General features: G+C 31.0%; 27 protein-coding genes. 6 read left to right on the top strand and 21 right to left on the bottom strand.

What is annotated here, in order from left to right; translation table 11 throughout:
- Positions 1 to 146 precede the first annotated feature (146 nt).
- The 5 genes from CLTEP_RS08680 to CLTEP_RS08700 form a co-directional block, all read right to left on the bottom strand.
- The gene (locus CLTEP_RS08680; protein ID WP_066825551.1) at positions 147 to 902 is read right to left on the bottom strand and encodes a tyrosine-protein phosphatase; all 756 of its coding nucleotides are present in this window, start codon (positions 900 to 902) and stop codon (positions 147 to 149) included.
- On the bottom strand, positions 899 to 1603 hold the full coding sequence (locus tag CLTEP_RS08685; RefSeq protein WP_066825553.1) for a CpsD/CapB family tyrosine-protein kinase: 705 nt from the start codon (positions 1601 to 1603) through the stop codon (positions 899 to 901). The genes CLTEP_RS08680 and CLTEP_RS08685 overlap by 4 nt, the downstream gene beginning before the upstream one ends.
- Before the next feature lie 13 nt (positions 1604 to 1616).
- Positions 1617 to 2321, bottom strand: a complete 705-nt coding sequence (locus CLTEP_RS08690) for a YveK family protein (protein WP_066825554.1) — start codon at positions 2319 to 2321, stop codon at positions 1617 to 1619.
- 178 nt (positions 2322 to 2499) lie between these two features.
- Complete coding sequence (locus CLTEP_RS08695) at positions 2500 to 11028, bottom strand: carboxypeptidase regulatory-like domain-containing protein (RefSeq protein ID WP_066825556.1); 8529 nt, start codon at positions 11026 to 11028, stop codon at positions 2500 to 2502.
- Between the two features lie 57 nt (positions 11029 to 11085).
- On the bottom strand, positions 11086 to 11820 hold the full coding sequence (locus CLTEP_RS08700) for an REP-associated tyrosine transposase (protein ID WP_066825559.1): 735 nt from the start codon (positions 11818 to 11820) through the stop codon (positions 11086 to 11088).
- A gap of 220 nt (positions 11821 to 12040) precedes the next feature.
- Between CLTEP_RS08700 and CLTEP_RS08705 the strand changes: the two genes are divergently transcribed.
- Positions 12041 to 12511, top strand: a complete 471-nt coding sequence (locus CLTEP_RS08705) for an NUDIX domain-containing protein (RefSeq protein ID WP_066825604.1) — start codon at positions 12041 to 12043, stop codon at positions 12509 to 12511.
- Positions 12512 to 12609: 98 nt separating this feature from the next.
- Positions 12610 to 13779 carry a formimidoylglutamase gene (locus CLTEP_RS08715; RefSeq protein ID WP_242863899.1) on the top strand — a complete coding sequence of 390 codons (1170 nt, stop codon included), beginning with the start codon at positions 12610 to 12612 and terminating at the stop codon, positions 13777 to 13779.
- A gap of 246 nt (positions 13780 to 14025) precedes the next feature.
- Here the strand turns inward: CLTEP_RS08715 and CLTEP_RS08720 are convergent, their stop codons facing one another.
- The 3 genes from CLTEP_RS08720 to CLTEP_RS08730 form a co-directional block, all read right to left on the bottom strand.
- Positions 14026 to 14781, bottom strand: coding sequence for an amino acid ABC transporter ATP-binding protein (locus CLTEP_RS08720; RefSeq protein ID WP_201786606.1), 756 nt, complete (start codon positions 14779 to 14781; stop codon positions 14026 to 14028).
- A 45-nt stretch (positions 14782 to 14826) separates the two neighbouring features.
- A complete protein-coding gene (locus CLTEP_RS08725) occupies positions 14827 to 15468 on the bottom strand; it encodes an amino acid ABC transporter permease (RefSeq protein WP_066825562.1) in 642 nt (213 codons plus the stop codon).
- 507 nt (positions 15469 to 15975) lie between these two features.
- On the bottom strand, positions 15976 to 16785 hold the full coding sequence (locus tag CLTEP_RS08730; protein ID WP_066825565.1) for an amino acid ABC transporter substrate-binding protein: 810 nt from the start codon (positions 16783 to 16785) through the stop codon (positions 15976 to 15978).
- A 1370-nt stretch (positions 16786 to 18155) separates the two neighbouring features.
- On the opposite strand from CLTEP_RS08730, the gene CLTEP_RS08735 reads away from it, so the two are divergent.
- From CLTEP_RS08735 to CLTEP_RS08745, 3 genes are all read left to right on the top strand, one after another.
- Positions 18156 to 19103: a transporter substrate-binding domain-containing protein gene (locus CLTEP_RS08735; RefSeq protein WP_153016306.1), complete on the top strand. Its 948-nt coding sequence runs from the start codon at positions 18156 to 18158 to the stop codon at positions 19101 to 19103.
- 401 nt (positions 19104 to 19504) lie between these two features.
- On the top strand, positions 19505 to 20185 hold the full coding sequence (locus CLTEP_RS08740; RefSeq protein ID WP_153016307.1) for an amino acid ABC transporter permease: 681 nt from the start codon (positions 19505 to 19507) through the stop codon (positions 20183 to 20185).
- A complete protein-coding gene (locus tag CLTEP_RS08745; protein ID WP_066825570.1) occupies positions 20178 to 20978 on the top strand; it encodes an amino acid ABC transporter ATP-binding protein in 801 nt (266 codons plus the stop codon). Before CLTEP_RS08740 ends, CLTEP_RS08745 begins: the two co-directional genes overlap by 8 nt.
- Before the next feature lie 66 nt (positions 20979 to 21044).
- Here CLTEP_RS08745 and CLTEP_RS08750 read toward each other — a convergent pair whose 3' ends face one another.
- The 6 genes from CLTEP_RS08750 to CLTEP_RS08775 form a co-directional block, all read right to left on the bottom strand.
- A complete protein-coding gene (locus CLTEP_RS08750; protein ID WP_066825575.1) occupies positions 21045 to 22196 on the bottom strand; it encodes an MFS transporter in 1152 nt (383 codons plus the stop codon).
- A 285-nt stretch (positions 22197 to 22481) separates the two neighbouring features.
- The gene (locus tag CLTEP_RS08755; protein ID WP_201786605.1) at positions 22482 to 22826 is read right to left on the bottom strand and encodes an ArsR/SmtB family transcription factor; all 345 of its coding nucleotides are present in this window, start codon (positions 22824 to 22826) and stop codon (positions 22482 to 22484) included.
- Between the two features lie 482 nt (positions 22827 to 23308).
- Positions 23309 to 24220, bottom strand: coding sequence for an MBL fold metallo-hydrolase (locus tag CLTEP_RS08760; RefSeq protein WP_066825578.1), 912 nt, complete (start codon positions 24218 to 24220; stop codon positions 23309 to 23311).
- 190 nt (positions 24221 to 24410) lie between these two features.
- Positions 24411 to 25913, bottom strand: a complete 1503-nt coding sequence (locus CLTEP_RS08765; RefSeq protein ID WP_153016308.1) for a protease complex subunit PrcB family protein — start codon at positions 25911 to 25913, stop codon at positions 24411 to 24413.
- Between the two features lie 398 nt (positions 25914 to 26311).
- On the bottom strand, positions 26312 to 30838 hold the full coding sequence (locus CLTEP_RS08770; RefSeq protein ID WP_066825583.1) for a S8 family serine peptidase: 4527 nt from the start codon (positions 30836 to 30838) through the stop codon (positions 26312 to 26314).
- 405 nt (positions 30839 to 31243) lie between these two features.
- Complete coding sequence (locus CLTEP_RS08775; protein WP_066825586.1) at positions 31244 to 35266, bottom strand: immunoglobulin-like domain-containing protein; 4023 nt, start codon at positions 35264 to 35266, stop codon at positions 31244 to 31246.
- Between the two features lie 1323 nt (positions 35267 to 36589).
- Between CLTEP_RS08775 and CLTEP_RS08780 the strand changes: the two genes are divergently transcribed.
- Positions 36590 to 40432 (top strand): chitobiase/beta-hexosaminidase C-terminal domain-containing protein, encoded by a 3843-nt coding sequence (locus tag CLTEP_RS08780; RefSeq protein ID WP_066825589.1) that lies wholly within the window; start codon positions 36590 to 36592, stop codon positions 40430 to 40432.
- A 135-nt stretch (positions 40433 to 40567) separates the two neighbouring features.
- Here CLTEP_RS08780 and ptsP read toward each other — a convergent pair whose 3' ends face one another.
- From ptsP to CLTEP_RS08815, 7 genes are all read right to left on the bottom strand, one after another.
- The gene (gene ptsP / locus CLTEP_RS08785) at positions 40568 to 42229 is read right to left on the bottom strand and encodes a phosphoenolpyruvate--protein phosphotransferase (RefSeq protein ID WP_066825611.1); all 1662 of its coding nucleotides are present in this window, start codon (positions 42227 to 42229) and stop codon (positions 40568 to 40570) included.
- Positions 42230 to 42749: 520 nt separating this feature from the next.
- Positions 42750 to 42992 (bottom strand): HPr family phosphocarrier protein, encoded by a 243-nt coding sequence (locus CLTEP_RS08790; RefSeq protein WP_066825591.1) that lies wholly within the window; start codon positions 42990 to 42992, stop codon positions 42750 to 42752.
- Positions 42993 to 43298: 306 nt separating this feature from the next.
- Positions 43299 to 45362 carry a PTS sugar transporter subunit IIABC gene (locus CLTEP_RS08795; RefSeq protein ID WP_066825594.1) on the bottom strand — a complete coding sequence of 688 codons (2064 nt, stop codon included), beginning with the start codon at positions 45360 to 45362 and terminating at the stop codon, positions 43299 to 43301.
- A gap of 914 nt (positions 45363 to 46276) precedes the next feature.
- On the bottom strand, positions 46277 to 47113 hold the full coding sequence (locus tag CLTEP_RS08800; protein ID WP_242863900.1) for a PRD domain-containing protein: 837 nt from the start codon (positions 47111 to 47113) through the stop codon (positions 46277 to 46279).
- Positions 47114 to 47301: 188 nt separating this feature from the next.
- A complete protein-coding gene (locus tag CLTEP_RS08805; protein ID WP_066825599.1) occupies positions 47302 to 47703 on the bottom strand; it encodes a hypothetical protein in 402 nt (133 codons plus the stop codon).
- Between the two features lie 223 nt (positions 47704 to 47926).
- Complete coding sequence (locus CLTEP_RS08810; protein ID WP_066825602.1) at positions 47927 to 48742, bottom strand: hypothetical protein; 816 nt, start codon at positions 48740 to 48742, stop codon at positions 47927 to 47929.
- Between the two features lie 167 nt (positions 48743 to 48909).
- The coding region (locus CLTEP_RS08815; RefSeq protein ID WP_153016309.1) for an Rpn family recombination-promoting nuclease/putative transposase at positions 48910 to 49406 on the bottom strand (497 nt) is incomplete at its 5' end.

A 49406-nucleotide genomic window follows, 5' to 3' on the forward strand; every position in this document is an offset into this window, starting at 1 on the left:
TGTAAAATAACATTTTAGTGCGATTCTCTAGCATCACCTAGTACAGGAAAACATTAAAATTCAATATTACAAATTGAGTCGTAAAGTCATTTGTAAATTATTGTAATGATTTTTGCTCATTTAAAGTTATTGAATTTATATTCTTGTTACCTGAATAATATTATTCTTGCTTTAATTTTCTCGTGTTTACTAATAATAGTTTTATTATCAGTCATTATTTTACTGTTAATTACAGTATTTTCACAAATTATCGTACGATTTTTTAGCATTTCGGTTGCTTCTGCAAGCAATTTTGGGCTTCTTATTTTTGTAGAATGTGCATCAGAGCCTATTACATCACATATTTCATTATTCACTAATAACTTTGCTGTTTTATATACATTCTTCCCGAATTTGCCCAGTAAACTACCAGCATTAATTTGAAATAAGCATCCTTCTTCTATAAAATCATTTAATATTGATGGTTTTTTTATAACATAGCTATATCTTTCTGGATGTGCTATAACTGGAACTACATTTCTTATTCTGAACTCGTATATTATGTCGAGAACATATTTAGGAGGTTTGTCGAATGGCAACTCTACAAGCAAATATCTTGAATTGTTTAATCCTCCTATTATACCTTCTTCATACAAATCTACTGTATGTTTATCCAAAAACACCTCCTGCCCTGGCAATATTTTTATGTTTATTCCTTTTCCATGTACTATATTGTTCATTTCAATCGTTCTTTTTATTACCTCTTCGTATTCTATTTCATAAAAATTTCTGTAAAAATGAGGGGTGGCAATTATAGTTTTAATACCAACCCTTTCTGCTATTCTTAACATTTCTATAGAAGTTTCTATATCTTTTGGTCCATCGTCAATACCAGGAATAATATGACAATGCATATCTATCATTTTACGCTTCTCTTCCTCCTTTTTCTGTAATCCTTCTCGTGTTCATAATAATAATAGTAATAATATCCATAGCCTTTACCCTTATTTACTGGAATTTTATTTATTACAACTCCAATAATATTTGCCTTAACCTTATCTAAGTGCTCCTTAGATTTAACTAAAGCTTCTTTTTCTGTTTTCCCACTTTCTACAACTAAAATAACTCCATCTACCATTGTGGATAGAACTTGGGCATCAGTTACTGCTAACACAGGAGGGCTATCTAATATTATCAAATCAAATTCATCTCTTTTAAAATTCAAAAACTCTTTCATCTTATTTGATGATAACATTTCAGATGGATTTGGTGGAACAATTCCAGACGACATTATGTATAAATTTTCGCCACGTTCTACTATTGCATCTTCAAATGATATTTCACCAACTAAATAATTTGACAAACCATTAAGATTAGATATACCGAATTTCTTATGAATCGTAGGCCTTCTGAGGTCACAATCAACTATCAAAACTTTTTTACCATCTTGTACCATACTTACTGCTAAATTTGATACTGTAACAGATTTACCTTCATATGGCGAAGTACTTGTTATCAAAATACTTTTTATTTCATCATCATAAGATGAATATTTAATGTTTGTTCTTAATGTTCTGTATGCTTCTGAAATATATGATTTTGGGTTTTTTTCTACTATAAGCAATCACTTTCCCTCCTTATAAAGACTGATAATGCGGAATATTCCCTATTACAGGTACTTTCAGTAATTTTTCCACATCTTCTTCTGTTTTGATCGTATTATCCATATATTCAAGTAAGAATACTATACCAATAGATAGTATCAATCCTAAAACAAATGCTATTGCTATGTTTAATTTTTTGTTCGGTTTTATAGGTTTACTTGGTACCTTAGCAGTATCCATGATTTCAATATGCCCCTTAGGGTATATTTTTTTTGCTGCTTTCATAAATGAAATTGTCAATGCATCAACCATTTTTTTCGCTTCTTCAGGGTTTTTACTTTGTATTTTTATATCAAGTATTTGAGTATCTACTTGAGGAGTAATCTTCGAAGCTTTTTGAAGTTCAGCTGCTTCTTTTTTTACTTCTTCATCACTCAAATTACTTCTCATACTTTTTATTGCATCAATAGCTACATCACTTGTTTTTGCAATTTCTGCATATGTTTTTATTAACTTTTGATACATTACAACATCACTACTACTATAGCCATCTGAACTTTTTTGAACATCTTTACCTATTACAATACTTGTCCTAGCTTCATATGTAGGCTTTATTACATAAAAGCTCAATATGCCACTTATAATCGTTAAAACAAAAGTTATAACTACAATCAATTTCATCCTAGTTCTAATGATAGCAACAACCTCTCTCAAATCTAGTGTCATTTCGTCTTGCATAAATCCCCCTCCATTTCTTCCTTTAATTATAATATTATAACATATTATTTATTAATACTATTAATACTCTATAAATTTGATTATTTTACAATTACTTTTTATTTCCTCTGAGGTGCAACCATTTTTTGGCTGCACCTCAGAGGAAGTTTGTCCAGAGGAAGTTTGTCCTTCATCTATTTTATTTTGCTTTTACTATATATTTTCCCTGTGGAACATTACCAAATAGATATGCACCATTTATTCCTGTTTTTGTATATCTTATAGGAATCAATATTGGTGACTCTGGTGTTCCTTGTACTTCATAAAGTATAACGACTGCATTCTGTACTGGTATTCCTTTATAATCTTTTATTATTCCATTTATGGTTCCTGCAGCTGTATCTAGATTTATTTGCATTTTTATATTTAAGTTAATTATAGAGCCTGGTGTGTCGATTATTACTTCTGATGTGTTTATTTTATATCCTTCTCCTGATGTTCTTATGATGTAATTTCCCATATCAACATTTGTGAAAATATACTGTCCATACTCATTAGTATAGGTTATTCCTATTAAGATTTCACTTTCTTCTTGTGCTTCATCACTCTCCTGATCGCTGCTTTGCCTGCTGCTTTGGCTACTGCTTTGGCTACTGCTTTGGCTACTGCTTTCTATTTTTATTAACTCTGCTGTTATTTTTTCTAGAGGATTACCATTTTCATCAGTAACATGTCCTGAAATTGTAGCTTTTTGAGCATTTGGGTCTATACTTAAAATTAAATTTATACATGAAGTTTGTCCTGGTGCTAATGCTATTGTTCTATATTTTGCTAATATATATCCTTGCTTTGCAGCATAAACGTGTAAACAAACCGCTGGTGTTATTCCTGTTATTGAATAACATCCATTTTCATCTGTTAATGCATGATATAACGGATTATGAGCGTAGTCTAATACTTTTACTAATGCCCCTTGAATTGGGTTGTTATTTTCATCTCTAACTCTTCCTATAATAGAAGCCTTTGTTAATTCAATATTTCCTGATAATTTTACATCCAGCCTAATTTCTTGTCCTACATGACTTATGCTGGCTTGCTGAGATTGTCCTAACGTAAACAGTTCTTTTAGAATATATGGTAATAGCATTTCTGTGGTATTAGATTCCTCGCATTTATAAATAATGTCTGTTGTATCATATATCACTGTAAATTCGCCAACTAGTTTATTGAAGATTGATCTTGTTGTGCCTTCATTGAAAGTAACACATACTGCAATAATTGCACTGTACGTTGTTTGAGGTGGAATTGAATCTATTTTCCAAATAACATTTCTATTGTCCAAGCTTCCTTCGAAAGTAATATTTCCTACTATGCTTGGCGGTATTATTACCTTATCAAATGTTAATCTGATATCTAAGCTATCAATTATTACAACATTATATACTGTATTATTTGAATCTGGATTTGATACGGTTAGTTTGTAATATATCACGTCCCCAACCATACAATTTATTGTTCCAGTAGTAAATTCAGATTGTTCATTTTCAGTAAAATTTTTCTGCTCTTTGTATACTATTATTTTTCTGTCCGTTACATAGATAGTTTTACTGTCCGTTAGCACTCCTTCTGTCGTTCCACCTTCTTCATAATGCCATGTCAGCTTTGCAGTATTCGTTTGAGCTTCTTGAGGGGTTGTATTAATTGAAGTAACTATTGCTCGAAAAGTGTAGATTATTGTAACTTTATTATCTGACGAATGAACCGTCCCCTCATTTGGAAAGCTGAGCGTTGGCGATGGAGTGATTATTTCACCATTTCTTGTTAGAGTATTCGGTACATAATTTTGTCCATTTGGCAATATATCTGTAACTTGAACATCGTATGCAGTAGTTCCTTTTGGTATATTGATTTCAATAGTATATATTAGTTCATCACCAACAATAGCTGTAACCGTGGTATTATCATAATCTGCTGTGTTGTATTCATCTCCAACAATACTTGTGCTGCTTATAGTGCTTATGGTATTTATGCTGTTTATGGTGTTTGGGTCTGTATTGCTTGTTGTATTGCTTGTTGTATTGCTTGTATTACTTATATTATTTGTATTTCTGCTGCCGCTCGTGTTGTTTATTATTGTCTTTTTAATTGTAGGCAATACTATTTTTATTTTATTTTCTTCCGATGTTTCAGGACCTAGAGTAAAAACATTTATATTTGAAGTATTGTAAATAACGGAGGCTCTATTTGATATTGTCTTTCCTGGTGCAATACCTGTACTTATATTTATATCTGTACCTGTACCTGTAACTGTGCTTGAATCTACATCTGTGATTGTACTTATATCTGTATCTACATTTGTGCTTGTACCTGAGTCTATATCTATATCTGAATCTATACCTATACTTGTATTTATATCTGTGCTTGTACCTGAGTCTATATCTATATCTACACTTGTGACTGTATCTGAATTTATACCTGTATCTATGCTTGAATTTGTATATTTATCTGTGCTTGTACTTGAATCTACATCTGCATATATACTTGTAACTGTACTTGAATCTGTATCTGAATTTATACCTGTATCTACACTTGTGACTATATCTGAATTTATATCTGTATCTGTACTTGTAGTTATATCTGTATCTACATCTGTGATTGTACCTGAGTCTGCCTCTATATCTACACTTGTGACTGTAACTAAATTTATATCTGTATCTGTGCTTGTACTTATATCTGTACTTGAATTTGTATCTATACCTGTATCTGCACTTGTAGTTGTATCTGTACCCGAATTAACCTTTACTAAGAATCTTAAAATTTTTGTTTCTCCTACTTCTATCGTTTGTTCATTCCAAGTTACTACACCGTCTGGTTCACCTAGTGGAACAGATTGATAAACAGTTCCAGGTGGCGCTGGTTGAACCAGTCCAATATACGTCAAGTCTGGTTCCAAGTCATCTGTTGTTATTATATTGTATGCAGTGTTTGCACCATCATTATTTATTGTAATTTTGTATTCTATAATGTTCCCTGGGTATACTTCCGTTATTTCATCAGTTGTAAAGTTCTGCCCAAAGGTTACATTTCTTTGTTCTTTATGAATTGTTAAATGAGGATTTTTTATTTCAACATAGGTGCTGTCTGTAACATATAGTGTTTCTTCGGCTGTTTGTTCAGTTTTCCAAGTTACATTTACATTATTGGTTTGGATTTCAGTATAAGGTGGTACAATTGTACCATTGTTAACTTTTGTTCTAAATTTATAGATAATGCTTGCAGGACCTATACGTGGAGAAATTGTATCGGTAAATGTTATTTCATTTCCTGTTATAGATATATTTCCTGGTGTCCAACTATCAGCAATATATTCTTGACCTGAAGGTATATTGTCCTTTATTACAATATTGTAGGCATTTGTACCCTGGGGAATTATTATATTCACAGTATATTCTATTATATCTCCTATCGCTGCAATTGCAGTATTGCTACCTTCAATGCCCCTAATCAATGAAGTTAGATTACTATTCTCATTGTTACTAACTTCAACTGCTTTTACTGAGCTATTGTGTAATGCAGTGTACAAAACATTATTCTCCGCATTGCTAGTTTCGATTGCTCTATTTAGTGAAATCAAGGTACTATTCTCATTTTTACTAGTTTTAACTGCCCTAAACAATGCAGTTGACATGCTTTCTTCTGTGTTACTACTTTCAATCACTTTAAGTCGGCTCATCTCGTCAGATAAAATCACACTTGCAGTTTTTGTTATTTCAAGTCGTGGAATGTTGATTTTTGTTTGATTCGATGTTTCTTCATAGGTTATATAATTCACATCATTAGAATCGTATATTGAAGTTGCATTATTTAGTAGCTCAGAACCAGCTCCAACTCCTGTTTTAACTGTTGCAGAAAATTCGACAAAAGAAGAATTCATATTTTCCAGTTGATATATATTCCATGTTAGCTTGGTTGATGCCTGAGATTCATCGATAGTAACATTTCCATAAGAAGGTTGAGTTATTATTTCACCGAATTCCACATATTTATTTAAGATATCTTCCAAATTTATATTAAATGCAGTTGAAGCACCATCCGAATTTACAGTTAATTTATAGTATATAATTTCTCCTGGAAGTGCAGTTGTAGGCTCAGTTGAATATTCCTCTCCTCTTGATACATTTTTTTGTTCCTTTATAATGCTTAAATGTGGTGTCCTAGCTATTATATTTGAAGTGTCACTCCTTGTTATTATTAAACTTCCTCCATTTTCTATAGCCCATGAAACTTTCGCTGTGTTTGTTTGCACCTCTTGGTAAGGTTCTTCATGGGTTGCATTGGTTATTCTAGCTACAAATGAATAAATTATAGTTATTTCCTCTTCAGATGCATCAATATTAGGATTTATAGGAAATTCTACACGTTGGCCTGTAGTCGGTTTTCCTGTGATAAAAGGTGTGATTTCTTCCGGTTGTCCTGGCAATTGTTGTATTGAAGCTGGTCCAATATATGATTGATTTATTGGCAATTCGTCTATTATTAAAGGAGTATATGCAATCGTTCCATATGGAACCACTATAGTTATTGTGTAGTTTACATCGTCTCCTATTTCTCCGCTATCTATGGATACTTGTTTATTGATACTCACGTAAGGAGCTATTATTTTCGCATTATTTGTCGATTCATGTCCATATTCTATTCCAAAGCCGTTATCATTAGTATTGTAAATAAATGAAGCATTGTTAGTTATTATTGTCCCCGCTGCTACACCTGTTAATGTTAAAACTCTGAATGTCAATGTTGCTTGTTCACCTGCATTAAGAACGGGAATATTCCATATGATTGTACCGCTCATTTCATTTACCGTGCCAATGCTTGCTATAGCAGATGCTTGTTCATAATTTAGTAGATTATCAATTACATCCGTTATTTCTGAATTGAATGCCTTTTCTGCTCCATCGTTGGTTATTGTGATTTTGTACTCGATTACATCTCCTACATCATATGATATGCTATTAGTTGTAAAATTTCCTGATTTAGTAATATTTCTTTGCTGTTTTGTACCTATTAGGTGCGGAGTTTTTACATCCAAATATGCTACATAAGTGGCAGAGAGATTTATTGTCCCCTGTATATCTGCATTCCATGTTACATTTGCCATATTCAGCTGAGAATCGATATATGGGGTAGTGTGTTCTGCATTTGTAACTCTGACGTCAAAATCATATACAATTTCAACTTGCGAAGTTTTTGCATCAATTAGATTTATCATTGGAAATATTATATTTCCTTCATCAATAGTAGGCGTGATTGGGTTACCATCTTTTTTAGCACTACCTTCTATAAATAATTGCTCATTATAAGGATAGTTGTCCGTAACCTTAACATTGTAACCATTTGTTCCTTGCGGAATAATTACGTGAATTGAATAGTTTACAATGTCCCCTATTTTAGCTTGTTGTGGGTTAATTATTTTTGTTATCTGAAGTGAATATGATTTTAATGTTGCTGAAGCTGTTAATGGTCCTCCAGGATACTGGTATGATCTATCAAGCTGGGAGTACGGATTTTGCAAAATAGCATTGTTTTCGAATATCTGTCCACATCCAAGGGTATCATCAACAGTTACTTCATATCTAAGTGTTATTTCTTCATCTGGTGCTAATTTTTTTATAGTCATAGTTACATTTTGTCCATTAAATATAGGCTCATCATATAATCCAGCACCTGAGATGTTGTAGTTTCCGTTATAAGTCAACCCTTCTGGTATAATATCTGATAAATCCATTTCGAAAGCTTCTACAACATTATTGTATTGATTTTGTGGATTTGATATTGTTATTGAATAGGTGTAGGTTTCACCTGCTTTTATTGAGTTGATATTTGGCCCACTCACTTCTTTAGTAAGTTGAATATTAGGCTGTCCGAAGTCTACTTCTACTTGGTCTCTAGCACTGTATCCAAGTCCTGCTGTGTTTTCGCCTGAAAGTTTTGCAAGATTGTTTTTGAATCCTGTTGAATCAATTTCTTTAACAGGCACTTTAAATGTTGCTGTCCAAATTACATTGCCTGGAATTGTATTGTTGGTTTCTGTGGTTGAGTCAATACTGATTTCTGAGACTGTACCTGCTGTATCTGCTATACCTTCCCCTGTACCTTCTGAAGTTGCACCTTCTGTGCCTGCTATCTCTTCTATTCCTTCTGAGCTTGCACCTTCTACACTTTCTGTACCTTCCGTACCTTCTCCTGTACTTTCTGAACTTGCACCTTCTGTATCTGCTGAAGTTGTACTTTCTGAACTTGCAACTTCTATACCTGCTATCTCTTCTATTCCTTCTAAGCTTGTACCTTCTGTACCTTCTATCTCTTCTAATCTTATACTTTCCGTATCTTCTATCCCTTCTGGACTTGTATCTTCTGAACTTGTACCTTCTGTATCTGCTATCTCTTCTATTCCTTCTAAGCTTGCACCTTCTACACTTTCTGTACCTTCCGTACCTTCCCCTGTACCTTCTGAAGTTGTACCTTCTGTGCCTGCTGAAGTTGTACTTTCTGAACTTGCAACTTCTATACCTGCTATCTCTTCTATTCCTTCTAAGCTTGTACCTTCTGTACCTTCTATCTCTTCTAATCTTATACTTTCCGTATCTTCTATCCCTTCTGGACTTGTATCTTCTGAACTTGTACCTTCTGTATCTGCTATCTCTTCTATTCCTTCTAAGCTTGCACCTCCTATACCTTCTATCTCTTCTAATCTTATACTTTCCGTATCTTCTATCCCTTCTGGACTTGTATCTTCTGAACTTGTACCTTCTGTATCTGCTATCTCTTCTATTCCTTCTAAGCTTGCACCTCCTATACCTTCTATCTCTTCTAATCTTATACTTTCCGTATCTTCTATCCCTTCTGGACTTGTATCTTCTGAACTTGCACCTAACATCCATCTCAGTCCATTCGGCGAAACCGTAATCGGTGAAAATGTTCCTTCTAAATTTCCACCATACACTATTTCCATATTCTCAGTGAGAGGTCCCATGTTTAATGGAGCATATTCATCAATTTCAATGTTTTTTTGAGATGCATTTATACCTTTTGAACTGTAAGTTATCCTAAATTCTATTTCATCACCTGGTGCAGCAGTTTCAATTTGTTTCAATGTTCCATCTTTGTGATAGTAATTTATTATTTCTTTTGTTATTGTTGGTAATTTAATTTCTACGTTTACATATGAACTGTCTGGAGTTGGAGTCATTGATGTCTGATTTGTGCCTTGAATACTTACATTATTGTTGAGCGTGTCCCCTGAGCATACTGGGTTCCCTTCCGAATAATTTTCATCTACTGTTGAAGAAAATATTATAGCTCCAGCAGTGCCAGTTTGCTGTAGTCCCATTTCCCATATGAGTTCAGTTGTACCATCTAAATTAGTGTTAATTGTTGTTGGTGAAGTAGTTGCTGATGTTATATTGTAATGTTGTCCATTGCTTATCGTATCTGTAATTGTAAAATCTTCAACATTGTCATATTGATTGATTTTATATGCAAGTGTATATCTATTTATTTCCCCAACATCGGTTATCGAACTGTCCACTCTTTTTGTTATCACAGCATCCATCGCATTCGTTATTGCATTCGCATTAACAGGTCCAGATTCCCCATTTAATTCAACTTCTGCTTGTAAAGGAGTTTGATGAGGTATTCTTATACCTGAATTTTCAATACCGTTTTCAGTATAGTTGTCCCAAATCGCTACATTGAAAGTGATTTCGTTAACTGAATTTGGAGACAGTATTACATTTTCCCAGTTAAGGGTAACAAAGTTCTGAGTGATTTCAAACTCTTGTGGTGGCGATGTTGCTGGTGTTAATTTTGATGTTGATATTGTTTCTGTTCTAGATTGTCTTTCTGATATCGATGTTATTTCTGATCCTAGTATCATTTCTGACATTGATCTTGATGTTGCTATCGATGTTATTTCTGATGTTGATATTGTTTCTGTTCTCGATGTTGTTTCTATTTTTGGTGTTATAACGCTTGGACTAGATAGCATTTCCTCATCAGGACCTGTTACACTTAATTGTCCCAAATACCTAACACCATTAGGCAAATTATCTATTATTGTTACTTGAGATTCGCTAATGCTATTGTTTGTTATTTTTAATTTATACTGAAATATCCACATAGGTGGTGTTTCTTCTGACCCATCAGATAAAATAGTTCCTGCCCCTTTTGGCATTTTACCCGGTGCAGTATTTTCAATATCATATCTTAGTGCCATAAATCCAGTTGATATAGATTTTGATATTTTTTCGTTTTCAACATCATAGTCGCCTCTCGGAAGCGTATCTACAGTCCCTTTCACAACTACATCATGCAGTATTTCGTCAAATTGTACTTGTTCTCCAGTTTTCCTAAAAGTCTCATCTGCTCTTAATGTCAGTTCAATATTGAAATCCAATTCATTCGGTGCTAAATCTTTGATATTTATCCACTTTAAATCTATAGTTCCGTCCCCACCTTCTCCTGTAGAAATTGTTACAGATGTGGGTACAATAGAACTATTCACATACGAAACGCCATCTGGCAATGTTACTTCCACTGTCAAGTTGTACGCTCTTTCTGTTGAACTTGTATTTGAAAATAAAAGTTTTATTGTTTTTTCTGTTCCAATAACCGCTCCTATTTGGCTAGGTGAAATATCAACACTGAAATCCGATGATAAAATCGCCATAGTACCACCTCCTTCATATTAGTATATTCACCTAGCCCCCTTATTGCGCCTCAGAGATTATTGTGCCTCAGAGGTGCAGCCATTTTTTGGGTCTTCCTCAGAGGTACAACCATTTTTTGGTTGCACCTCTGAGGAAGTTTCAAAGTAAGTTTCAACATATCTCCTATACAATTCTCTTTCTCTTTTCATGCACTCATTGTTATTTTGGTTATTTTTATGATCTTTTTTACGAGCTTTTTTATGAGCTTTGTTATTCCCATAATCGTTGTCATTCTGTCCATAATAGGTGAGTTCTTCAAAAAGTGATAGAACCATTTCAGTTGATATGATTTTTTCTTCTCTCTTACCTATATACATTGCATAGCTGCTCCATTTATATTCCTCCGGCTTCTTAACTATCTTAGCCTTTGCCGGATTTAGATGTATGTATCTACTTGTATCTAGCATTTGTTTGTTGCTTTTTATCAATTCAGCATAAAATTTATCCTGCCATAGATGCCCAACATAATTATATTTCTTATTGAAATATCGTGCATACATTGAATGTAAACGTTGAATAAAATCACTTATTTCTCTTACAGTAGTTTTTATTAATATATGGACATGATTAGTCATTAAACAATAAGCTATTATTTCGTACTTATCGTCTTTATAATATTCCAAACAATCTTTTAAAATAGCCAAATATACAATAAAATCCTGTTTATCTCTAAAAATCTCTTGTTTTCGATTACCTCTAGCTGTTATATGATAAGTAGCACCTGGAAACCATATTCTTTTAGGAGTAACCACATTAATCACCTCATTTATTCAATTTATTTATTTATTTGTTTTTTTGTTTCATTTTATAATTATTGCCATTTATTTAAATTTTAATCACCACCTCTGAGGTGAATACAAATTTTGGGTGCACCTCAGAGGCACAACCAGAATTTGGGTCTTCCTCAGAGGAGTGGTGCAAAGAACATACAAAGATGGTATAATGAAAAAAAGATATAAGGGGCTGATACTTATGAATCCAATTAGAAATTCAGTTAAAGCGATAATAATAAAAAATGATGAAATATTGCTTATCAAACTAAAAAATTCTGAGGGTATTTTCTACCTTTTACCTGGTGGTGGACAGGAGCCTGAAGAAACCTTCATTGAAACTCTTAAAAGAGAGTGCAAAGAAGAATTAGGTGGCACTGCCGAAATCACAATTAAAGATTTGCTTTTGATAAGAGAATATATAGGTAAAAATCACGAATTTGCTGAATATGATATGGACGTGCATCAAATTGAATTCATGTTTGAATGTGAAATAAACAAAGATTATATCCCTACCATGGGAAATATCCCAGATAATATGCAACTAGGAACAGAATGGTTAAAAATAAGTGAATTAAAAAATCATAAAATTTATCCATCTGTTTTGAAAGATATAATTCCTAAATTACATACAGACAAAAAAACAAAAATCTATTTGGGGGACGTTAATTGACATACCTCAGGGGAACAGCCAAAATCTGGCTGTTCCCCTGAGGTACATACAAATTCTGGTTCTCCCTCTGAGGCAAAAAAAGAAAGGAGCAAATAGCTATGTTTAACACAAATTATAAAATTGCAAATAAATCAGTTTGGCAAGGTAGAATTGATAGTGAAGATGATTTTGATGCATTTAGATGGCATCAGTGGGTTAAATTTATCGATCTTAGGAAAGACGATTTGGTTCCTTTTAGTGGCAAATTAGGATTTGCTTTTATTGGATTTTGCTGTGACGAAGGTGTAAGACGTAATAAAGGTAGGACAGGTGCATCAAAAGGCCCTAGAAGCATAAGAAAAGAATTAGCAAATCTTCCTTGCCGTTTCTCGCAAGAAGTTAAACTTTTTGATGCAGGAAATATATATTGTGAAAATATATCTTTAGAAGAATGTCAGGCATTGCTATCGAAAGCAGTTAAAAAAATATTAAGTTTGAATCTTTTTCCAATAGTTCTTGGAGGAGGACATGAAATTGCCTTTGGTCATTACAATGGTATTTTGAATTATTTAAATTGTTTATATGAAGGAAATCCAGCTCCAACTTCAATTTCAACTTCATCTTCAAATTTTAGCTCAAACTCAATTTCAAATTCTGATACAAGCTCAAATGCAAGCTCAAATTCAAGTTCAAACTTAGACTCAACCTTAAACTCAAATCCAAATTCGAGTCCAGCTCCAAAACTTGGAATAATTAATTTTGATGCCCACTTCGATCTAAGACCATATCCAAATGGAGGTACTTCTGGAACAATGTTTAAACAAATTGCAGATATATGCCAAAATAAAGGTATACCTTATTCGTATCTTCCAATTGGAATTCAAAAACATCGTAATACTGTCAGTCTTTTTAAAACCGCTGATAAATTGGGAGTTAAATATATATTGGCAAATGATGTTATACATAATGATGATTGGAGTATACTGGAAAAATTAGACGATTTCATTAAGTTACAAGATCATATTTACATAACCATATGTACCGACGTATTTTCATCAGCATATGCACCTGGTGTTAGTGCAACACAGCCTCTTGGACTTGAGCCAGAAAAAATATTAAAATTTCTTAAATATATCTTAAAATCAAATAAAGTAATAAGCTTTGATATAGCAGAAGTTTCCCCTAGATTTGACCAAGATAATACAACTTCAAATTTAGCTTCTGCATTGATTTTCACAGTAATTAATACACTTGCAAAAGTCAATAACTTGTCCATATCATATGTATAACTATACAACATAATTATGCAACATACTAATTACCAAATTTTTCACCCCTGGGGTGAAAAATTTGGTAATTTGTCATTTACACTTACCTGTTTACCTGCTTACCTGTTTACCTGCTTACCTGTTTACCTGCTTACCTGTTTACCTGCTTACCTGTTTACCTGCTTACCTGTTTACCTGCTTACCTGTTTACCTGCTTACCTGTTTACCTGCTTACCTGCTTACCTGCTTACCTGCTTACCTATTTACCTATACCAATATACTATTTACAAATTCTTTTATACGTGTATTTGAGCTATTATTAAATATTTCTTCTGGTGGAGCATCTTCTAAAATTGAACCCTTGTCCATAAAAATGATTCTATCCGACAATTTTCGAGCGAAATCCATCTGATGAGTCACTATTAGCATAGTCATTTTTTCTAAGGCAAGTTCTTTAATTACATTTAAAACTTCTCCTACTAATTCTGGATCCAATGCAGATGTAGGTTCATCAAATAATATTATTTCAGGTTTCATAGCAAGTGCCCGTGCTATAGCCACTCTTTGCTTTTGTCCACCTGATAACTGTGAAGGATAACTATTTATTTTATCTAACAATCCAACTTTATCAAGCTGTTCTTTTGCTAATGTTACTGCACCTTTTTTGCTCATTTTTTTCACTATTAATGGTGCTTCAATAACATTTTCAAGGACAGTCTTATGTGGAAATAGATTAAAATCTTGAAAAACCATTCCCATATTCATATATCCTTCTTTTACAACCTGCTTTGGTATATTTATTTTCTTGCCATTTTCATCAAAACCAGCTATAACTTTTCCATTTACTTCAATTAAACCTCTATTTATTTTTTCTAATCCAATAATACACCTCAATAATGTACTTTTCCCTGAACCCGATGGACCAATGATAGAAATTACATCCCCTTCTCGAACCGTTGTGTTTACATTTTTTAATATTTGATTATCACCATAATATTTATCAATATCTCTCAATTTAAGTATTTCCATACCAATATCACCCACCTACAAATTCCTCGATTTATACCGTTATTCATAACTCAAATATTTATTTTCTAAATGATTAAATAAACTAACGAGAATTGTTGTTGCTAAAAGATAAACTACTGCAGCAACAATAAATGGAGTTATTATGAATTCTCTTGTTACAATTTCCTTTGCATTTCTTAATATTTCAGCCATCCCTATTACAGACACTAGCGCCGTATCCTTCACAAGACTTATTCCTTCATTACAAACGGGAGGTATTACTCTTTTAAATGTCTGCGGAATTATTATCCTAACCATTGTTTGAAAATAATTCATTCCTAGAACGTTCGCCGCCTCATATTGTCCTTTGTCTATAGAATTCAATCCCGCCCTAAATATTTCTGTAAAATATGCGGCGTAATTTAGTACAAAAGTTATTGCAGCTGCAGTAAATGGTGAAAATTTTATCCCTATCGCTGGAAGGCCAAAATATGTGAAAAATAACTGTAATAAAAGGGGTGTTCCCCTAAAAAACCATGTATAAGCACTTAAAATAACTCTTAATATTTTGAATTTAGAAATTTTGCCTAATGAAAATATAAATCCGACTGGAATCGACAAAATAATAGTTACAAAAAACAGCTCAAATGTAATCACACTTCCTTTTAATATATAAATTCCTATATCAATTAAATTTTGCAAATACATCACTCCCGTCACATAATAATAGGATTGCTCAATGTTAAAGTTAGTAAAATCGTTAATTTAGCAGATAAACCTGTTACTTAATAATAAGATTAGGCTCTTTTAAATCAGTTAAAAATAGTTCTTTTTCCTTCTGATTCAGATCAAATATATCTTTATTGATTTTATAAGACTCCCACTTCTATGAGTGGGAAATTGAAACTTTCGCTTCAGGTAGAGTAGAATATCTACCTGAAATACCGCTATTTTGCTTTAGTAAAACGAATTCACTAGACACTTTCAAATCACTAAAAAAATCTTTAAAATCTCATAGATAACTTGTCCATTCACTTTTTCACTTTTTCACTTTTTCACTTTTTCACTTTTTTACTTTTTCACTTTTCAATTATGACTTTCAAACATCCTATTCCATACTTCCTACTTACCGAACTTCTTCGTTCACTTTTCAATTATAGACTCTCCGAACCTAGAATCTGCCGCCTTTGGTGTTTTTTCTAACTTGGCTCACTTTTCAATTATAGACTCTCCGAACCACTTTTTAGATAATTTTTCTGCAGTCCCATCCTGCTTTATCGCCTTAAGCGCTTCATCAAGTGCTTGTCCAAAGCTCTTATCTTCCTTTCTAAATCCAACTCCATATTCTTCAGCTCCAAAATCTTCTTTTAATATTTTGTATACATTAGGCATTTTCGAAATATAGTATCTTCCAACAACTTCATCAACTACAACAGCTTGCAAACGACCTGACTTCAAATCTAGTAAGGCCTCTGTATTATTGGAATATTTTCTCACTTGTTTTAATGTCTTTAATGTCTCTTTATCGCTTTCCAATGCTTCCTCACTACTACTTCCCATTTGAACACCAACAATTTTACCTCCTAAGTCTTTTTTAGTTTTGATATCTGATCCACTTAATACGACAATTATCTGCTTATTTTTCAAATATGCATCTGTAAAACCAATTGCCTCTTTACGTTTATCCGTAATTGTTAATCCATTCCAAATAACATCTATGTCTTTATTTTTTAAGCTTAAAATTATTCCATCCCATTCTACAGGCTTAAATTCGACATTTAATCCCATTCTTTTTGCCGCTTCTTTTGCAAGATCTATATCAAAACCTGCAATTTCATTATTTTTATCTCTAAAGCCCATCGGTGGAAAATTGTCGTCAAGACCTACTATAATTTTTCCTTTTTCTTTAATTCTACTTAAAGAATCATCCTTTGGTGATTTAGTTTTTGAAGTTCCACATCCTGATAACATTACTAATACAATGAAAAAAGTAACTAAAATTGAAAATATTTTTCTCATTTTTACGCCTCCTTTGTATTTTTGTAAACTTTTAAATATTTAACTTATATACTATGCTATTTTCACTTTGTTGCTGTTTTTTTGGTTTGCACTCTATACTCTATACTCTATACTTTATCGATTTATCATTTTACCACTTTACTGTTTGAAAGTATTATATATTATTTATACACCTTAGTCAAGAATATATGTTTTTAACTTCAATTCGTAATTTAGATTTTTAGCATATATATTAAAACAAAAAAATGCAGTATGCAGAGAGTTTTATAAGTGAATATTAATGCAAAATATATGATAGTAAATAGTTATAGTGCATATTACGAATCGAAGGTTTTTAACTTCAATTGATAATTTAGATTTTTATTACACATATTACAACAAAAAAATGCAGTGTGTAACGATTCTTATGGTGAACATTAATCCAAAATATATGTATATTTAAATGCGCAAAAATCATTACAATAAGTTATAAATGACTTGACAACTCAATTTGTAATACTGAAATTTACTGTTTTCCTGTATTAGATAATGATTGAAAATCGTACTAAAATGTTATTTTACATTTAATGGATTGGAATTTGCTCATTTATAGTATGTATATTAAATATGGTTGTAATTTCCTACAATCACTAAATACCATTAAGATTAATCCAAAATATATGTATATTAAATATAAATATTGCATATCTAAAAACACATTTCGAATTGAACATTTTTAAATAATACTATTTATGTATAACTATTTATGTATAACTATTTATGTATAACTATTTATGCATATCGCATGAATAAATATTCATTATTATTCATATTTTTTTATAGTATTTATATGTATTTTTCACACTCGCACTGCTATTTTTCTAGCTTTTATTAATATTATAACAATTTCAAAGCATAATTGTCAAAAATATTTATTGCATATTTATAAATTATTATGTATAATTATGCAATAACGAATTCGTTTTACTATTGCACAGCTCCGGGACTTCATGTAGATATTTTATTTCACCAAAAACAAAAGTCTCAGTAAACTACTGAGTCTCGATTAAAAACGCTGAATCTTACACTGAGTCTTACTTTGTAAAATTAATAAGTAAAATCGTCTTACAAAAACAAGGTATAGAGGGCTAAAGTGGAAACTCTACTTCAGCTTAAACAAACGCTTCAAACTTCTACTTATAATCTTCTATTTATAGAAGTAGGCGACTTGCTAAATTGATCAAAACAAAGTGAATTCGTTTTGCTAAAGCAAAACATCGGGACTTTAGGTGGAGACTCTACTCCACCTAAAGCAAAAGATTCAATCAATCTCCCACTTATAGAAGTGGGAATCTTGTAAAATGAATAAAAATTGAGGAGGATTGCTTACCATGAAAACTACACACAAATTAAAAAAGTTTTTTTTAACTTTAACAATTTTAATTATTTCAATTGCATCAATTACATTACTTCCACTAGGACTAACTGGTTGTGGACAAACTAGCAAAATTGATAAAACAAATAATACTAAAAGCAATAGTAGCACCACTGAAAATACTAGTAGTACCAATCCTAACAAAACTAATACTGCTACTTCAAGCATCAATTCTTCTGAAATCAGTAATAAAGTGGAACAAATTAAAAAGTCAGGAGTATTGGTTTTAGGAACATCTGCTGATTATCCACCTTATGAATTTCACAAGATAATTAATGGCAAAGATGAAATTATAGGCTTTGATGTGGATATCGCTAGAGAAATCGCTTCTGATTTAGGTGTTAAGCTAAAAATAAAGGATATGAAATTTGAAGGATTACTACCGTCTCTTCAAACAGGCAAAATCGACATTATAATCGCCGGAATGACACCAAGTCAAGAAAGAAAAAAAGCTGTCGATTTTTCACGTAATTATTATCAAGCAGAACAAAAATTTCTTGTAAGAAAATCAGATAGCAACAAATTTAAATCAATAGATGATTTGAAGAGTTTAAATATTGGAGTACAAAAATCGACCATTCAAGAAAAAATAGCTAAAACAAAGATTCAATGTGCTAATGTAGTATCATTAGGTAAAATAACTGATTTGGTACTCCAACTAAAGAGTAAAAAAATTGATGGAATTATTCTTGAAGGCCCTGTAGCTACAGCATATGCAAATTCATCAGATGATTTAGAAGTTGCCAATATAAATCTTGGAAAAGAAGACGGTGTTGCAATAGCCATTAAAAAGGGACAGGCAAAATTATTAGATTCTATTAATAACACTTTAGAGCGATTGATTAAAAATAATAAAATTAGCAATTTTATAGTAAATTCGACAAAATTAGCCGAAGATAATTGATAACCTTAGATGAGTAAAAATCATTATAGTGAACTCGTTTTGCTAAAGCAAAACATCGTAACTTCAGGTGGAGATCCTACTCCAGCTAAAGCAAAAACTTCAATCTCCCATTTATAGAAGTGGGAGTCTTATAGAATAGATAAAAATCCAAATTACGAATTGAAGATGTATTAGATGATACTTGATATACTTGCAAAGTTCTTAAAATCGTACACTTCTCTAGACAAAAATATGAATTTTATAATTTGATAAGTATAATAATCACAGCAAAATACTATTTTATAATTGTATTTAATTTAATTAGAATTTGCTCATTCGTAATAGACACAATTAACTTATTCAATAGAAACAATTAACTTATTCAAAATGACTTAATGAATTATAACTTAGGAGGAATCAAATTGAGTTTAAACTTTTTAATTAAATATTCCCATTTTTTTATAAGTGGAACAAAAATAACGCTTATAATATCATTATTTACAATTATTATAGGTGTAACTTTAGGTATAGTTTTTGCAATCATGAGGATATCCAAAAATGTTATTCTACATTCGCTAGCTACTGCTTATATAGAATTCATTCGTGGTACACCACTTTTAGTACAATTATATATAATTTATTATGGACTTCCTCTTTTAGGAATCCAACTTCCTAGCGTCTCAATTATAAGCGATAATTTTTCTGATATTCTGGCAGCAATAATAGCCCTTTCAATCAACAGCTCAGCATATTCAGCAGAGATTTTCAGAGCAGGAATACAAGCTGTTGACAAAGGACAAATGGAAGCAGCAAGATCTTTGGGAATGTCTTATAAAACAGCCATGTTTCATATAATATTACCACAAGCATTGAAAAATGTTCTTCCTGCTATAGGTAATGAATTTGTTTCAATTATAAAAGAATCAGCAATAGTATCTGTCATCGGTATACATGAGCTAATGTTTAATGCTGATACTGTAAGAGGAATCACATTCAAACCATTTTCTCCACTGATAATTTCAGCAATAATATATTTCTTAATAACTTTTACATTATCAAAATTCATTAAAATCGGTGAAAGAAGGTTGAATTTAAATGATTAAAGTTCGCAATTTAAATAAAAAATTTGGTAAACTTCATGTATTGAAAAATATAAATGTAGATATTAAAAAAGGTGATATAGTTGCAATTATTGGACCAAGTGGTTCAGGTAAAAGTACTTTTCTAAGGTGCTTGAATTTATTAGAACATCCAACTTCAGGTGATATTACCTTTGAAGGTATTTCTATAACCAGCAATCATAATAATGTAAAAACCAGTACTCTTGGTAAGATTAAGACTCATACGGTTTGGACAAACTCCAAAAACAATAGCGATACTCATAACATAAGTGTAGACAAGCTAAGACAAAAAATGGGCATGGTTTTTCAAAATTTCAATCTTTTCCCTAATTTAAATGTACTTAATAACATAACAATTGCTCCTACAAAAGTTAAAAAAATCGACAAAACTTCTGCAGAAAAAACTGCATTAGAATTACTTAATATTGTTGGTTTGAAGGATAAAGCAACAGCCTACCCCTCACAACTTTCTGGTGGTCAAAAACAAAGAGTCGCTATTGCTAGAGCTCTTGCTATGAAACCAGATGTAATGCTTTTCGATGAACCAACCTCAGCATTAGATCCAGAAATGGTTGGCGAAGTATTAGATGTTATGAGAACATTAGCAAACAATGGAATGACAATGATAATAGTAACACATGAGATGGGATTTGCCAAAGAAGTTTCAAATAGAATAATATTTATGGATAACGGAAAAATTTTAGAAGATGGAACTCCAAATGAAATTTTTAACAATCCTAAACATGAAAGAACAAAATCTTTTTGTCTCCTCTGAGGTAGCTCCAAAATTTGGATGCACCTCAGAGGCAGACCCAAATTTTGGGTCTGCCTCTGAGGAATCTTATATTTCAAATCTAGCCACAAAAATTGCTGCCAATAAGCCAACGCCCAATAGCACAAATGATGCATTGTAAAATATTCTTGAAACACCATAATTTTTCATTACAATTCCATTTATAGAAGTTCCAACCGCTCCACCAACAAACATATTAAATGAAGCTAACGACATTGCAGTTCCCTTCATTTTAGGAAGTTTCTCCTGTGCTGTTGCGATAAGTGTAGACTGTAGGAAAATAAATGCAATACCGAAACCCAAAAATCCAAATACTAAAATCCAAATGTTTTCGTACGTTGAAAGTATGAAAAGCGATATTGAACCAATAACACCCGCTGAAACTAAAAATCCATGTTTAAGAATCATTTTAGCTTTTGGTGCAATCCTTCCTCCAATAACTGTTCCTATACCAAATATTGAAAGTATCAATCCAACTACAAGTATATTGTAACCTGTGATTTCTTGAAGCAATTTCCCTGAATAAGTAAAGCTTCCGAATACACTAAATCCTACAAAGAAAATTGTCATTACCAGTCGCATAAATCTGTAATTTGCAAATGCTCCTTTGTATGCAGAAATAAAACTCAATCTTTCAACAACTGGCTTATCTCTTTCTAATATTTTAAGCATTACTATTGCAAGCACAAGTTCTCCAATTCCATATACCAAATAAACCAAACGCCATGAACCTGCATATGCCAACGCTCCTCCTATTGCAGTAGCTGTAGCCCCTCCTAAAAACATCAATCCCATTACTTTTCCAAGAGCCTTTTGTCTATTTTCATTATCAAAACTTTGTCCTACTAATGCCATTGTAACGGGAAATATACCAGCACCAAACGCACCATTCATTGCCCTAAAAAATATCAAAGATGGTAAATTAAATGCAAATGCACCTAATGTACTGAATATTGCTGTTCCCATGGCTGCTATATTGATAATTTTAACTTTACCAAATCTATCTGACAAAGGCCCAAATAGCAATGTAAAAACTCCAAAAGATAACATATATGCAGTTACTGATAGCGCTGCTGTGCTAACTGTAATGTTTAAGTCCTTTGAAATATTAATTAATAATGGTGCTGCTGCATAATTATCTCCATTAGCTAAGAATGCCATCAATCCTAGCACCAATAACATTTTTCTTTTATCTTTCATTTATTATTCCTGATTTCTGGATTAATTGAATGTACTTTGATTTAAAAATTTCTTTCCAAATTCAATTTTAAAACTACACTTAATTCAATTTTAAAACTATACTCAATTCAATTCTAAAACTATACTTAATTCAATTTTAAAACTATACTTAATTCAATTTTAAAACTATACTTATCAAAAATTTGCAAGTACATCATTAACCGTAAAATCAGGATTTTCACCTGCCTTTCTTTATCAATTTTACAAAACTCGCGCTTCTATAATAATCTATAACTTTACATTACTTCACTTTACTTTACACTGGTTTAGATACATATCCTTATCACTTAATCGTCTACTATCAATAGCCAGCTGAGTATATTCATCTACTTGATTTTTAATGTCATCTATAAGCTTTTTAATCACTTTATCTTCTACATTTAATTTATAAAAAACAAATTGTTCTTTTTTTTCAGTACTTACAAATCCCATATCCCTAAGTTTTGCTAGATGTTTTGATACCTTTGGTTGTGATAGTCCTAAAACACCACATATCTCGCAAACACAAAGTTCATGCTGTGCAAGTAATACTACTATTCTAAGTCTTGTCTCATCTGATAATAGTTTAAAAAAATCTATAAGTTTTTTCACAATTTCTCTCTCCTTTCTTTTATACACATAGTCAGCATAAGTCAACTCGTTTTGCTAAAGCAAAACATCGGGACTCCATGTGGAAACTCTACTACACCTGAATCAAAACGCTTCAATCTCCCACTTATAAAAGTGGGAGTCTTATAGAATCTATATTTAACTTATTCTTTCCTTCAAGTGCCTATGTAGACCGTAGCAATAATGTAGCAATAATATAAGCATGTAGCAATATGATTACATACACAATTATATATTACATATTATATATAAGTACGCACACGTATATAACCATGTATTTATATATACCAATATGCGTATACAAGTATTATATTCTTTTAATTTAAATTTGTCAACAAATATTATTCCCCCGAGGTAGACCCAAATTTTGGGTCTACCTCGGGGGAACAGCAAATTTCTGGATATCGTATTTAACTATAGCTAAACTGCTAACTTCAGCTATACACCCAAAGTTTGGAAGTACCTCAGAGGCACAAGTAAAGCTTTTCGTCTTTTAGTAAATGCTTTATCAATCCCTCATTATAAAGATAGCTTATAAAAGATGCTAAAGTTGAAAAATTAAAATAGTATTGCTTAAAATTAAACGATAGTCCATTTGTATACATTATTTTCGCAAGAAGCTCTTCCCTAGTCATAGGCTCATGTAAAAATTCTAGTATCTGTTCTATATAATTGTTGATATTTTTAATATTTTCATCAGCCAATTCAAGTATTTCTTCTCTATTCAATACATCTTTTGAATGACTTATAACAAAATAATCAGCATCAATATTCTTTATGTATTCTAGTGATTCTATGCTCTTTTTTACATCATAGAGATATGGAAACGAATATTTCTTCAATACTTCGCTGCCAAATATACTATCACCTAAAAAACATACATTATCAGGTGTAATTATACCTATTTGATCCTCTGAATGTCCCTCTAAAGAAATTATATTAAATTCATGCTCATAGAATTTATGTATACCATTGTTTTCGCGAAATTTATGTATACCAGGTTCCAAAATCATATCTACTTTATGATATTTATTATCTTCAAATTTACTTATGGGACTTCCACAACAAATCACTGCTGTACCAATATAAGGATATTTTAAGTGTGTCGACGTTTTTTCGGAAACGCATACCAAAGCTTTCTCATAATTATCACAAAAATATTGATTGCCACCACTATGATCAATATGATGATGAGTATTTATGATATATTTCGGTTCAATATTTTCTTTTTTAAGTACTCTGTCTATTCTCTTACCATAATTCTTACTTAAACCTGTATCTATAAGAATACACTTTTTATTGTCGAACACATATACACCAATGTTTGTTGATGCCTTTATAATATGCGTTCTTCCTTTTATATTTTCCAATTCCATAACAAAGTTTCACCTCCAAATGTTTCCTCAGAGGCACAGCAAATTTTTGGATATTGCATCAAAACGCAGATATATCGCTGACTTCAGATATATATCCAAAGTTTGGGAGTGCCTCTGAGGCGCAACCAGAATTTGTCTGCATCATTATAACACATAATTTCCTTTTTTTGCACCCCTGGGGTGCAATTTTTTACATTATTTCTCCATCACTTTTTGCCATTTTGTATTCGTAGCCTTGAGTATTCTTGATTGTAAAGCTTGTTATTTCTGTGTTAAATTTGACTATAACATATGGATATGTTATAACTGTAAGATATTTTTCTCCTGCTTTAGGTGTTTTTTCCTTAACTAAAATGTTAATTTTTCCATCTTCTTTCTTAATTGATGCTATACCTATGCCATATCCACTATTAGGTTGAGCTCCTGAGAATATGATTATATAACTATTTCCATCTTTTTTATAATGGTAATATCCCTCATTCTGCTTGTACATATTTATGATGTTTTTGATTGTACTAGATAATTGATTGTTATATAAAATTTCATATTGCATATTTATTTTCTCCTTCTCTTCTTTATTATTAGTCTCCTTATTGTTGGCATTTTCGTTGTTAGTCTCTTTATTATCTTTATTTGCTTGTCCATTTTCTTGCTCTTTGCCTAAATTTTTTGTCGTATCTTCACTTGCTTGTCCAGCTTGGGATGAATCTTGGTCTGAATCTTTGCCTGAATTTTTGTCTCCATCTTTATTCGCTTGTACATCTTGGTATCTGTCTGAATCTTTGTCAATGTTTCCATCTTTGCTAGAATCTTTTACCTTATATCTTCTTGCTTGTCCAGTTCGATCTGAATCTTTGCTAGAATCTTTTTTCTCATATTCACTTGTTTTTCCATCTTTGCTAGAATCTTTGCACGTATCTTTCTGATTATCTTTATTTTTTTCAACGCACTCCTTGGAATTTCTGTCAATATCTTCGCTAACTTCATTATTAGTATTAATATTATTTTTATCCATAGTACCAGTCTTTTCTTTGTTTCCTGTATTATTTTTATTACTACTTTCTGTGTTGTTATTTATATTTTTGTTTTTGTAATCTTTACTATTTTTATTATCTTCCTTGTCTATATTTTTCTCATCTGTATTTTTGCTTGCATCAACTTTATCATCTCTGTTATATCTCTCACTAAATTCATTATTTTGTTTATCTTTGTCATAATTGCTATATTTATCATCTTCAATATCTTGCTTATTTTCATCGCCATTATTTGTTTCATTTATTTCAGAATCTTTATTATCTTTGTTATCTCTTTCACTAGATTTAACACCTTGCTTATCTTTATCATTATCACAATTACTTGATTTACTTATTTCAACGTCCTGTTTATTCTTATCCTCTTTATTTGATTTACTCACTTTATTTGATTTAGCGGTCTTACCATCTTTACTATCATTATTATTTATATTTATGTTTTTACCATTGCTTGTTTTATTATTTTTATTATTTTTATTATTTTTATTATTTTTATTATTTTTATTATTTTTATTATTTTTATTATTTTTCATATTTGTACTAGCACTTATTGTATTGCTTTTATTTACATCATTCGAACTTTTGTTTTTTTTGCAACCTACCATTACCATGCATAATAGTAAAGCTAAAATATATATCGTTACTTTTCTTTTTCCCTTCATCATTGTCACCTACCTTTATATCTATATCTTTTTTCTTTTCTCCTCCTCTGAGGTGAAACCAAAATTTGGGATAGCCTCAGAGGTAGAACCAGAAATTGGTTCTACCTCTGAGGCAAATCCAATTTTTTTAAAACAGCTCTCCTCATATAGGAAAGCTGTTTTTATTGTGTAATATAAAATCATTCAACATTCAAACATTCAACATCCAAACATTCAAACATTCAACATCCAAACATTCAAACATTCAACATCCAAACATCAAGTATTCAAACATTCAACATCCAAACATTCAAACATTCAACATCCAAACATCAAGTATTCAAACATTCAACATCCAAACATCAAATATTCAATCATTCAACATCCAAGCATTCAAACGTTCAAATATTCTATTTCTACTATTTTATATCATATTCTATTACATCTGAAAGTGGATTCATTGAATCAAATGAATTCCATACAAATGCTTTTAATTTATACTTACCTTCTTCTGGAATATTAAGTATTCCCATCATAACAACTTCATCATTACTTGCTAATTTTTGACTACTTGCTACTACATTAACCATAGCACCATTTTCATCAAACAAGCCCAATATCAATGATGCATTTGAAGCTTTATCCGTAATATTTGTAGCTTTAATTTGAATTTTAACTTGGTCACCATTATGGAATGTCTTGTCACCAGTTAAATTTTCAATAGCTATAGGATTAGTTTTTTCTCCTCTATAAACCTTTATTGTTCTAACTGTAGTATTTGAAGCAAAATCTACAGCTTTAAGTTTTATTATTGTTACTGGAGAATTTAATTTTATTTCCCTAGAAAATTCTCTTTCTGTATCGTCTCCTCTAGGTGTATCGTATTCAACATTCAATACTTGACTGCCATTTATAAAGAATTTATATCCCTGCATGTTATCTTTAACTTTACCTGTAACTGTGTAAGAATTTGCATTCTTATCAACAATTACTTCATATACCTCTCTATTTGGATCATCAATAGATTGTTTTGGATTAGTTAAAGTAATCACAGGTGCATCAGTATCACAGTATACATTATATGCATAATTATATTCTTTTCCAGATTTGCTCTTAACATAAATATATACTTTATTTAATTCACCAGCTTTGAGTGTAATATCATGTTTAAATGCAAGTGGATTGATATTTCCTGAAATTTCTTCTTTTACGCCTAACTTCACAGTCTTGCCATTGATTTCAAATTTTTCGGGAATTGATGTAACGCTACCTTCTAATGTAAAAGTAGTTTTATTTACAACACTACCCTGTCCTAAGTTATCAAATTTTATGCTTAAATCCTTTCCATTTATGGAAAATATAATTGAATCACTATCAAGAACTTTCGTTTCATCCTTATTTGCAGCTTCAACTTTTACAACATGTTTTCCTGGTTCAAGCCCTTTAATAACATACTCTAATTTTTTATCATTCTTTATTACTTGTCTGTTATCTTCATCATCATCATCAATCTTTATTACAAAATGATCAAGCTCACTCATTAACTTATCAGAAGCTTTATATTCTAATTTTACATCTCCTTCATCAACCAAGCTATATGATTCTGGTGAAGTAATTTCTATTTGAGAATCTTTAGCAGTATTGATTACTATGCTGTATCCCATTCCCATATTTCCTGCATAATCTATAGCTACTGGAGCAACTATATTAGCATGATATGGAAGTTTAATACTCATTTCATATTTTCCTGTTTCTTTATTATAGTAGTCACTCGCATTAAATATCTTATGTCCATCATTTTCATATAATTCAGATTTATTACTAGCAAAATCCTTTATCAATATTGCAAATGTATGAATATCAGTCATATTATCTGAAGCCTTAAACGAAACTTTATAATCTTCTGTTGGGCTTTCATCAAAGAACTCATCAGTATTAACTACTGGCTTAGTCTTATCAACTTTTACAGGCATACTCAATTCTTGATATCTTGCACCCTCAAAATCAATTTTACTCTTTAATGATACATAGTATTGTCCTTCTGGTACTGATTTTACTCCACCTGTTGATGGATCATATTCTTTACCATCCCATGCCCAATCTTCACTAGTTGTATACCAATGATTTGGTTGCTCAGCTAAAACTTCTTTTCTAAGATTAGTGCTTTCAGCAACAGTTTTAATCAACTCACCATTTGAATCCTTAATATTAACTTCGAAATCTTTGGCGTTTCTCAATAGAGTAACTATTGGCAATACATTGGTATTAGCATCTTCATCATCAGGATTTATTGCAAAATCTTTTGGCTCAACTATTGGATTACCATATTTGTCATACCCAACAACTCCTAAGTAATATATATTACCTTTTGAGTTTATTGTAAATAAAGAACCTTCTCCAAGTTTTGTTTTTCCATCATACATTGGAGCATCAAGTATAGGAAGCTCGTCCCAATCTCCATAGAATCCCATATAAGGTATTCCTATATCAGGCACATCAGAATCCTGTGGAATTAATCTAATAAATCCTTCTGCAAAGTTATCTACTGGAGTATCATCACTCATATTTATTGTAGCATTGATTGTTATAGATGACCCAGTTGTAACTGTTATTGTATCTTTGTCAAATGTTATTGAAGCTCCTTTTAGTGGAACATCATATGACATTGTATAACCAGTATCTTTTGATGGAAGGAAATTTCCCTGTTCAGTCATAACACCACTTAAATCTTCAACTTTGTAAGTTATAGTCTTATCACCATAATTATGAACTACAAGTGGAATTTCAGTAGTTTCACCCATTTCCTTTAGCGCTGCTACTGCTTCACCATTGTAAGTAATAGTAACATTATCTTTAATTGCTGCTTCAGTATCAACTAATCCAGCTCCCTGTCTTCTTGGAGAATATGGAGTTCCATGATGATACTTGTCCATTTTAACTTCAGCCGTATTTATAGCCAATGCTTTAACAAATTCAGCTTTTTCATCTGGATTTTCAAAGCTTAGCTTTCCTTCTTTAATCATATCATTTATATGTTGCATTATAAGTGCTGTACATCCTGCTACATATGGTGAAGCCATAGATGTACCTGACATAGATTCATACTTATTATTTGGAATTGTAGACCATACATCTCCACCAACACCTGTTATTTGAGGTTTAAAATCCAAGTTTGGTGTAGGTCCCCATGATGTAAAGTCTGACATATCTCCTTTATCAGGGTTAATTATTGATGTTATTTTACCATTAAACTTGATTCTAACATTTTTACCAATTAATGAATTTATTTTAGCACCATCTGTCTCTCCTATAAACAATGCTGGAATTCCTAATCCATCTTGTTCCACCATGTGTACAAGAGCATTTCCTTTATTGTTATAAACTATCACGCCTATAGCTCCAGCTGCTTTTGCATTGCTTTGTTTTACTGTAAAAGCATACTTTCCTCTTTTAATAAGTGCAATTTTACCATGAAGGTCTTTACCTGCAAATTCAGCAGGAGTTCCACCTAAACCACAGTACACAACTTCATAACCATTAGGATCATTCAAAGCTTCAACTGGATCTATAGAGCATTGAGCATATGCAACTGGCTCCTTACTAGAACCTCCATCCCAAGTATAATCTAAACCTGGAGAAGTTATTCTATTATTTTCAAATGAAGCTACCTGCATTGATTCATGTGCAAGTCCTGGTGAACCAACTAATCCAGTATCTTTAACATTTGGAAATTTGTATGGTGCTGTTGAATACTGAGAATTTCCTGCAGATATAACAACTACTACACCATTTTCAGTTGCTTCTCTTACTGCTGTCTGCTCTCCATCAGTCATATCTTGGAAAGCTGCAGTCGAACCTAAACTCATATTTATAACATCTGCACCATGTAAAACTGAATCTTCAATAGCTGCTATAATATCATCTGAATAAGCACTATTTTTGCCCGGTTTATTCGAGAAAACTTTCATTGCAAGCAATTGACATTCAGGTGCAACCCCTTTAATACCTTCATTCTTATTAATCTCATCTTGCTCTTGACAGTTAGCACCAACAATACCTGCTACATGCATTCCATGTGGACTTGTACCTGGAGCTGGTATTACATCTTGGTTGTCATCTGCAAAGTTATGCCCATAAGGAACTTTTTCTGTGAAATATATTCCAGGTCCTTTTGGATTTTCGTTTGTCAATTTTATTGCAGATGGAGTTGTTGAAGAAGAAATAACCATATCTTTATGCTTATAATCAATGCCTGTATCGATTATAGATACAACCATTCCTTCTCCTTTGTAACCATAATCTTTCCAAATATTAGCTATATTTGTCTTCATATCTTTCGCATAATTCATGTCAGGATAATATTCATTAGCAACCTGTACACTTTTAACACCCGGCATTTCAGCAATTTTATTCAAATCCTTATATTTCGCTTCTACACTAAATCCATTTAATAATACTGAATATCTGTTTTCAAGTTTAATATTAGGATCATGCTTTAACACTTCATTAATTGTACTATTCTGTGTTTTTAAAATATTCTGTGATATTTTTGAATTATTAGCAACTGCTTTTAAAGATCTTCCGTGACAATAATCCTTAACTGATTTACCATTAAGCTCAACTATTAATCTTACCTTGTCTTCTGGATTATGCTGTTTTTTACCTTTGTTAGGTACATTGTCATTAAAATATTTTAATCTACTATTCTTACTATTGTATTTTCTTTCACTATTTAAGTGCTTTAAATCCCTAAGTTGTTTACGTGCCTCTTCATAAATCTTATCTTTAACTTCCTTTGATATAGTTAATTCTTCCCCTTTGTATAAATTTTTATGCATATCTTTATTGTTATCAGCAAATACCTTCATAGAAGGAGTAAAAACTAATCCGAATATCATTACAAAAGTCATAATAATGCTCATTAACTTCTTATGCTTATACCTCACTATACTACCCCCCTGTTTAAATAATACATAAATAAATTCAAAATTTAATCTTATTATAATGCATATAAGTGCATTATGGTTTATTTACCATTTAATAACATTTATATATAATTTTTTCTCATTTGTTATTCATAACTACATATATACTTATCTTTAGTTTGTATATATAAATTTTCCCTCCTCCCTCTCATAATTTAAATCCTCACAGAAATTTTTATTTTCAATTCCTGTAAGTACACTTTCCATTATAATAAATTCTCATGTGTAAAATGATATCGAGCTTAATACTAAATCAGTACAAAATCTTTTTTTTAATAATTTTACACAAAGAATTCATAAGCTTATCTTTACTCATGAAAACATTCTGAGCAACAAACATATCTAATCATACCAATCAAATAAGTTTCAGTTAGATACCCCAATCTGAATTGTTCTTTTAATTATACCCTCATTTTTTATTGCATTTATATATACTGTGTACTTACCTTTTTTACGAAGAACCGTAGTAAAATCGCATCTATTACCTATTATTCCTCCATCATTTTTGTCTTTTTGTCCAACAAAAACTATAGCTCCTTTTTCATTTTCTATTTTTAATGTAACTGAATTTTTTATATTAGGGCTTTCAATTGATATAGTCACCTTTTGTCCTTGAATGTCAATATTTACTGGTTTTTCTTCATCTGTACCATTAATATCAAATGTCCTTACAATAATCTTCTCATTCTTTATAGCATTTATATATGCTGTATATCTACCATTTTCAAGCTCTGTTGTAAATTCACATTTATTATTTATTATCTCTCCTCTAGCCTTATCCTTTTGATCAACATAAACCTTATCGCCTTTTTCATTCTCGATTTTTAATGTAACTGAATCTTTAATATTAGGACTTTCAATTGATATAGTAACTCTATGACCTTGTACTTTAACGTTTACTGAACGCTTAGTCACAGATGAATCATTTACTATAACTGTTCTAGTTACCTCATCTGCCTTATTTCCTGCTGCATCACTTACATTATAATGTATTGTAAATGCTCCAGTTTTACTTGTATCTACATTTGCAACTTCATTGCCAGATACGTCTGTAACAGTAACTTTGATATTATCACTTATATCTCCATCAATATTATCTACTGCTGTGGCACCTGAATCTTCAAAAGTTTGTCCTACCGTTAATTCTACTATCTTTTCACCTCTTAATACGATAACTGGCTTTTCTGTATCAGGTACTTCTCTTTCTCTAACAACAACCATTCTAGTTACTTCATTCGCCTTATTCCCTGCCGTATCGCTTACATTATAGTGTATTATAAATGTTCCCGGTTTACTTGTATCCACATTTGCAACTTTATTACCAGATACATCTGTAACAGTAACTTTGACATTAGCACTTATGTCTCCATCAATATTGTCTACTGCTGTTACTCCCGGTTCTTCAAAAGTTTGTCCTACTGTTAATTTTATTGTTTTTGCACCTATTAATGTAATAACTGGTTTTTTTGTGTCTAATATTACTTTCTTCTTTACTATAACTGTTCTAGTTACCTCATCTGCCTTATTTCCTGCTGCATCACTTACATTATAGTGTATTATAAATGTAAATGGTTTTCTCGTATCCACCTTGGTAAATTCATTGCCAGCTCTATCTGTAACAGTTACATTAACTCTTTTACTTATATCCCTATCAATATTGTCTACTGCTATTACTCCTGGATCTTCAAAATAGTTTCCTGCAATAACTTCAATTACTTTGGAGCCTTTTAATGTAATAACTGGCTTTTCTGTATCTAATACTACTTCCTCTTTTACTATAACTGTTCTAGTTACTTCATCTGCCTTATTCCCTGCTGCATCGCTTACATTGTAGTGTATTATAAATGTTCCCGGTTTACTTGTATCCACATTTGCAACTTTATTACCAGATACGTCTGTAACAGTAGCTTTAACATTAGCACTTATATCTCCATCAATATTGTCTACTGCTATTACTCCTGGATCTTCAAAATAGTTTCCTGCAATAACTTCAATTACTTTGGAGCCTTTTAATGTAATAACTGGCTTTTCTGTATCTAATACTACTTCCTCTTTTACTACAACTGTTCTAGTTACTTCATCTGCCTTATTCCCTGCTGCATCGCTTACATTGTAGTGTATTATAAATGTTCCCGGTTTACTTGTATCCACATTTGCAACTTTATTACCAGATACATCTGTAATAGTAGCTTTAACATTAGCACTTATGTCTCCATCAATATTGTCTACTGCTGTTACTCCTGGATCTTCAAAATAGTTTCCTGCAATAACTTCAATTACTTTGGAGCCTTTTAATGTAATAACTGGCTCTTCTGTATCTAATACTACTTCCTCTTTTACTACAACTGTTCTAGTTACTTCATCTGCCTTATTCCCTGCTGCATCGCTTACATTGTAGTGTATTATAAATGTTCCCGGTTTACTTGTATCCACATTTGCAACTTTATTACCAGATACATCTGTAATAGTAGCTTTAACATTAGCACTTATGTCTCCATCAATATTGTCTACTGCTGTTACTCCTGGATCTCTGAAAATTTGTCCTACTGTTAACTCTAAACTTTTTTCACCTTTTAATGTAATAACTGGTTTTTCTGTATCTAATAAACCCTTTACTGGTCCAACAAAATCACTTAGAACTGCAACACCCTTATTTTTTCCAGTTTTAGCTACAGGAGTTACCTCAAATGATATATATTTCCCTTCATCCTCTGAAGTCAATTTATATGTTTTCGATATTGCACCATCAATTTTGACTTTATTCGTTCCACTATTATCATCTGCTCTATACCATTTAAAAATTGAATCTCCTTCTTTGTCTCCATTCCTATCATAATAAACATAATTCCCTGTTAATATCTGTCCAACAATAAAGTTACCTAATATAGTTACATCATTTGCTGTAGGAGGTTTTTGTGCTACATGGCCATCTCCTGCATGACTACTACTTGAATGACTAGTTTTACTTGAAGTTTTGCTTGAATCTTCATCTATATTCGTATTTGCTGATGTAATTCCATTATTACTCTCCACAATACCTCTACCAATATTCTTAACATTCTTAGTAGTCTCCTTTACTACTGCTCCACTCCCAACATCAATATTCACATCAAGTTTTGAACAAATTTTACCAATATATGAATTTGCTTTTATCTTTATTTTAGCATTATTTTCAATTGTAATTTTATCAAAATTACCATCGAAAAATACAAATGCATGCTTATCGAAAGTACTTACAATCACATTTGGTATACTTGTATATTTAGATACTCTAAGCGTTACACCGCTTTCTAATATAACAGATTTATCAAAGCATCCTCGCAATTCTACTGCTTGTCCATATACTGATTTCATACCATCCTCAATATTTATTATTACATTTCCAAAGGAACCAGAAATAACATCTAAAATTGCCGCTGAAGAAACCCTAGTTCTGCCAATCAATGATCTTCCTCTTAATTCAACTCTTAAATTTCTATCACTAAGTACATTTAGTTCTGACGATTTTACATTATACAAATGTATACTGCTTGTACCACCTGAAAGAACATCTATACATCTTGAATTTGTATTCAACAAATTTGTTGTTCCTTCTTTTCCTGGATTTATCACAATTTTATTAGACACATTGGTATTCAATACTCTCACAGAATCAGCATTAATATAAACACTTCCATATATGTCTGCATCTCTTAATTCATATCCTGATGCTAATATATCAATATCTGACTTTAATTCTTTATCTGAATCTAAAAATGCTTTCATGTCATTTATAACAACTACATTCTTATCGTAATCTAAATTCATAGAATTTTTATTTATATCCAAAACATTCTTTGAAACAAATATATTAGACATAAATTTTTTATCTTCTATATCTTTATTCAAAGTTATTATGACTGTTTTCCCATCTTCCATCAATTTTATGGTATCCTTATCAGATAAAATGTCACTATTAATCTTATAATTTAACTTATCTAGTGCAGTAGTAACATCTACTTTTTTGTTGAATTGTACCATAATTTGATTTGAAGCTATATAGCAAGCTCTTGTTACAGTTAATAATATTTTTTTCCCATCTCTTTCAGCATAATCACTAAGTTCTCCCAAATTATTCATATAAGTTACAGCTCGTATTTTGTTTTTTGAAATCTCTTTACCTGATGAATTATCATACCATTTGCCATCATATCCCTTAACATAAATTTCATATGAATCATTCGCAATTTTTTGAATATTTGGCGAATCTTCTTTGTTATTAATGTACTCCAAATCGTATGCCTTATCCCGTAGCACTACCGTTCCTTTCGGAATATCTGCAAATACTGGTAAGCTTACGGTCAATAATAGCAAAAGAAAAATACTGGTAATTTTTTTTAGCACTTCCATTATTATACCTCCTTTTTTTTGTTTTTCGCCTATATTATACCACAGATAAATATATAATTCATCCTTTATTGGTAAATTTATTGCATATTGATTATTTTTAATATAAAATAGTTTTACTGGCTATTTTAGCAACCGATAACTTGAATTATTTGTAAATATATTATTCTTATAACTTTATAGAACTTTATTATCAACAATTGCTATACTTAGTTGCTAGTAAACTTATTTTTCAAAACAAAATACCAGAAGTTCAAGTGAAAAAGCTACCATATTTTCACTTTCTTATTCTTACTTGGTTACGACAAAATCAGTACTTCAAGTAAAAAATCTACTCCACTTGAAACAAAAACTCTAATCTTTTGGTTATAAGAATAATAATCTTGTAAAGTTGACAAATTTGCAAATATTATGATTAAAAATACTAAAATAGTCAAAAATTTAGATATTATCAGATATTACTTTAAATGAACAAAAATCATTACAATAAGTTGCTTTAATTTGTAATATGCGATATAAATATTTATATTTAACATCAGTATTTATATTTAACATCAGTATTTATATTTAACATTAGTATTTATATTTAACATTAGTATTTATATTTAACATTAGTATTTATATTTAACATTAGTATTTATATTTAACATTAGTATTTATATTTAACATCAGTATTTATATTTAACATCAGTATTTATATTTAATATCATGGTTATCCCACAGAAAGTATTTTAAAAAGAAACTCATCACTATATATGCATAAGAATCAATTTCATAAATACTATATGTTGTATATTTGAAATTTATCCATAGCTTATTGTGGTTTAATCATATATTTTGTGTTAATATTCACTATGAAAATTTCTACACACTGCATTTTTTCGTTGTAATATATTATAAAAATCTAAATTACGAATCGAATACAATAAGTTACAAATAACTTGATAACTCAATTTGTAATACTGAATTTTACTGTTTTACTGTACTAAATGATGCTTTAAAATCACACTAAAATGGTATTTTTCATTTAACTGATTGAATTTTGTTCATTTATAGTATCTTAATAGTCAAAAACAAGGAGGTGACAGCTAACCACACTATCATGCGAGAATTAAATCTTAAAACAACAACATGTTTTTTCTAAAGTTTCTAGACTTAGAAAAAAACTCTATTTCAACTTTGATAAGTATACTTGCAAAGTTCTTAAAATCGTATAATTTTCTAGACAAAATTTTCTAGACAAAAATATGAATTTTATAACTTGATAAGTATAACATTTAAAAAATTAAAAATTTATTATTATTATTACGCAAGGGGGTGAGCTAGTTGTACTTATCAAATACAACTAGAAAAAATTCATTTATTAAAAAAACATTCAAAAATCTAAGCATTATTTTATGTTTCTCAATCATATTTAATTATTTTATAGGATTGACTTCTATTCAAGCTACCGAAACTGTTTCAAAAGATTTGATTATATCAGAGTATGTTGAAGGCTCTGGAAATGATTACAAAGCAATAGAACTTTATAATAACAGCGGACACGATGTAGATTTATCCAATTATTCACTAATTAATTGTTTTAATGGCAACCAATTAAATGAAGGTTCTGTCTTAAAATTAAATGGAAATTTAAAATATAAAGATACTTTAGTAATTGTTGTTAATAAAAATTTAAAATCCAAACTAGAAAATTTAGGAGTAAATAATGTAATAATAGGATATAACGCTATAAATTTCAATGGAGATGATGCACTAGTATTAAAAAAAGGTAATACAATAATAGATTCAATTGGTAAAGTAGGTGAAAGAAAAGTTTGGTCAAGTGGATCAATATCCACAAAAGATCATACACTAATTAGAAAAAGTTCTGTTCTCTACGGTGATACCATTATCAATGATAATTTTGATCCATCAATCGAATGGATATCTTTCCCTAAAAATGATATTACTCATTTAGGTTATCATGAAATAGATTCATCATCAGAAAATATCCAAAACTCAGCTATTGTTAACGCAACACCTGCTCCCGGCGAAGTAGAAAAAGGAACCAAAATCACTTTAAGCACAAGTACAACAGGGTCATCAATTTATTTCACACTTAATGGAGAAGATCCAATAAGTAATGGTTTACTGTACACAAACCCAATAGAAATCAATGAAGATAAAACAATTACTGCTGTTGCTAAAAAAGATGAAAAATACGGCAAAAAATCTTCGTTCAAATATACTATTAAAAAACCATTAAAACTAATTTCTATAAAAAGTGCAAGACAAAAAAACAAAGGTGAAAAAGTACTTATAGAAGGTGTAATCACTGGCAAAATAGGAAACAACGCATATATTCAAGATAACACTGCTGGTATATATTTATATGCTGGTAGTAATATTCAAAAAGATTTCGTAGTAGGAAATAAAGTAAGTATAGTAGGAGAAATTGATGACTGGAATAATTTAAAGCAATTAAAAAACATAGAGTGTATTAAACTTATTTCAACTGGTAACACTCTTATTCCTAAGAAAATCAATGCTTCAGATATAGGCGAAGATTTGGAAAGTCAACTAGTAAAGATATCAAACATTGAATTAACAGAAGTTCCTGCAGATTCATACAAAGGATACACAATTAAAGCCAAGCAAGGTGAAACTCAATTACAACTAAGAGTAGATTCACATATTGCTGAAGATATTGACAGTAATAATTATAAAAATGGCTTTATAGTTGACATAATAGGAATTATCGGACAATACAAATCTAATTATCAAATAATGCTCAGAAACAAACATGATATAATAACAAATTCATCTAGAGTTAAACCCGTTGAAAGTTCAGTTAGACCTGGAATAATCAAAAAGGGTACTAAAATAACTTTATATACAGAAACTATTGGCGCAAAAATATATTACACATTAGATGGAAGCAAACCAACATGTAAGAGTATTTTATATAATGGTCAAGCTATAATTTTAAACAAGAATAGCACAATAAAAGCCATTGCAATAAAAGAAAATATGTTAGATAGCTTAGTTAAGACATTTAACTTCATAGTAAGAGAACCCGGTGAAGCAACTAGAATCCGATATATTCAAGGTCAATCTCATATATCTCCCCTTATTAACACTACTGTTGATGAGGTTATGGGTATAGTTACTGCAGTTGAGGGTACAAAGGCTTTCTATATGCAAGATCCTAACCCTGATAATGATATTAAAACTTCTGAAGGTATATATGTATATAAATATAAAAGCGGTGTAAAAGTTGGTGATTTAGTAAAAGTTACAGGTACTGTTAAAGAAATCGTAAATGGATTTGAAGGTGGTCTAACAACAACAGAAATAGCTGCAACTAATGTTTCCATTGAATCTCATAACAATCCTCTTCCTAAGCCAGTAATAGTAGGAATTGGTGGTAGGATACCTCCTACTCAAATTATCGATAATGACAGTTTTAATAAATTTGATCCAGATGAAGATGCAATCGACTTTTATGAAAGTTTAGAAGGAATGCTAGTTGAAATAAATAACCCATTGATAGTCGGTATATCTGAAAAATACGGTGAAATTACAGTTGTTGGAGATGATGGTCAAAATTCTGTTAATAAAAAAAGTATACACAATGGTCTAGTTATATCAAAAGATAACTTTAATCCTGAAAGAATTACTATTGATGATGTACTCGTGCCTTTATCTAATCGCTCTAAAAAATTTATCAATCCAAACTTTAAGGTTAAAGTAGGAGATAAATTTGCAAATTCAGTTATAGGTGTAATGAGCTACGGCTATGGAAAATACACTCTATTAAATACTGAAGCATTACCAAAAATCATTGATGGAGGAGCCAAACGAGAAATCACAAAAATAGTGCCAAATGAAGACAAGCTGACTATAGCTAGTTATAACATTGAAAATTTTTCATCAAAAACTGATCCAAAAAGAATAACTGGAATAGCTAAATCAATAATAAATAATCTAAAAGCTCCAGATATCGTATCACTAATAGAAATTCAAGATAATGATGGTAGCAAAAATACTTCGATAGTAGATGCAAGTCAAACTTATAAAAAATTAATTGATACTATAATCGATAATGGTGGTCCTAAATATAAATTTACTGACATTAATCCAGTAGATGATAAGGATGGTGGAATTCCAGGTGGAAATATCCGTGTCGGCTTTATATACAGGAGTGATAGAGTTTCTCTTGTAAATGATGGCAAAAAAGGAGATCCAACTGAATCCGTGAAAATTGTAGGCAAAAATGCTACTGCCCATTTATCAGTAAATCCTGGAAGAATCGCTCCAACAAATGAAGCCTTTGAACACAGCAGAAAAAGTTTAGTTGCTGAATTCAACTTCAAAGGACAAAAAGTATTTATAATAGGAAATCATTTATGTTCGAAACGAGGAGATGATGGGCTATTTGGTTCACATCAACCACCTAAAAGAAATAGCGAAATACAAAGGCATAAACAAGCTACTGTTATAAACAATTTTGTTGATCAAATTTTTAAAGCAAACCCAAATGCAAATGTAGTTGTTTTAGGTGATTTGAATGATTTTAATTTCTCTGAAACCGTATCAATACTTAAAGGCAAAGGAAATAACAATGTGCTTACTAATATGATTGATAAACTACCTAAAAACGAAAGATTTTCTTATGTACATGAAGGTAACTCACAAGTACTAGACAATATATTAGTTAGCAATCACTTAGTTGATAGCACTACTATTGATATAGTTAACATAAATTCCGAATTCATAGATGCCTGTGGAAGAGTAAGCGATCATGATCCCGTATTAATTCAAATGAAACTCCAAAATCAAAATAGTGATACAAATGTGAATAACGATATAATTTTGGACATACTTACCCCACAAGAAAATCTAGATAATATTAAAGTTGGTGGAGACGCTAAAATCACAATTAGAGCAAAAAATATTTCTCAATCTACCAAAGATATAACACTAATTATAGCATTATATGACAAAAATAATTCTATGTTAAACTACTCAGCAACAAAAATTTCGCTAAAAGCTGGTGAAAGTTCAGACATGACATCATCAATGAAAGTAATAGCAGGTGGTTCAAAAATAAAATGTATGATCTGGGACTCACTAGAAAAAATGTCGCCTCTGAGGCACAACAAAATTTTGTATATCGCTCCTTAGCCGCCATATATAGCCGGTTCAGAGGCACAACCAAAAAAATGGCTGCGCCTCTGAGGTCGTTCCAGAAAATGGTTACACCTCAGAGGCGTAACCAAAAAAAGGAACTATAGGTTAATCCTAACCTATAGTTCCTTTTTAAGCATTTCGCAACTTTTCGCAACTTATTTTTTCTGATTCCTCTAAAGATAATGAACGAATTAATCTTCTCGCTGGCAAAATCGATATAGGACTCATGCTGAACTCATCCAATCCCATGCCAAGCAATATTGGAATCAATGTCTTATCCCCAGCCATTTCACCGCACATTCCAACCCAAATTCCTTCTTGATGTGCATTATCTATTACCATCTTTATTAATCTTAAAACACCTAAATTAAATGGACTGTATAAATGGCTTATCTTTTCATTAGTTCTATCCACAGCAGTTGTATACTGTATTAAATCATTGGTTCCTATGCTAAAGAAATCCACATGTTTAGCTAATATATCACTTATAATAGCTGCTGAAGGAACCTCTATCATCATACCAATCTCAATATCTTTAGAAATTTCATATCCTTCATTTATTAATTCCTCTTTAACTTGACTCAATATTTCCTTTGCTTCTAAAAGTTCCTCTAAACTAGAAATCATAGGGAACATTATCCTAAGTTTTCCATAAATACTTGCTCTCAATAACGCCCTCAACTGTGTACAAAATATATCTCTTCTATCTAAACAAAGCCTTATAGCTCTATATCCTAAAAATGGATTCATTTCATAATCAAACTTTAAATAGTCTAAATTCTTATCTCCACCAATATCTAATGTACGAATTACAACTGGCTTATTCTTCATAGCTTCAAGAACAGTTTTATATGCATTGTACTGTTCTTCTTCTGTTGGTAATTCATGTCGATTCATGTATAAAAATTCTGTTCTAAAAAGTCCAACACCTTCAGCATCATTATCTATTAATGCTTCAACATCACTAGGTGTTCCTATATTACCTACTAATTCGACAACTTTCCCATCTGTAGTTATACTTTCTTTTCCAACTAATTCTTTTAATTCCTTTTTATTTTCTTCATAAATTCTTTTTTTATCTTCATAATACTTCTTTTGTTCATCATTTGGATTAATTATAACTTCTCCAGTTTCTCCATCAAACGCTACAATGTCTCCACTCTTAACATTCTCTGTTATGTTATTTAGTCCTACTACTGCTGGTATCCCTAGTGTTCGAGCCATGATAGCTGTATGCGATGTTCTTCCACCAATATTAGTTAAAAATCCTTTAACCCTTTTTTTGTCCATTGACGCAGTATCAGATGGAGTCAAATCTTCAGCTACCAATATTATTTCTTCTGATAAGCTTGTTATATCAGATTGCTCCTTGCCAAGCAAATATTTTAGTACTCTTTTGGATATATCTTTTATATCAGCTGCTCTTTCCCTCAAGTATTCATCATCTATTGCTTCAAAAACTTGAATAGTTTGATTTACGACTTCATTAAATGCATATTCAGCATTTATTCCAGTTTCTATTTTCTTTAAGGTTGAATCTATTAATTCTGGATCTTGTAAAATCATTAAATGAGCCTGAAATATTTCAGCATTATCCTCACCTAATTCTTCTGTAACTTGAACTTTAATTTTCTCTAAATCTTCTTTGGACCTTAAAACAGCCTTATTAAATCTTTCCTTTTCTAATTCAATATCTTCTATTTCTTCTTTTTCTACATTTAATTCCTCTTCTTGAAGAACTAAAACCTTACCTAAAGCTATTCCAGGACACACTCCGATTCCCTTAACCATCATTTCAATTCCTTCCTTAATTATTTTATCGAATTTATAAGAATTTTATAATACTCCCACTTCTACACGTGGTATATGGGAGATTTAAACTTTTTGCTTTAAACGAAATACTCTTTAAGCTAAAATGTTGCTTCGCCAGCTGGGTCTAAGTGGCGAAAAAATCTAGACAAAGCATAATTTCTGTCTAAGTATAATTTCTGCCTAAAGCACAAAGCATAATTTCTGTCTAAGTATAATTTCTGCTTAAAGCATAATTTCTGTCTAAGCATAATTTCTGTCTAAAATGTTGTTTTGCCGGGCTGAGTTTAGGTAGCGAAACAATTTAGAGGAAATACAATAACGTTTGTCTAGTAAATCCTTCTCCATATACTTTAGTGGCGAAACAATTTAGAGGAAATACAATTCCCACCTGATAATTTCCACCTAAAATCCCAACACCTGAAATCCCAACACCTAAAGTCCCAATGTTTTCATTTTACACTTTTTTATTTTAGCAAAACAAATTTAATCTAAAACAAATTTAATCTAAATTATTAAGTAGCTCTAATAATGCATTCATAGCTTCCTCTTCATCTACACCAGAAGTCTTTACTATTACTTCATCACCTTTAGAAATTCCGCTACTCATCAATCCCATTATTGATTTAGCATTTATTCCATTAATAGTAATATCGCACTTGAATCCTGAAGCTAACTTAACTATATTTCCTGCTGGTCTTGCATGAATTCCATTTTCAGCCTTAATTATTATTTTCTTTTCCATATTATGTCTGTCTCCCTTCTGTAATTCACCCCAGGGGTGTAAATTTTACCAATTAGAAAGGAGATATAATCTTAGTATCTCCTTTCTAATATTTTAATATTTTTTAATATTTCTCTAATTATAATATTTATTAATAATAATGGTTATCCCACAGAAAGTATTTTAAAAAGAAACTTATCACTATATATACATAAGAATCAATTTCATAAATACTATATGTTGTATATTTGAAATTTATCCATAGCTTATTGTGGTTTAATCATAATATTTATTAATAATATTTATTAATAATAATAATTATAATTATTATTTAACAATTTTCAACATATTATCTTTGCAATTTACATTTCCTTTAGCAATCTTATCTATAGATTTAAATTCTGACGTATTAGTGATAACTATAGGAGATATTGTCGATTTAGCTTTTTTCTTAACTAATTCTAAATCAACTTTTAATAATTTATCTCCAACTTTAACTTCATCACCCTGTTTAACAAAAGCTTCAAAACCTTCTCCATTCATTTTAACAGTATCAATACCTATGTGAATCAAAAGTTCTGCTCCTAAATCAGTCATTATTCCTACTGCATGTTTAGTTCTGAACAATTGAGTTATTTTACCATTAACTGGTGAAGTAACTATACCATCAACTGGTTCTATTGCAATACCTTCACCTAATAATTTTTCTGCAAATGTAGCATCTGGAACCTCTGATATATCTACTATTTTACCCTTCATTGGAGATACTATTATTTCTTCTCCACTTTTAGAATTCCTAGAAACCGCACCATTTTTACCACTCTTACTCTTAGAAACTGTAGCATTCATGCCATTCTTGTTAGACACATTTTCACTATCCATTGCAGCCTCTTTGTTAACATTTTCAAACGCTTTAGCTCCACCAGCTGCAATTATTGACTTTATTTCATCTTTTAAAGCTTCTGCTTCTGTTCCAAATACAACCTGAACACTTCCGCCACCTGCATCCATAACTCCCGCAGAACCTAAAGCCTTTAATCTATTCTTATCAACCATAGATGAATCATTCAATTCCAATCTAAGTCTTGTAATACAAGCATCTATATGTTTTATATTTGCAGCATCTCCTAATGCTTTTAATACTTCAAGAGCCTTTTGTGACGCTGATATATTAAGTGCTTCACTCTCAAGATCTTCTCCTCTACCTGGAGTTTTAAGATTAAATTTCTTAATTGCATAATAGAACACTACAAAATACAGAACACCAATTATTGGTCCAACTATATAGAACAATTTCCATGGATTACCTGCATTAAAATACGATATAAAGAAATCTATCAATGAAGATGTAAATGTATATCCAAGTCTTATATGGAATAAATTTATTAAAAATCCTGATACAAATGCCAATAAAACATGTGCAACGTATAATATTGGAGCAACAAATATGAATGCAAATTCAATTGGTTCAGTTATACCAGTTATTATTGAAGTCAATGCTGCTGTAAGCATTACACCACCAACAGCTTTTCTATTTTTCTTATCAGCTGTTAAAGTCATAGCAAGTGCTGCTGCTGGCAATCCAAAAATCTTTAATGGATACTCAGATGCCATTATAGCCCCTGCAGTAGGGTCGCCTGCAAAGTATCTTGCACTTTCACCTCTAAATACTTCACCTGCTGCATTTGTAAATGTTCCAAAGTCAAATAAGAATGGTGCATAGAATACATGATGTAAACCTGTTGGTATCAATGCTCTGTTACCTGCTGCAAATATTCCACCGCTCAGACTAAATCCAGCTATTTTTGCATCTAACACACTCTTACCAAATGCATTAATTGCACCTTGTATTGGAGGCCATATAAACCCTAATGCTATACCTAATATCATTGCTACAAAAGCTGTAATAATTGGTACAAGTCTTTTACCTTCAAAAAATCCGAGTACTGGGTGTAATTTAGTCTTAAAAAACTTTTTATATAAATTAGCCGCTATTAATCCCATTATGATTCCGCCAAAAACACCTGTGTCGATTTTAAAAGGCAATCCTCTAAGTTCACCCATTATTTTTAGTACATTTATCATAATAAAGTATCCAACACCTGCAGCAAGTCCTGCAACACCTTCACCCGCTGCAAACCCTATTGCAACACCTATTGCGAATATAAGAGGTAATTGTTCAAAGATTGCTATACCACCCTTAAACATAATGCTACCAATTGCATTTAGCATTGCATTTGCAACCTGACCATTTGGTCCTACAGCTATATTTTGAATTATTCTACCAAATGCAACCAAAAGTCCTGCTGCCGGCAAAACTGAAACTGGCAACATCAAAGATTTACCAACCTTCTGCAAAATAGCAAAAGCTCTACTACCTTTCTTTTTCATTGTAATCCTCCTTATTTTAAGAGTTTTTAGTAACCCCGGCCAAGGTTTTAATATTACTTTAGTTTTATATATAAATGGGAATTTTATAACCCATTTATTTCGCTATCTAATATTTCTTGCAATATTTACATACTATGAATAATAACTTTCATGTTAGGGCAAAAAAAGCCATTACCAATAATAAAATTACTATTTAATTGGGCTTTTAAATACTAATTATATCGAATTTACTGAATTTTAAGACTATACCAACGTCAAGCTGATTGATTTATTCATGTAAATTTTTCAAGCAAAGTTCTAATAAGCACATTCCTTTGTAGATTTACTTTTTTATTTTGCAGATTTACTTCTTCACTCTGCGATTTACTTTTTTACTCTGTAGATTTACTTTTTTACTCTGTAGATTTACTTCTTTACTTCGCATACTTACCTTGCAAATCTATTTTTCATATTCACTTTTTCTCTTTGCAATATTCACTTTTTTTACTTTTCAAATTCACTTCGCATATTTACCTTGCAAATTCACTTCGCATATTTGCTTTTTCTCTTTGCAATATTCACTTTTTTACTTTTCAAATTTACTTAGCATATTTACTTTTTCACTTTGCAGACTTACCTAGCATATTCACTTTATCAAGTTTATAATACTTCTACTTTCAATTCGCAATATGCAATATTTATATTCAATACATATATATTTTGTATCAATATTCACTATAAAAATCTCTACATGCTGTATTTTTTTCGTTAACAGTTCACATTAAAAACAAAAGGCACGAACCAAAATCTGGAAAACACACAAACAGACCAACCATACACATAAATAGGTATAGCATCCCTTTGTAATACTTTCCAAACCTTAGCTCATGCCTGATCGAATCAGTAACACGCTAATGATTTAATTATTTAATTATTTAATTATTTAATTTCATAAGATGAATAGCAATATAACCAACCTCATCTTCCGGCACATTCACCTTAAGATGATTCTGAATTATTTTTGCAATATCATAAGCCATCCTATATTCAATTGTATGCTTTTCTTTCAACTCTGTCAAGAGGTTATTCTTAATCGTTTTTCCATCTTTAACTCTACATAGTACACCCCTGATATGAATAACAAATCTCATATATTCAAATGATGATGGTTCTAACTCAAATCCTATCTTTTTAGAAACATAATTCACTACTTTATTTATCAATTTTATATTTTCCAAAGCTTCTTTTTTAGAATTTTCTTTTACTCCTCCACAAATATGGAATGTCAAGAAACCAATTTCAGCATCAGGTATTTCCATATTCAACCCTTCACTTAAAATTTTTACAGCTTTTTCAGCTACTTCATACTCCTTAGGATACAAAAGTTTTGTTTCATTCAAGAATGGATTAACCAAGACTATTCCATCCTTAATTCTCTTAATTGCAAACTGAATATGATCTATAAGACCAGCATGAATCCTCGGATGCAACCCTTGATTCAATTCGTCTGAAGCTACTTTTAAAATCTTTTCAGTAAGTTCAATTATTTTAGGATCCAATTCCTTCACAAATCTTCTATAATCATGAGACTTCAATCCTTCTAATGAAATAAACTTAGACTCTATTCCCTCTAGATTATCCAAACTCTGTCCTTTTTTTCGTCCAAATCCAATTCCTTTACCAACTAGTATATAATTCGTACCTCTATGCTCTACTAAAATTACATTGTTGCTCAATATTTTAACTATTCTGTATTCTTCCACCAAAATCATCCACCTTAAAACCACCCCTGGGGTGTAATTTTTTCCAATTGCTAAAATAAAACCGTCATTCCTGACGGTTCCATGATGTCTTAATATTATGTCTCAAATTATTTTAAAATAATTTTATATCTATATATCGCATATGTAATTTCCGTACCGAAAATACCTCTACAGAAATTTTTGCGTAATTTTCAGTTTTATTTAACTAATCTAATATTCTTTGCAAGTCTAAATATATCTTGCTTTATTCCAAACTCTTCATACTTTATAAAATCAACACTATCATAAATTTTATCAAGTTTAATATTTACATCAGTCTTAAACTCTGTTAAATCATGAATCTGTTTATATATAATATCATTCTTCTGCTTAATATCTTTAACTTCAGCTTTAACTTCATTCAAATCTTCTTGCATATCATTAAGTCTTGTTTCTATACTATCAAGTCTTGTTTCCATACCATCAAGTCTTGTTTCTATGCTAGCAAATCTTTTATCTACATCATCAAACCTCTTATCTATGCTAGCAAATCTTTCATCCATTGTTTTTTGCATATTATCTAATTTACCCAAAAGCTGTTGTAATAATTCTTTTTCCATACATCCACCACCATATTCAGTAATTTTCATACAACGATTTTCATACAACACACTTAACAACAAGCACACTAAACATACTCTGCTTTTTTCTTCTTCTTGTGCTTGCTCATGCTTATATTTTAGCATTAATATATATATTTTTCAATCGCTATGAATATGTAAAATTTTGGGTCGACCTCAGAGGCGGTTCCATATATTGGAACCGCCTCTGAGGTCATTTATTTTATTTTGCAGCTTTTAACACATCAATAGGACTCTTACTTGGTCTATAACTATCATCTACATATAATTTTTCGATCTTGTTATCTTTTACAATAACATTAACTGTACTACTTGCAGTGTATCCTTCCTCACTAACAATCATATATACATCAAGCGTTTTATCTGTATCTTTTCTACTGTACCTTTGATAAGGCACATATACCTTTAATATCTTGTTAAGTTCATCTAAACTCTTTCCTTCAAATTTAGATTTTAATTCTTTTTCAGCTTCATCTTTCTTTTTCGCTAAATCATATGGAAAATCCGCCTCTTTAGCTTGCTTCTCCACATCAGTACTACAAACTAATGTATCATAATCATATGCTTGTGTGTCAATATCTCCATTAAATTCATCTAATTTTGCATTAACTACTTTATCTTCTTTTAAGTATAAATATAAAGCCGTTGAATCTTTAGCATTTGGTAAAGTATATACATCAATTTCTTGCAATAATTTATTATCCTTGTCCAAAAATATTGCTTTAAATGGCTCAGATTTCAAATATGTTGCATAATCTACATCCTTGTTTGTAAATTCCTTCAAAAGTTCTGGTTTCTCAAAAACTTTCTCAACCGCATACTTTGAATTTTCAGCATTGACTTTAGTTTCATCCGATTTATCAGTTTTAACTTTAGGCTTAACCGTTTTAGAAGCTTCAACAGAAGTTGGATTCTTCACATTCTCTGCCTTTTTACCTGTACCTGTGCTGCAAGCCACTGTTGTCAATGTCATAGCACCAATCAATCCTGCTACCATAATTTTTTTACTTGTTTTCATTTTGATACATCCCTTTCTTTTACGTCATTACTTTACTTGATATTAAACACAAGAGTGATTATACCACATACCATTTCTTATTTACAGGTAAAATATGGTTGCACCTCAGTATGGTTGCACCTCAGAGGAAACAGAGGAATCAATTATTCATTTATCTATTCATTTATCTATTCATTTATAGCTAACTTTTTGCGTAATTCCTCCACCTTTTCTATCGATAATTTTGAAATTTTAGCTACAACATCATTATTCACTCCTAATTTTATTGCTTCTATAGCTGCTTCAATTCTTCCTTCTACTTTTCCTTCTTCTCTTCCTTCTTCTCTTCCCTTCTCCTCAGCAGCATTAATCTCGGCATTTCTTACCATCATTGCTTTTAAATCATTTTCATATATTTCTCTTTCTTCCTTATTTAAACTCATTATATCTAGCTTCTCAGCTGCTTTTTTTATCTCCTCACTCTGTGCCAATTCTTTAGGAACAGTATCCTTATCAAATTCATACGCTTTTGTTAAAAATGCTGCCCACCTATCTAATGTTGTCCTTATTTCACTAAAATCTTTCTTGAATTTTGGAAGTTCTATAAAATGCAGCTCAAACAAATTACTAAATGACTTTTTGCTCTTTACATTGTATATTTTGTAGACATTATGATATTCTTCTT

The sequence above is a fragment of the Clostridium tepidiprofundi DSM 19306 genome, from assembly GCF_001594005.1.
Taxonomy (GTDB): domain Bacteria; phylum Bacillota; class Clostridia; order Clostridiales; family Clostridiaceae; genus Clostridium_AC; species Clostridium_AC tepidiprofundi.

What these genes read in the sequence shown, in the direction of transcription:
- CLTEP_RS08680 (WP_066825551.1), bottom strand. Translation starts at nt 902, where the DNA reads ATGATAGATATGCATTGTCATATTATTCCTGGTATTGACGATGGACCA.
- CLTEP_RS08690 (WP_066825554.1), bottom strand. Translation starts at nt 2,321, where the DNA reads ATGCAAGACGAAATGACACTAGATTTGAGAGAGGTTGTTGCTATCATT.
- CLTEP_RS08695 (WP_066825556.1), bottom strand. Translation starts at nt 11,028, where the DNA reads ATGGCGATTTTATCATCGGATTTCAGTGTTGATATTTCACCTAGCCAA.
- CLTEP_RS08705 (WP_066825604.1), top strand. Translation starts at nt 12,041, where the DNA reads ATGAATCCAATTAGAAATTCAGTTAAAGCGATAATAATAAAAAATGAT.
- CLTEP_RS08715 (WP_242863899.1), top strand. Translation starts at nt 12,610, where the DNA reads ATGTTTAACACAAATTATAAAATTGCAAATAAATCAGTTTGGCAAGGT.
- CLTEP_RS08730 (WP_066825565.1), bottom strand. Translation starts at nt 16,785, where the DNA reads ATGAGAAAAATATTTTCAATTTTAGTTACTTTTTTCATTGTATTAGTA.
- CLTEP_RS08735 (WP_153016306.1), top strand. Translation starts at nt 18,156, where the DNA reads ATGAAAACTACACACAAATTAAAAAAGTTTTTTTTAACTTTAACAATT.
- CLTEP_RS08745 (WP_066825570.1), top strand. Translation starts at nt 20,178, where the DNA reads ATGATTAAAGTTCGCAATTTAAATAAAAAATTTGGTAAACTTCATGTA.
- CLTEP_RS08750 (WP_066825575.1), bottom strand. Translation starts at nt 22,196, where the DNA reads ATGAAAGATAAAAGAAAAATGTTATTGGTGCTAGGATTGATGGCATTC.
- CLTEP_RS08760 (WP_066825578.1), bottom strand. Translation starts at nt 24,220, where the DNA reads ATGGAATTGGAAAATATAAAAGGAAGAACGCATATTATAAAGGCATCA.
- CLTEP_RS08765 (WP_153016308.1), bottom strand. Translation starts at nt 25,913, where the DNA reads ATGAAGGGAAAAAGAAAAGTAACGATATATATTTTAGCTTTACTATTA.
- CLTEP_RS08775 (WP_066825586.1), bottom strand. Translation starts at nt 35,266, where the DNA reads ATGGAAGTGCTAAAAAAAATTACCAGTATTTTTCTTTTGCTATTATTG.
- ptsP (WP_066825611.1), bottom strand. Translation starts at nt 42,229, where the DNA reads ATGGTTAAGGGAATCGGAGTGTGTCCTGGAATAGCTTTAGGTAAGGTT.
- CLTEP_RS08790 (WP_066825591.1), bottom strand. Translation starts at nt 42,992, where the DNA reads ATGGAAAAGAAAATAATAATTAAGGCTGAAAATGGAATTCATGCAAGA.
- CLTEP_RS08795 (WP_066825594.1), bottom strand. Translation starts at nt 45,362, where the DNA reads ATGAAAAAGAAAGGTAGTAGAGCTTTTGCTATTTTGCAGAAGGTTGGT.
- CLTEP_RS08800 (WP_242863900.1), bottom strand. Translation starts at nt 47,113, where the DNA reads ATGATTTTGGTGGAAGAATACAGAATAGTTAAAATATTGAGCAACAAT.
- CLTEP_RS08805 (WP_066825599.1), bottom strand. Translation starts at nt 47,703, where the DNA reads ATGGAAAAAGAATTATTACAACAGCTTTTGGGTAAATTAGATAATATG.
- CLTEP_RS08810 (WP_066825602.1), bottom strand. Translation starts at nt 48,742, where the DNA reads ATGAAAACAAGTAAAAAAATTATGGTAGCAGGATTGATTGGTGCTATG.